The sequence below is a fragment of the Providencia heimbachae ATCC 35613 genome (assembly GCF_001655055.1).
Classification (GTDB): domain Bacteria; phylum Pseudomonadota; class Gammaproteobacteria; order Enterobacterales; family Enterobacteriaceae; genus Providencia; species Providencia heimbachae.
The window spans coordinates 1-54,734 of record NZ_LXEW01000019.1; the positions used below are offsets into that span (position 1 = coordinate 1).

Annotated in this window: 50 protein-coding genes and 1 riboswitch; of the genes, 9 read left to right on the plus strand and 41 right to left on the minus strand. The window is 40.2% G+C overall.

What is annotated here, in order from left to right; genetic code table 11:
- Positions 1-83 precede the first annotated feature (83 nt).
- The gene (ygiD, locus tag M998_RS06520; RefSeq protein ID WP_068441710.1) at positions 84-881 is read right to left on the minus strand and encodes a 4,5-DOPA-extradiol-dioxygenase; all 798 of its coding nucleotides are present in this window, start codon (positions 879-881) and stop codon (positions 84-86) included.
- Between the two features lie 329 nt (positions 882-1,210).
- Positions 1,211-1,864 (minus strand): 3,4-dihydroxy-2-butanone-4-phosphate synthase, encoded by a 654-nt coding sequence (gene ribB, locus M998_RS06525; protein WP_068441093.1) that lies wholly within the window; start codon positions 1,862-1,864, stop codon positions 1,211-1,213.
- Positions 1,865-2,020: 156 nt separating this feature from the next.
- A riboswitch (FMN riboswitch) is annotated at positions 2,021-2,172 on the minus strand.
- A 482-nt stretch (positions 2,173-2,654) separates the two neighbouring features.
- Between ribB and ubiK the strand changes: the two genes are divergently transcribed.
- A complete protein-coding gene (gene ubiK / locus M998_RS06530) occupies positions 2,655-2,933 on the plus strand; it encodes a ubiquinone biosynthesis accessory factor UbiK (protein WP_068441089.1) in 279 nt (92 codons plus the stop codon).
- Positions 2,934-3,021: 88 nt separating this feature from the next.
- Here the strand turns inward: ubiK and hldE are convergent, their stop codons facing one another.
- The 3 genes from hldE to M998_RS06545 all read right to left on the minus strand — a co-directional run bounded on the left by hldE (position 3,022) and on the right by M998_RS06545 (position 8,411).
- Positions 3,022-4,449, minus strand: a complete 1,428-nt coding sequence (gene hldE, locus M998_RS06535; RefSeq protein ID WP_068908121.1) for a bifunctional D-glycero-beta-D-manno-heptose-7-phosphate kinase/D-glycero-beta-D-manno-heptose 1-phosphate adenylyltransferase HldE — start codon at positions 4,447-4,449, stop codon at positions 3,022-3,024.
- Between the two features lie 135 nt (positions 4,450-4,584).
- The gene (gene glnE / locus M998_RS06540) at positions 4,585-7,437 is read right to left on the minus strand and encodes a bifunctional [glutamate--ammonia ligase]-adenylyl-L-tyrosine phosphorylase/[glutamate--ammonia-ligase] adenylyltransferase (protein WP_068908122.1); all 2,853 of its coding nucleotides are present in this window, start codon (positions 7,435-7,437) and stop codon (positions 4,585-4,587) included.
- A gap of 11 nt (positions 7,438-7,448) precedes the next feature.
- Complete coding sequence (locus M998_RS06545; protein ID WP_068441083.1) at positions 7,449-8,411, minus strand: CYTH domain-containing protein; 963 nt, start codon at positions 8,409-8,411, stop codon at positions 7,449-7,451.
- Positions 8,412-8,695: 284 nt separating this feature from the next.
- Between M998_RS06545 and M998_RS06550 the strand changes: the two genes are divergently transcribed.
- Entirely contained in the window at positions 8,696-9,313 is a 618-nt protein-coding gene (locus tag M998_RS06550) for a TIGR04211 family SH3 domain-containing protein (protein ID WP_068441080.1), read from the plus strand.
- 10 nt (positions 9,314-9,323) lie between these two features.
- On the plus strand, positions 9,324-10,568 hold the full coding sequence (locus M998_RS06555) for a multifunctional CCA addition/repair protein (protein ID WP_068908124.1): 1,245 nt from the start codon (positions 9,324-9,326) through the stop codon (positions 10,566-10,568).
- 40 nt (positions 10,569-10,608) lie between these two features.
- Here the strand turns inward: M998_RS06555 and folB are convergent, their stop codons facing one another.
- Entirely contained in the window at positions 10,609-10,968 is a 360-nt protein-coding gene (gene folB / locus M998_RS06560) for a bifunctional dihydroneopterin aldolase/7,8-dihydroneopterin epimerase (protein WP_068441073.1), read from the minus strand.
- A 159-nt stretch (positions 10,969-11,127) separates the two neighbouring features.
- Here folB and plsY point away from each other — a divergent pair, with 159 nt between their 5' ends.
- Both plsY and M998_RS06570 read left to right on the plus strand, forming a co-directional pair.
- Positions 11,128-11,784: a glycerol-3-phosphate 1-O-acyltransferase PlsY gene (gene plsY, locus M998_RS06565; protein WP_068441072.1), complete on the plus strand. Its 657-nt coding sequence runs from the start codon at positions 11,128-11,130 to the stop codon at positions 11,782-11,784.
- Positions 11,785-12,053: 269 nt separating this feature from the next.
- Positions 12,054-13,586, plus strand: a complete 1,533-nt coding sequence (locus M998_RS06570) for a methyl-accepting chemotaxis protein (protein ID WP_068441069.1) — start codon at positions 12,054-12,056, stop codon at positions 13,584-13,586.
- A gap of 55 nt (positions 13,587-13,641) precedes the next feature.
- Here the strand turns inward: M998_RS06570 and tsaD are convergent, their stop codons facing one another.
- The gene (tsaD, locus tag M998_RS06575; RefSeq protein ID WP_068441066.1) at positions 13,642-14,664 is read right to left on the minus strand and encodes a tRNA (adenosine(37)-N6)-threonylcarbamoyltransferase complex transferase subunit TsaD; all 1,023 of its coding nucleotides are present in this window, start codon (positions 14,662-14,664) and stop codon (positions 13,642-13,644) included.
- A gap of 458 nt (positions 14,665-15,122) precedes the next feature.
- Here tsaD and rpsU point away from each other — a divergent pair, with 458 nt between their 5' ends.
- The 3 genes from rpsU to rpoD all read left to right on the plus strand — a co-directional run bounded on the left by rpsU (position 15,123) and on the right by rpoD (position 19,228).
- Positions 15,123-15,338 carry a 30S ribosomal protein S21 gene (rpsU, locus tag M998_RS06580; protein WP_001144069.1) on the plus strand — a complete coding sequence of 72 codons (216 nt, stop codon included), beginning with the start codon at positions 15,123-15,125 and terminating at the stop codon, positions 15,336-15,338.
- A 116-nt stretch (positions 15,339-15,454) separates the two neighbouring features.
- Positions 15,455-17,200 (plus strand): DNA primase, encoded by a 1,746-nt coding sequence (gene dnaG, locus M998_RS06585; RefSeq protein WP_068908125.1) that lies wholly within the window; start codon positions 15,455-15,457, stop codon positions 17,198-17,200.
- Positions 17,201-17,329: 129 nt separating this feature from the next.
- A complete protein-coding gene (gene rpoD / locus M998_RS06590) occupies positions 17,330-19,228 on the plus strand; it encodes an RNA polymerase sigma factor RpoD (RefSeq protein ID WP_073890051.1) in 1,899 nt (632 codons plus the stop codon).
- 334 nt (positions 19,229-19,562) lie between these two features.
- Here the strand turns inward: rpoD and M998_RS06595 are convergent, their stop codons facing one another.
- The 3 genes from M998_RS06595 to M998_RS06605 form a co-directional block, all read right to left on the minus strand.
- Positions 19,563-21,023, minus strand: coding sequence for an MFS transporter (locus tag M998_RS06595; RefSeq protein WP_068908126.1), 1,461 nt, complete (start codon positions 21,021-21,023; stop codon positions 19,563-19,565).
- Between the two features lie 184 nt (positions 21,024-21,207).
- Complete coding sequence (locus tag M998_RS06600) at positions 21,208-21,618, minus strand: hypothetical protein (RefSeq protein WP_068908127.1); 411 nt, start codon at positions 21,616-21,618, stop codon at positions 21,208-21,210.
- Positions 21,618-22,952 (minus strand): MFS transporter, encoded by a 1,335-nt coding sequence (locus M998_RS06605; RefSeq protein WP_068441051.1) that lies wholly within the window; start codon positions 22,950-22,952, stop codon positions 21,618-21,620. The genes M998_RS06600 and M998_RS06605 overlap by 1 nt, the downstream gene beginning before the upstream one ends.
- 98 nt (positions 22,953-23,050) lie before the next feature.
- On the opposite strand from M998_RS06605, the gene M998_RS06610 reads away from it, so the two are divergent.
- The gene (locus tag M998_RS06610; RefSeq protein WP_068908129.1) at positions 23,051-23,944 is read left to right on the plus strand and encodes a LysR family transcriptional regulator; all 894 of its coding nucleotides are present in this window, start codon (positions 23,051-23,053) and stop codon (positions 23,942-23,944) included.
- A 55-nt stretch (positions 23,945-23,999) separates the two neighbouring features.
- Here M998_RS06610 and M998_RS06615 read toward each other — a convergent pair whose 3' ends face one another.
- The 31 genes from M998_RS06615 to M998_RS06770 all read right to left on the minus strand — a co-directional run.
- Positions 24,000-25,295: an MFS transporter gene (locus tag M998_RS06615; protein WP_068908130.1), complete on the minus strand. Its 1,296-nt coding sequence runs from the start codon at positions 25,293-25,295 to the stop codon at positions 24,000-24,002.
- Between the two features lie 105 nt (positions 25,296-25,400).
- Positions 25,401-25,865, minus strand: coding sequence for a RidA family protein (locus tag M998_RS06620; protein WP_068908131.1), 465 nt, complete (start codon positions 25,863-25,865; stop codon positions 25,401-25,403).
- A gap of 9 nt (positions 25,866-25,874) precedes the next feature.
- Positions 25,875-27,035 (minus strand): M20 family metallopeptidase, encoded by a 1,161-nt coding sequence (locus tag M998_RS06625; RefSeq protein WP_068908132.1) that lies wholly within the window; start codon positions 27,033-27,035, stop codon positions 25,875-25,877.
- Positions 27,036-27,050: 15 nt separating this feature from the next.
- Positions 27,051-28,118 carry an alanine racemase gene (locus M998_RS06630; protein WP_068908134.1) on the minus strand — a complete coding sequence of 356 codons (1,068 nt, stop codon included), beginning with the start codon at positions 28,116-28,118 and terminating at the stop codon, positions 27,051-27,053.
- Positions 28,119-28,129: 11 nt separating this feature from the next.
- Complete coding sequence (locus M998_RS06635; RefSeq protein ID WP_068908135.1) at positions 28,130-28,789, minus strand: helix-turn-helix transcriptional regulator; 660 nt, start codon at positions 28,787-28,789, stop codon at positions 28,130-28,132.
- Between the two features lie 390 nt (positions 28,790-29,179).
- Positions 29,180-29,479, minus strand: coding sequence for an HdeA/HdeB family chaperone (locus M998_RS06640; protein WP_068441031.1), 300 nt, complete (start codon positions 29,477-29,479; stop codon positions 29,180-29,182).
- Between the two features lie 223 nt (positions 29,480-29,702).
- Positions 29,703-29,924: a HEAT repeat domain-containing protein gene (locus M998_RS06645; protein WP_068441029.1), complete on the minus strand. Its 222-nt coding sequence runs from the start codon at positions 29,922-29,924 to the stop codon at positions 29,703-29,705.
- A 755-nt stretch (positions 29,925-30,679) separates the two neighbouring features.
- Positions 30,680-31,273 (minus strand): ATP-binding cassette domain-containing protein, encoded by a 594-nt coding sequence (locus tag M998_RS06650; protein ID WP_068908159.1) that lies wholly within the window; start codon positions 31,271-31,273, stop codon positions 30,680-30,682.
- A gap of 29 nt (positions 31,274-31,302) precedes the next feature.
- Positions 31,303-32,079 carry an ATP-binding cassette domain-containing protein gene (locus M998_RS06655; protein ID WP_068908136.1) on the minus strand — a complete coding sequence of 259 codons (777 nt, stop codon included), beginning with the start codon at positions 32,077-32,079 and terminating at the stop codon, positions 31,303-31,305.
- Positions 32,073-32,885, minus strand: coding sequence for an ABC transporter permease (locus tag M998_RS06660; protein WP_068441024.1), 813 nt, complete (start codon positions 32,883-32,885; stop codon positions 32,073-32,075). Before M998_RS06660 ends, M998_RS06655 begins: the two co-directional genes overlap by 7 nt.
- Complete coding sequence (locus M998_RS06665) at positions 32,882-33,850, minus strand: ABC transporter permease (RefSeq protein ID WP_068908138.1); 969 nt, start codon at positions 33,848-33,850, stop codon at positions 32,882-32,884. Before M998_RS06665 ends, M998_RS06660 begins: the two co-directional genes overlap by 4 nt.
- Entirely contained in the window at positions 33,850-35,436 is a 1,587-nt protein-coding gene (locus tag M998_RS06670; protein ID WP_068908139.1) for an ABC transporter substrate-binding protein, read from the minus strand. Before M998_RS06670 ends, M998_RS06665 begins: the two co-directional genes overlap by 1 nt.
- Positions 35,437-35,485: 49 nt before the next feature.
- A complete protein-coding gene (gene hypE, locus M998_RS06675; protein WP_074379430.1) occupies positions 35,486-36,511 on the minus strand; it encodes a hydrogenase expression/formation protein HypE in 1,026 nt (341 codons plus the stop codon).
- Positions 36,512-37,624 (minus strand): hydrogenase formation protein HypD, encoded by a 1,113-nt coding sequence (gene hypD, locus M998_RS06680; RefSeq protein ID WP_068908140.1) that lies wholly within the window; start codon positions 37,622-37,624, stop codon positions 36,512-36,514.
- Positions 37,608-37,904 carry a hydrogenase maturation factor HybG gene (hybG, locus tag M998_RS06685; RefSeq protein WP_068908142.1) on the minus strand — a complete coding sequence of 99 codons (297 nt, stop codon included), beginning with the start codon at positions 37,902-37,904 and terminating at the stop codon, positions 37,608-37,610. Before hybG ends, hypD begins: the two co-directional genes overlap by 17 nt.
- Complete coding sequence (hypB, locus tag M998_RS06690; protein ID WP_068441006.1) at positions 37,895-38,986, minus strand: hydrogenase nickel incorporation protein HypB; 1,092 nt, start codon at positions 38,984-38,986, stop codon at positions 37,895-37,897. The genes hybG and hypB overlap by 10 nt, the downstream gene beginning before the upstream one ends.
- A gap of 91 nt (positions 38,987-39,077) precedes the next feature.
- Positions 39,078-39,419, minus strand: coding sequence for a hydrogenase maturation nickel metallochaperone HypA (gene hypA / locus M998_RS06695; protein WP_068908143.1), 342 nt, complete (start codon positions 39,417-39,419; stop codon positions 39,078-39,080).
- Complete coding sequence (gene hybE, locus M998_RS06700) at positions 39,419-39,904, minus strand: hydrogenase-2 assembly chaperone (protein ID WP_068908144.1); 486 nt, start codon at positions 39,902-39,904, stop codon at positions 39,419-39,421. Before hybE ends, hypA begins: the two co-directional genes overlap by 1 nt.
- Positions 39,897-40,391, minus strand: coding sequence for a HyaD/HybD family hydrogenase maturation endopeptidase (locus M998_RS06705; RefSeq protein WP_068440995.1), 495 nt, complete (start codon positions 40,389-40,391; stop codon positions 39,897-39,899). Before M998_RS06705 ends, hybE begins: the two co-directional genes overlap by 8 nt.
- Positions 40,391-42,094, minus strand: a complete 1,704-nt coding sequence (gene hybC / locus M998_RS06710) for a hydrogenase 2 large subunit (RefSeq protein ID WP_068440992.1) — start codon at positions 42,092-42,094, stop codon at positions 40,391-40,393. Before hybC ends, M998_RS06705 begins: the two co-directional genes overlap by 1 nt.
- Positions 42,091-43,278: a Ni/Fe-hydrogenase cytochrome b subunit gene (hybB, locus tag M998_RS06715; RefSeq protein WP_068908145.1), complete on the minus strand. Its 1,188-nt coding sequence runs from the start codon at positions 43,276-43,278 to the stop codon at positions 42,091-42,093. The genes hybC and hybB overlap by 4 nt, the downstream gene beginning before the upstream one ends.
- Entirely contained in the window at positions 43,262-44,251 is a 990-nt protein-coding gene (gene hybA / locus M998_RS06720; protein ID WP_068908147.1) for a hydrogenase 2 operon protein HybA, read from the minus strand. Before hybA ends, hybB begins: the two co-directional genes overlap by 17 nt.
- Before the next feature lie 2 nt (positions 44,252-44,253).
- Positions 44,254-45,372 carry a hydrogenase 2 small subunit gene (hybO, locus tag M998_RS06725; protein ID WP_068908148.1) on the minus strand — a complete coding sequence of 373 codons (1,119 nt, stop codon included), beginning with the start codon at positions 45,370-45,372 and terminating at the stop codon, positions 44,254-44,256.
- 876 nt (positions 45,373-46,248) lie between these two features.
- Positions 46,249-47,019, minus strand: coding sequence for a DeoR/GlpR family DNA-binding transcription regulator (locus M998_RS06735; protein WP_068908151.1), 771 nt, complete (start codon positions 47,017-47,019; stop codon positions 46,249-46,251).
- 211 nt (positions 47,020-47,230) lie between these two features.
- Complete coding sequence (gene xylB / locus M998_RS06740; RefSeq protein WP_068908152.1) at positions 47,231-48,739, minus strand: xylulokinase; 1,509 nt, start codon at positions 48,737-48,739, stop codon at positions 47,231-47,233.
- A gap of 60 nt (positions 48,740-48,799) precedes the next feature.
- Positions 48,800-49,822, minus strand: coding sequence for an aldo/keto reductase (locus M998_RS06745; RefSeq protein WP_082913003.1), 1,023 nt, complete (start codon positions 49,820-49,822; stop codon positions 48,800-48,802).
- Positions 49,823-49,855: 33 nt separating this feature from the next.
- Positions 49,856-50,812 carry an ABC transporter substrate-binding protein gene (locus tag M998_RS06750; RefSeq protein ID WP_068908153.1) on the minus strand — a complete coding sequence of 319 codons (957 nt, stop codon included), beginning with the start codon at positions 50,810-50,812 and terminating at the stop codon, positions 49,856-49,858.
- A 66-nt stretch (positions 50,813-50,878) separates the two neighbouring features.
- On the minus strand, positions 50,879-51,880 hold the full coding sequence (locus M998_RS06755; RefSeq protein WP_068908155.1) for an ABC transporter permease: 1,002 nt from the start codon (positions 51,878-51,880) through the stop codon (positions 50,879-50,881).
- Entirely contained in the window at positions 51,881-53,407 is a 1,527-nt protein-coding gene (locus M998_RS06760; protein WP_068908156.1) for a sugar ABC transporter ATP-binding protein, read from the minus strand.
- A gap of 28 nt (positions 53,408-53,435) precedes the next feature.
- Entirely contained in the window at positions 53,436-53,861 is a 426-nt protein-coding gene (gene fucU, locus M998_RS06765) for an L-fucose mutarotase (protein ID WP_068908157.1), read from the minus strand.
- A 49-nt stretch (positions 53,862-53,910) separates the two neighbouring features.
- Positions 53,911-54,734, minus strand: an 824-nt coding sequence (locus M998_RS06770; protein WP_156510936.1) for a zinc-binding dehydrogenase, incomplete at its 5' end; no start/stop codon positions are given.

Consider the following 54,734-nt stretch of genomic DNA (forward strand, 5'->3'; position numbering starts at 1 on the left):
TGAGACCCTAGCAACGTAGATAACTACGTGACTAGGGCGAATGAGCGTAGCCAACGCCCCTGTAACTCGAAGAATGACGGGGATTAGCCGATGATAATGGACATCATACTCAGTGATGCCGAAACAATTCCCTCGATCGGCGTCGCTATAGGTTCTTCTCCATCCCACGTACCCAATATAGGCAAAATTGGCAAAAAATGTTCAGGTGATGGATTCGATAACTGACCATCTTCTCGCTCTAAGCCATCCGTCAAAGGATGTGGTATTTCATGGCTGCGCAAATTGTCATAAACAAATTGCTCAAATGAAATTGCCCATGGATATGGTTCAGCGTCTGCGTTTTGCCAGTTCATCGCTCTTAGGTTATGAACCACATTACCACTGCCCATAATCAATACCCCTTCTTCTCGCAAAACTGCCAATTTTTGGCCTAATTCATGGTGCCATACAGCAGGCTTTGTACCATCAATACTGAGTTGAATTACTGGGATATCCGCTTTTGGGTACATACGAACTAATATTTCCCATGTCCCATGATCGAGCCCCCACTCCTGTTCATCAAAATGAATAGGTTCTGGCGCAAGTATTTTAGCGACTTTCTTCGCCAACTCGGGTGAGCCTGGCGCAGGATACTGAATTTGGTAAAGTTCATCAGGAAAACCACCAAAATCATGAATTGTTTTTGGTTTTAGCATCGAAGTGACCGCAGTTCCACGTGTATACCAGTGCGCAGAAATCACTAAGATAGCTTTTGGCCGAGGTAATGTTTTACCTAACGTTTCCCATGCTTTCGTGTAAGGATTATCAGCAATTGCATTCATCGGGCTACCGTGGCCGATAAAAATCGCAGGCATTCTATTTAATTGTTCAAAGGTATTCATTGACATGATAGTTCACACTCCACTCAAAACTGATTCTATTATCAGCATACGCTTTTTAACGTAAAATACAGTGGGGTAAAGATGAGTATGATCATCAAAAAAACTGAAAAGGCCACAAAGGTGTGCAACTCTGTGGCCTCGAATTATTTTGTTTTACCCGTCATTCTTCAAGCCGCAGGGTTGTTGACCACGTTCAGCTACCCGGATCACATAGTTTACCTATGTTCATCGGGCTATCTTCACTTGCCGCCTACCTGCATCTCGAATTATTTTGGGTATATATGCGAAACGTCTTTATGCTATCTATTTGAAATATGACGAGGAAAATTCTAGCTCGCTTTCTTTTCGGTTTGTAGACGATAATTGACTAAATCTTCAATCGTAACAACCGTTAAGCCATGCTCTCTTCCGAATGCAACGACATCCGGAGTGCGAGCCATTGAACCATCTTCGTTAGTCAATTCACACAATACACCTGCGGGTTTGAAACCTGCCATCGACGCTAAATCAATTGAAGCTTCTGTATGGCCACGGCGTGCTAATACACCACCTTCACGGCCACGCAATGGGAACACGTGACCTGGGCGATTGATATCAGCTGGTACGGCATTATCAGCAATTGCGGTATGAATGGTTGTGGTTCGGTCAGCGGCTGAAACCCCAGTTGTCACACCTTTTGCTGCCTCAATAGTGACAGTAAATGCGGTTTGATTTTGGCTAGTGTTATTCTCCACCATCATCGGGATATCAAGTTGCTTACGTCGCTCTTCAGTAATACATAAGCAAACAATGCCACTGCTATAACGAATGGTGAAAGCCATTTGCTCAGTTGTCATTGTTTCTGCTGCAAAAATCAGATCGCCTTCATTCTCACGATCTTCATCATCAAGGACAAGAATACCTTTGCCTTGGCGTAATGCTTCAATTGCATTTTCAACACGTTCGATTGGATTACCGAATTCGGAAAGTAGCGTATGATCCATGGTAAAAACCTCTTAAATAGTAATTAACTAGTTACCAGAATCAAGGCAGTCTTAGGAGTACGAGAAATGATGAATAGATAAATAGCCAATAATGCCATTCATAAATTCAGGTATGCAGAACAATATTGCGCCAACTGGCACAAACATGCAGATACAGTTAATTCTCTCCCATCCGGACTATAACCGTCGGCTCCAGATTCACACTGGATCTGCTGACCTTTACCACCAAAATGATAAAGCGCTCGCGGGCTTCATGCGTGATGCATGTTACCGCCGGTGGGGACTTACACCCCGCCCTGAGATAAACGCGATCAATATAACGCCAATAATTAGCCAGTGCAACGATCAAAACCAATATTGGCGAGCGACTCACACTTTTCGTCAATAAAAACAATATGTAAGAAAAGGGGAATTAAAATTTTGCGACTTGAAGTATGACAAAAAAACTTCATCAACGCATATTTCCTAAATAATTCAAGTTGTCGCAAGGCGGCAAGGGAAGATAACCCTAGGAGCATACACAAGTCTGTGACTAGGGTAGCTGAGCGCAGCTAACGCAGCAACGACTTGAAGTATGACAAAAAAACTTCATCAACGCATATTTCCTAAATAATTCAAGTTGTAGCAAGGCAGCAAGGGAAGATAACCCTAGGAGCATACACAAGTATGTGACTAGGGTAGCTAACGCAGCAACGGCTTGAAGTATGACGGAAATAAAGAGGTTTATTCATTGCCCTGCAAGTATTACACTACAAGCAACTATTTTTCCTAAAATTTAAGGGCCCGCGAAATGCTCGATCCGAAAAAACTTGAACAAGTAGCACGTCAAATCCAAGGTGCTTTACCACAAGGTGTCCGTGATTTAGGTGAAGACTTTGATAAAAAGCTACGCTCGCTTTTACAATCACAACTTGGCAAATTAGATTTAGTCAGCCGTGAAGAATTTGATATTCAGACTCAAGTTTTGCTACGCACTCGCGAAAAACTGATGCAAATGGAACAACGCGTCAGCGCCCTAGAAGCTCGCTTTACTGATGAGAATAGCGCTGAAGAAAAATCCACTGATTGATTTGCAGCCAGACAATCGGGCTCTGATAGAGAATAAAAAGCCTGCTATTCGCAGGCTTTATTAACATTAATAGAATATTGAAAGTCGATTAACTAGTTTTCATAATATTTTTAATGATATTGGTTGTGGAAATACCATCTTCAAAGTTAAGCACTTTCACTTCGCCACCAGCAGCCCATACTTCTGTACTGCCCGCGATATCTTCAGGACGATAATCACCCCCTTTCACTAGGATATCAGGCAAAACTTCAGCGATTAAACGTTGGGGCGTATCTTCTTCAAATGGCACAACCCAATCAACAGCACCTAATGCACCCAGTACGATCATTCGTTGCTCTAATGGGTTAACAGGACGTGTTTCCCCTTTTAAGCGACGAGTGGATGCATCACTATTTACCGCAACAATGAGCCGATCCCCAAGCTTACGTGCATTTGCGAGATACGATACATGGCCTGCATGCAAAATATCAAAACAGCCATTGGTCATAACAACACGCTCACCACGCTGCCTTGCATTCGCGACGGCTTGTTTTAATTGGCTTTCACTCATTACACCAAAGCCAGTGTCTGCTCGCCCACGGATAGCGTTTTCTAATTCAATTGGTGAAACGGTTGAAGTACCAAGCTTACCAACCACGACACCCGCAGCTGCGTTGGCTAATGCACAAGCTTCATGTAATGGACGACCTGATGCGATTGACGCTGCTAATACACCAATAACGGTATCCCCCGCCCCCGTCACATCAAACACTTCTTGCGCTTGGGTCGGTAAATGTAAAGGAGCTTCATCACGACGAATCAAGCTCATGCCTTGTTCCGAGCGAGTGATCAGTAACGCGGTAAGATCCAAGGTTTTAAGCAATTGCATGCCTTTTTCTTCAACATCTTGGTTATCTTTACAGCGACCGACAACAGCTTCGAATTCTGACATGTTAGGTGTCAGCAATGTTGCACCACGATAACGTTCGAAATTATTGCCTTTCGGGTCGATCAAAACCGGTACTCCGGCTTTATTGGCAAGTGCAATCATTTTCTCGACGTGGGTCAGTGCCCCTTTTGCATAATCAGAAAGCACCAGCGCGCCAATATGTGGCAAAGCTTGCTCGATACGTTCTAAGACAGGTTGAACATCAACATTTTCAAAACCTTCTTCAAAATCGAGGCGAATAAGTTGCTGATTACGAGACAAAACACGTAATTTTGTAATCGTTGGATGAGTTGGAATAGCCACAAAATCACAACGGACTTTAACGGTATTTAAGTTCTCTGTCAGAGCTTTAGCTGCATCATCAATACCCGTTAGCCCAACAAGGCGAGAATTTGCACCTAATGATGCAATATTCATTGCCACGTTAGCTGCGCCACCGGGACGCTCTTCAACCATAGTGACTTTCACAACCGGAACCGGAGCTTCAGGTGAAATTCGATTTGTAGGGCCATGCCAGTAGCGGTCTAACATGACATCACCCACCACTAATACACCTGCTTGCTTATAATCAGGAAGTGTTACTTTCATCCCGTGCTCCAGTTTTTAAAAAGAAATCTGATAATCATTGATACCAATACTAGCATATTGCATCGCATCAGCTAAATAATTCAGATCGGGCTATTTTCCCTATAATTCAAATTACTGTGAACAGATATGATACAACTAAAGAGTGTTACCTAGATAATGCTCCCAGCTATCGAGTACCTGTTTTCGCTCACTTGAAAAACGGCTAATATCAACTCGGCTTGGTAACGACTGCAATGCAAGATGATGTAACTCATCACGCATCGTCACATAGGTTTCGGTTAATGCATTTGCTTCGGATTCTGGCATAAAGTCATACTGAGCTATCAGCTCAAAAATACGTACATTATCCGACCAACGAGTAAGTACATCATTTTGTGATGAAAAACGTAACACTAAATACTGTGCAATAAACTCAATATCCGTGATACCACCGGGGTCTGTTTTTAGATCAAACTGGGTAATTTCATGACTACCAAGGTGTTGATGCATTTTTAAGCGCATATCGCGGACTTGCTGGCGTAGTAATTCTGGGTCACGTTCAATGCATAACGTTTCATGACGAATTTGTGCAAATTTTTGCTGTAACTCTGCGTCACCAAATACCATGCGAGCTCGAATAAGGGCTTGATGCTCCCATGTCCATGCATCTTTTTTCTGATATTCATCAAAAGACTGAATCGTGCTGACCAGCATGCCTGATTCACCTGATGGCCTTAAGCGGGCATCCACTTCATACAAAACGCCAGAGGTCGTTCGCGTGCTGAAAAGATGAATAATCCGCTGAGCAACACGCAAATAGAATTGCCATGCATCAATGGAGCGCTCGCCATTGGTCATCACATTCATCGGGCAATCAAACAAAAAAACCAAATCAAGATCGGAACTGTATCCAAGTTCCCAGCCGCCAAGCTTCCCATAACCCAAGACGGCAAAACCGTATTGTTTTTCATCTTGCTGTAATAAATGAGCGGGTTCACCATAACGTTTCACCACCTTTTGCCAAGCTTGGTGTACCACTGCATCAATAATAGCTTCGGCGAGATAAGTTAAGTGATCGCTCACTTTCATCACAGGCAAAATGCCCGAAATATCTTCAGCGGCTATACGTAATAATTGGGCTTGTTTAAATTGACGAAGTGCTTCAAGTTGCTGTTCTTCATCATCTTCAGGCACTCGCATTAAATATTGGCGCAATTCATCACGATAAGCAGTTAAAGGCAGAGGCTGGTAGAGGGATTGCGGATCGAGTAATTCATCTAACAATAAAGGATGACGAGCCAATTGCTCCGCTATCATCGGCGATGCCGCACATAAGCGAATAACGTGTGTTAAGACTTCATCAAATTCGAGCATAAGCTCAAGGTATGTGGTTCTACTCACGATGCTAAGCAATAATGGCGTCATACGCTCAATAACTTGCCCTGCATCTTCCCGCTCACCGACTTTAGCTAATAATTTTGGCATTAAATCATCAAGGACATCGCGCCCTCTAGGACCAATGGTGCGCTTATTTAAGTCATGGCGAAACATCAAAATAGCGTGAATAATTTTTTGCGCAATTGCTTCACTATTTGAAGGCAAGTAATGGGCTAATTCTTCTTTAGATAATTCACTTTGCCATAAGGTAATGTAAATTTCGTCAAGTTCACCGGTTGTATCCTCATCATCATCCTGACCAATTTGTTCCGTAAAAATATGATGAACCGCAGTCATTTTTTGCGCTAATACACAGTGAAAATCTAACCAACTCGCAAACCCCATCCCCCATGCTAAACGGGCTTGATTAAGGGTATCGTCGGGTAGTGTTTGAGTTTGTTGGTCGTCGATACTTTGCAATAAATTTTCTATGCGCCGTAAAAAAAGATAGCTTTCTTCTAGCGTATCGACTTGTTCTATCGGCAATAAAGCCAACTCGCGAATGCCTTGAAAAGTTAAAAATAAAGATTGTGACTGCAGCGCGGGCTCTCGACCACCGCGAATGAGTTGAAATACTTGCGAAATAAACTCAATTTCACGAATACCACCGGCGCCTAGCTTAATATTATTCACTAAACCACGGCGTCTAACTTCCCGTTCAATCATATTTTTCATATTGCGCAGTGATTGGATCACACTGAAATCAATATAGCGACGATAAACAAACGGACGCAGTAATTTACGCAGCGTGTCGGCATAATTTAGGCTGTCGGGACCCATAATGCGGGCTTTCACCATCGCATAGCGTTCCCAATCGCGTCCTTGTTCTTGATAGTAATCTTCAAGCGCTGAAAAACTAAAGACCAACGGACCGCTATCACCAAAAGGACGCAAGCGCATGTCGACCCGATAGACAAAACCATGAACTGTCACTTGGTCAAGAACACGAATTAATTTTTGCCCTAAGCGAGTAAAAAATTGTGCATTGTCTAGCGCTTTACGACCCCCTTTTGTCACCCCATTTTCAGGGTAAGCAAAAATCAAATCGATATCGGATGAAAAATTCAGCTCTCGCCCACCTAATTTTCCCATCCCAAGCACGAGTAAAGGCTGTGGATTCCCCTCGCTATCACAAGGAGTACCCCATGAATGACAACACTCTTTGTACAACCAATTTCTTGCCGCCACAATCAAGCTTTCAGCAAGCTCACTAAGTTGTAAAATAGTCTCTTTTTGTGTGCAAAGTGCTAAAAACTGCATCCATGCCGCGCGTACTAACATTTGATGGCGAAAAGTGCGCAATACCTGCATAAGATGTTCTTCATTGGTTACCGATGAAATATCCTTTGCCAACCAATCTGCATAATGTCGCCACTCATCAGGCTTCGGCACTAAAACGCGAATATTCTCTAAAAATCGAGAGTGTGCTAAAACCTGCTTAAGTGAAAAGTCACTAAATGCCAAAAATTGAATTTCTTGCTCACTCAGTGGCAGTAAATCGCTCCCTTGCTCAGTTAGCTGACTTAAAACTCGCTCACGTTGAATTTGCAGATAATCAGGAAAAGGATGCATATCATCAAACCTTATTGAACATCAGAATACGTTAAAGCGGTTAACCACTGAATAAAGGCTAATTTGCACTTTAACCACTGGCTACTGTAGCAAAATGTATCCGCACTGATAGTTTCATTGGCAATATCCAAGCGCAGTTGTTCAAGGGGAGTATCGTGAACGAAATGAGGGGCTGAATTTTGATAGTGAACTAAAAATGCCTGTACAAATCGTAAAAACTCACTAAAACCTTGGCGTGCACCCTTACCATCAGCTAACCAATATTCTTCATGCTGCTGACACAATAATTGCATGTGAGTTAACGATTTTTCAATCGGTTGTTGCTCATAATCAAATACAGATTCAGGTTGAATTAACGGTAGTTTTTCAGGTTCAAGTAACGAATAACCTCTCGCCGCTTTACTCGTTGATGAAAGATGTAAGCCGTCAATATCTGCAAATTTTTTAGCCAGATTCAGGACATCAGCGACAAACCCTTTTTTCAATTCCAGCTCAAACTCTTGAATAGGAAGATCTTTTGAGCCGGCTGAAATTTCACCTTGATCAAAAACAATTTCAATTTCGCTATCTTCAAATGTGGTTATCCATTTTTCACGGGTAAAATGGGTACTAAAAAGGACTTCTAGCTCAGATTGTAACTGTGCAAGATCAGTCCCTTTCGGCCAAATATCTTCAGGAAAGGCCAATAAATTCAACTCAGGGGAATCTATATCAACATTATATTCAGGTCTTTGGTGTAATCCACCAATTGCTTGTCCAGCTGTTTTGATGGTCATTTCATAACGACCATCAAAACCACGGATCCGAAGCCCCATATCCCATTGTCGCAGTTGTCTTTGTGGCGTATCGAAGTAAATATTTGTCAGTTTACTCGGTTCGACGTGCTGATGAGAAAGTGTTGTTATACACTGGCGGACAGCATCGATAGCGGAACTCTTTACTGCCAGTTTGAGTTCGACTTCTATGTGGCTCATACGTATCCTTATTTGATAATATCACTGTGTTCATATTACCCCAATCCACAGTGGCAGAGAAAAGAAACCGCACAGAAACCAAAAATTCTACACATTGAGTTTCTTTTAGATGGTTATATCAAATAAAACACAAAAAAATACATAATTTAGTGAGTTCAGATAGTTCTCATTCTTGTTTCGCTAGCGGACGCGTCCATGTTTAACGTTTGCACATGGACTGTTTACTCATTAGTATTTAATTAATATCACATTCATTCACCACACACAGAAAGATAATAGACACCATGCGAAAAATTCCATTATTACTAATTTCAATCATGGGGCTAGGCCTATCCGTTAGCGCTCAAGCGGCAGAAAAACGTTATGTATCCGATGACTTATCAACTTATGTACATAGCGGTCCTGGGACTAAATATCGCATAGTCGGGACTCTTAATGCAGGCGAACCCGTTGAATTAATCTCAACGGACAGCCAATTTGCACAAGTCAAAGATGAAAAAGGTAGAACTGTTTGGTTACCTGTTGAGCAATTAAGCAACGTGCCTAGCATGAAAACCAGAATTCCTGAACTTGAAGCAGAAAATCAAAAACTTCGTCAGCAATTAGATAATATCGATAACACATGGAATACCCGTACTGCTGACATGCAACAACGTGTTGCCGATAACGACAGCATCGTGAGTCAGCTAAAAGCTGAGAATGAAAAACTCAAAAATGAATTGATTAAGTCAGGCAAAAAATTAGATATCGCAGAAGTTAACCTCGATGACCGTCGCCGTGAGCTTATTTTACAATGGTTTATGTATGGTGGTGGTGTTGCAGGTGCCGGTCTTATTTTCGGCTTGATTTTACCGCATCTTATTCCGCGCCGTAAAAAACGTAATGATCGTTGGATGAATTGAGACAATTACCATGAAAGTCTATCTCGTTGGTGGTGCTGTGCGTGACCAACTGCTTGGTTTGCCTATCTCAGACAGAGATTATGTGGTTGTTGGTACAACGCCAGAATCAATGCTAGCGCAAGGTTTTCAACAGGTAGGGAAGGATTTCCCCGTTTTTTTACATCCGAAAACCCATGAAGAATATGCCTTAGCAAGAACTGAACGTAAGACAGGTTCAGGCTATACCGGGTTTAGCTGTTACAGTGCGCCAGATGTCACCATTGAAGATGATTTATTACGCCGTGACCTGACTATCAATGCCATTGCTCAAGATGATAGCGGTTTCCTCGTTGACCCCCACCGTGGGGTCGATGACTTAAACAATCGGATACTGCGCCATGTTTCTGCGGCTTTTGCCGAAGATCCGTTGCGCGTCTTACGCGTTGCTCGTTTTGCTGCTCGCTATTATGAACAGGGTTTTCGTATTGCCCCCGAAACTCTAAAATTAATGCAGTCGATGGCAATTTCAGGCGAATTATCTCATTTAACGGCAGAGCGAGTCTGGACTGAAACACAGAAAGCATTAATGTCACACTCGCCACAAGTCTACTTCGATGTTTTACGCCAATGCGGTGCTCTTGTGATCCTCTTTCCTGAAATCGATCATTTATTTGGCGTTCCTGCCCCCGAAAAATGGCACCCTGAAATTGATACAGGCATTCATACCCTGATGGTGATGTCGATGGTTGCGACTTTATCGGACGATGTTGATGTTCGCTTTGCGGCTCTGTGCCACGATGTCGGTAAGGGGCTAACGCCTAAAGAAGTTTGGCCTAGCCATCCCAATCACGGAGAAGCAGGAATACCTTTAATTGAGCAGCTTTGTGAACGCTTAAAAGTACCGACAAGCGCTCGCGATTTGGCGCGTCTTGTGGCTCGCTATCATGATAAAATTCATATTATTGATAAGTTAAGTGCAGCCAGCTTAATTCAAATTTTTGATGGATTAGATAGTTGGCGTAAACCCGAACGTATTTTACAGCTAAGCATTGTCAGTGAAGCGGATGCTCGAGGAAGAAAAGGACTAGAACAACAGCCTTATCCACAAGCCGAGTTTTTAAGACAAGCGTTTGCAATAGCACAAAAAGTGAGTGTAAAACCGATCGTGGAACAAGGCTTCCAAGGCCCGCTAATTCGCGAAGAACTCACTCGTCAACGAATTAATTGTCTGGCTGATTGGCAAAAACAGCAATCTATTTTAGTCATAAAACAATAAAGACGAATGAGACAGGCGGCACAGCACCGCCTGTCATCTTTTAGACGGTTTTATTACCTCTTTCGATAATTACCCCGACTTGAAGCGCCTGTGGTATCGCACCCGGCTTAGCCACTTTAATTCGTACCCAAGGACATTCGAAATCATTGAGTAAAAGCTGCGCGACTTCTTCAGCGACGCGTTCAACTAAAGCAAATTTATTTTGACTGACATGAGCAATAATCGCGTTACTAACCTTTGAATAATCTAAGCAGAATTCAACATTATCGCTCATTGACGCGCCTTTATTATCCCATCCCATTTCGATATCGAACACTAATTTTTGTTCAATACCTTGTTCCCAGTCATATACACCAATCGTGGTGATGATTGATAATTGTTCAATAAATACGATATCCATCACGTCATTTTCTCGTTTATGTGCTGAATTGATACCACTTCTGGAAAAATATGCGTATTATCCAAGATAGAAGTGAATACTAATATATACCCCAAATAGTTCGAGCTATATCCAGTTCGAAATATAATGGGTGTATGCCTTAACCGTTTGGAGTTAGCTATGAGTGCAATCGCGCTTGGCATGATAATCTTCGCCTACCTTTGTGGATCAGTATCCAGTGCAATACTCATCTGCCGTTTGGCGAGACTACCCGATCCTCGTCAGCACGGCTCTGGTAACCCCGGTGCAACCAACGTATTACGCGTTGGCGGTAAAGTTGCCGCTGCCGCAGTACTTATTTGCGACGTTTTAAAAGGGATGATCCCAGTTTGGCTTGCTTATTATTTAAATGTGCAACCATTCTATCTTGGCTTTGTCGCAATTGCAGCCTGCCTGGGACATATTTATCCTGTTTTCTTTCGCTTTAAAGGCGGAAAAGGGGTAGCAACCGCATTTGGTTCAATCGCTGCGATTGGTTGGGATCTCTCTGGGCTTATTGCGGGGACATGGTTATTAACGGTGCTTCTTAGTGGTTATTCATCCCTAGGCGCGATCGTGAGTGCCTTACTTGCCCCATTTTACGTTTGGTGGTTTAAGCCTGAATTTACCTTTCCCGTCGCCATGCTTTCATGCTTAGTACTTGTTCGTCATCACGGCAATATACAGCGCCTATGGCGAGGTCAAGAAAGTCGTATTTGGCAAAAATTAAAAAATAGAAAACAAAAAACACCAAAAGAAATCGCGCAAGAAACTAAAGAGCAAGAACAAGACGATTAACGGATAAGCTAGGCTGAGAAATCAGCCTTTTTTACGCATTTTTTCTTACCCCTTCCATACTCTCATCACCAAAATCTTACCTCTAAATATCAAAAGCGTTATATCTGCACTTAAAAGTGTATTAGTAGCGAATTGTGCTACTGGCATGATTAACCGCTGCTAGCGCACATTTTTAACAAAAAGTTAAATTATTGCAAAATTATTACTAATGAATATTTAAAAACTGTCGACTATATAAAGGAAAACTTAACTATAAAAATGGTAATAACATGCGCGAAATCCCTTATATCACTCAAAATGAACATATCTTAGACGAAAGCATTACACTAATGACGACTAGCGATCTTCAAGGAAACATCACTCAAACTAATGATTTCTTTGTCCAAGTTAGTGGCTATGATTTAGATGAATTGCTACAAAAACCTCACAATATTATTCGCCACCCTGATATGCCCAGAGAAGCATTTGCCGATATGTGGTCCACACTGAAAAAAGGTGAACCTTGGACGGGAATTGTCAAAAATAGGCGTAAAAATGGTGACCACTATTGGGTAAGAGCTAATATTATTCCAATGGAAAGGCAAGGCGTCATTACGGGATACATGTCGATTAGAATCAGGGCAACTCGCCAAGAAATAGCGGCGGTTGAATCCCTATATGCCGCGATGAGTAAGAATAGCTGCAAACAAAAAATTCAAAAAGGAATTTTGTTAGCAAAAAATAGATTATTCCACTATTCAACCCTATCTACCCGCTGGCGGATCCGTTTATTAACTAGCCTATTGTTTGCAGTTTGGATGGCAATGGCATTCTTAGTTGGCTTACGTGAAATGCCACTTTTAATCTCAAGCCTTTGCACATTTTTCACCCTCGTATTCGGTAATTTTTTACTTGAACGAACAATTGCAAAACCTATCGAAAATATAACCGCACAAGCGCTCGATATCGCGAGAGGAGAGCGTAACAGCGTTAAGCACATGAATAGAGTAGACGAAATTGGTTTATTATTACGTGCAATTGGCCAGTTAGGCTTAATTTGCCGCTGGCTTATTAACGATGTTTCGGAACAAATTGATAATGTCCGCAAAGGCAGTGAATCTATCGTCGATGATTGTGGGAAGCTTGATGAGCACACCCTGAAAACAGTCGGCTATATGCAACAAACTGTAGCAACCATGAACCAAATGGCGGTATCCGTAAAAATGAATGCGGACAACACCACGCAAGTCGATAAGCTTTCAAATGAAACCAGTGAAACCGCCGTTAGTGGTGGAGCCATTATGGATGCGGTAGTCAATACGATGGATGAAATCGTGCATAGCACCAGTAAAATTAATTCGATTACTGATGTAATTAAAGATATCGCTTTCCAAACCAATATATTAGCACTCAATGCTGCCGTTGAGGCTGCTAGAGCAGGAGAGCAAGGAAAAGGTTTTGCCGTTGTTGCTAATGAAGTTCGTAGTCTTGCAAGCCGAAGTGCCAGTGCCGTGAATGATATTAGAGAGCTGATAAATGACTGTGAGAAAAAAGTAAATTCAGGCAAGGTTCAGGTGAATACCGCAGGAAGGACGATGAAAGATATTGTTGATCAAGTGCAGAATGTCACTCAATTGATTTCGCATATTAGCCATGCAACATCGGAGCAAGCCATAGGCTTGTCTGACATCACTCAAGCTGTGAGTGAGTTAGAATCAATTACACAACAAAGTACCCTGCTAGTTGAGCAAAGCACCGAAACATCCAATATGGTTAGAAACCGTTCTATTCGATTGGAAGATGCAGTCACTATTTTACACTAAACTGATAGATAGAATAAAGGGCTGAACAATCAGCCCTTTATTGGAATTTTTGTTATTATTTAGGCTCAAGTGGTGGCAATTCCGCTAACGGCCAACGCGGTCGGACTGTCACAGCTAACCCGGTTGTCGAGCCCCCTTTAAGCCGGATCAGTCCAGCTAAAGCGATCATCGCGCCATTGTCTGTACAGAATTCAGGGCGAGCATAAAAGACCTCACCACCACGTTGTTTCAACACAGTTTCCATTTTGGCGCGCAGTGCACGGTTAGCACTCACGCCGCCCGCCATCACTAAACGATTAAAACCTGTTTGCTCTAAGGCTCGTTTGCATTTGATTGCTAAGGTATCAACCACCGCATCTTCAAACGCTCTTGCAATATCAGCGCGAGTTTGTTCATCATCAGCATTATTACGAATAGTATTAGCGGCGAAAGTTTTTAATCCTGAGAAACTAAAATCAAGCCCTGGTCTATCCGTCATCGGTCTTGGGAAAATGAAACGACCTTCAACACCTTGCTGTGCCATACGTGATAATACAGGCCCTCCGGGGTAATCTAACCCAAGAAGTTTTGCCGTTTTGTCAAAGGCTTCACCTGCCGCATCATCTATCGACTCACCAAGTAACACATATTCACCGATCCCCGTCACGCTAATTAACTGGGTATGCCCCCCCGAAACTAACAGTGCGACAAACGGAAATTCGGGGCTTTTCTCTTCAAGCATCGGCGCTAATAAATGGCCTTCCATGTGATGAACAGCAACTGCCGGTACATTCCAAGCAAATGCTAAAGAACGCCCTACTGTTGCCCCAACCATTAATGCACCTACTAGGCCAGGGCCTGCTGTATATGCAACGGCATCAATGTCTTCGCTCGTCAAATTCGCTTCTTTTAGCGCCGCTTGAATCAAAGGCACTGTTTTACGAATATGATCGCGAGAAGCTAGCTCAGGCACGACACCACCGTAGTCAGCATGAACTTTAATTTGGCTGTATAGTTGGTTAGCTAATAGACCCTGTTGATCATCATAGATTGCGATACCAGTTTCATCGCAAGATGTTTCAATACCTAAAACGCGCATTGCCCTACCCTTGTTTATTGCATGGCAGTAAGTTATGACTAAATTTATTCAGTTAGACTCAGGAGATTCAAGGTGCATACTCATACTGTAGTAAAGTAAATTACACAATATTTTCACTCGCGATGTATTCATCAACAGCAGGCAACCCGAAGACTGACGAGTCTATCACTAAATTCGCATTATCGTGTAATTTATGTTGGCAAAAGGCTGACTTTCCTTACTGTATAGTCTATAATCAACCTCCTGTAATAAAAATTTCGTGTGGCTAATTCTCATTATTATCTGGTTTTGCTTGCTTTTTCATCATCGCAATCACAAAACAGCTAATTTTATGTGATTCAATTTTATACGGCACTTTACAAACCCGTACTCATTGAAGTAAAATTCCGCACCATTTTAAATGAAGGCTGGTGAATCCATACCAGCGACAAACCGATTTCTATTGAGGTGAGAGGCACATGCCTGTAATTAAAGTACGTGAAAACGAGCCATTCGACGTTGCACTACGTCGTTTCAAACGTTCCTGTGAAAAAGCAGGAGTTTTAGCTGAAGTTCGTCGTCGTGAATTCTATGAAAAACCAACGACTGAGCGTAAACGCGCTAAAGCATCTGCTGTTAAACGTCATGCTAAGAAACTGGCTCGCGAAAACGCACGCCGTACTCGTCTGTATTAGTAGGCTGCGATACTAATCGCAACCTCCGCAGACAGTAGTAGTAAGCAGTTAAAGGCCGTGCTTTCCTAAAGGAAGCGCGGCTTATTATCGTTCATCAACAGGCGAAAAAGAGGCTTATGGCTGGACGAATTCCTCGTTCATTTATCAATGATTTGTTAGCAAGAACAGACATCATTGATTTAATCGATGCAAAAGTCCCGTTAAAGAAACAGGGTAAAAACCATCACGCTTGCTGCCCGTTCCACAATGAAAAAACCCCTTCCTTCACCGTTAATAGTGAAAGGCAGTTTTATTATTGTTTTGGTTGTGGTGCTCATGGTAATGCAATCGATTTTTTAATGAATTACGACAAACTTGATTTTGTCGAAGCAATAGAAGAATTATCAGCGTCTCATGGCCTTGACGTTCCTTACGAAAAAGGAACAGGTGCAAGCCAAATTGAATTACATCAACGGCAAAATCTTTACCAGTTGATGGAGAAAATCAATCAGTTTTACTGCGCTGCCTTAAATCATCCTACGGCAAATAAAGCCAACGATTATTTAAGCCAACGTGGTTTAAGTGCAGAAATTATTGCGCATTTTTCAATAGGTTTCGCCCCTCCGGGTTGGGACAATTTGCTCAAGAAATTTGCAACTAACCCAGAAAGCCGCAAGCAGCTTGATGATGCAGGCATGCTTGTCACAAATGATAATGGCCGAGTGTATGATCGCTTTAGAGAGCGAGTCATGTTTCCCATTAGGGACAGGCGAGGTCGCGTTATCGCTTTTGGTGGGCGAGTATTAGGTGATTCAGTCCCTAAGTATTTAAACTCACCAGAAACAGATATCTTTCATAAAGGCCGGCAATTATTTGGCTTATATGAAGCAACAAAAAATAGTAACGACCTAACAAAACTACTGGTTGTTGAAGGCTATATGGACGTTGTTGCTCTGGCTCAGTATGACATCCGCTATGCGGTTGCTTCACTGGGAACCTCAACAACATCTGAGCATATCCAATTATTATATCGCTCAACAGACACGGTAATTTGCTGTTATGACGGAGACCGAGCCGGTAGAGAAGCCGCATGGCGCGCACTCGAAACCGCACTCCCTTATCTTAGCGATGGTCGTCAACTGCGTTTTATGTTTTTACCTGATGGCGAAGACCCTGATTCATTAGTGCGTAAAGAAGGTAAAGATGCATTTGAGCAGCGAATGCAAAGTGCACAAACTCTTTCGACGTTTCTATTTGATTCACTGGTGCCTCAGGTTGATTTAAAAATACCTGAAGGGAGAGCAAAATTTAGTAAGCTTGCTATCCCATTGATAAAACAGATACCAGGTGAGACTCTGCGCCTTTATATGGCGCAAGAATTAGGAAATTTTATTGGTATACCGGATATTTCTCAAGTTCTTGCTATGATTGATAGAGAGAACGTTGAACCTTCAAATTATCAGGCGCCAAAACTGAAACCGACGACAATGCGAATACTTATCGCGTTGTTGGTACAAAATCCGAACCTTTCGGATCTCGTTCCCTCATTAGAGGGAATTGCCCATATACAAATGCCGGGGCTTTCTCTATTTCAGGAATTGGTTGATGTATGCCGTTCTACCCCCGGAATGACGACTGGGCAGTTGTTAGAAAGCTATCGCGATAATAAATATGCAAAACAGCTTGAAAAACTGGCAACTTGGAACGATATAGAGATAGAGGAGATAGCGGAAAATACCTTTATAGATGCATTAAACCATCTATTTAACAGCGCCCTTAGCGAACGTTTCGACTATTTAATGGCGAAAGCTCGAACTGAAAGGCTGACCCCTGAAGAGCGCGAAGAGGTTCATTTAATTACGCTTTCTCGAATGAATACATAAACAGATTCTAGAATTAGTATACAAAACGGCTTAAGTGCCGCATAAAACAAGGCAGATGCCTTAAAATGCTACGAAATATAAAGGGCGTAGCAAATAATAAAAATACCCTTTATATGTTCTTGTTGGCCGATAGTTTCGCCGACCGACACCAATCTAAATACTCAGAAGTGTGGATACCGTCTTATGGAGCAAAACCCGCAGTCGCAGCTTAAGCTACTCGTCACCAAGGGTAAAGAGCAAGGTTATTTAACCTATGCTGAGGTCAACGACCATCTGCCGGAAGATATCGTCGATTCAGATCAAATCGAAGATATCATCCAGATGATCAATGACATGGGCATCCAGGTCATGGAAGAAGCACCTGATGCTGATGATTTAATTTTGGCTGAAAATACTTCCGATACAGATGACGATGCAGCAGAAGCTGCCGCTCAAGTATTATCCAGTGTTGAAAGTGAAATTGGCCGTACAACTGACCCAGTGCGTATGTATATGCGTGAAATGGGAACCGTTGAACTTCTCACTCGAGAAGGCGAAATCAATATCGCAAAACGTATCGAGGATGGTATCAATCAGGTTCAGTGTTCTGTTGCAGAATACCCTGAAGCCATTACTTACCTTCTCGAACAATACGACCGTGTTGAAGCTGGGGAAAGTCGTCTATCAGACCTGATTATTGGCTTTGTTGACCCTAACGCCGAAGAAGAGATCGCTCCTACTGCAACACACGTTGGCTCTGAATTACCAAAAGAAGAGCTCGATAAAGATGAAGATGAAGATGAAGACGAGGAAGAGGAAGAAGCTGAAGACGATAACAGCATCGACCCTGAATTAGCGCGTCAAAAATTCTCTGATCTTCGAGTGCAGTATGAAAAAACGCGTCAACATATTAAACAATATGGGCGTAGTGATAAGAAAACAGCGGCCGCTATTGAAGAGCTTTCTGAAGTCTTCAAGGAGTTCCGCCTAGTACCGAAGCAATTTGACTATCTCGTCAACAACATGCGTGAAATGATGGACAGAGTACGTACTCAAGAACGTACCATCATGAGATTCTGTGTTGAACAGTGCAAAATGCCAAAGAAAAACTTCATCACTTTATTTAGTGGTAATGAGACCAGCGAGACTTGGTTGACTGCTGCCAAAGCAATGAACAAGCCATGGTCTGAAAAACTGCTTGAAGTTGAAGAAGAAATTCTGCGCTGCTTGCAAAGATTGCGTCAAATTGAAGAAGAAACTGGCCTGACAATTGAGCAAGTTAAAGATATCAACCGTCGTATGTCTATCGGTGAAGCGAAAGCGCGCCGTGCGAAGAAAGAAATGGTTGAAGCAAACTTACGTTTGGTTATTTCTATCGCGAAGAAATACACCAACCGTGGGCTACAGTTCCTCGACTTGATTCAAGAAGGTAACATCGGCTTGATGAAAGCGGTTGATAAGTTTGAATACCGCCGTGGCTATAAGTTCTCAACTTATGCAACTTGGTGGATCCGTCAGGCTATCACTCGTTCAATCGCGGATCAGGCACGCACCATTCGTATTCCGGTTCATATGATTGAGACTATCAATAAGTTGAACCGTATCTCTCGCCAAATGCTGCAAGAAATGGGCCGTGAGCCATCGCCAGAAGAACTGGCTGAGCGCATGCTAATGCCGGAAGATAAAATTCGTAAAGTGCTAAAAATTGCTAAAGAACCTATCTCAATGGAGACACCAATCGGTGATGATGAAGATTCACATTTAGGTGATTTCATTGAAGATACTACTTTAGAATTGCCTTTAGATTCTGCAACGTCAGAGAGTCTACGCTCCGCAACTCACGAAGTATTAGCTGGTTTAACAGCTCGTGAAGCGAAAGTTCTGCGTATGCGTTTTGGTATCGATATGAATACTGACCACACCCTTGAGGAAGTGGGCAAGCAATTCGACGTTACCCGTGAACGTATTCGTCAGATTGAAGCGAAAGCGCTGCGTAAATTACGTCATCCAAGCCGCTCAGAAGTTCTGCGCAGTTTCCTTGATGAATAATTTTCGATAAAGCCGTTAAAAACACCTGCTCTGGCAGGTGTTTTTTTTTATCTAAACTAGGGGCTGTTGATCTTTGAAGGTCAATTTTTATTCGAATTAAAGACCTTTTAGGCAAGGCGAGAGGTTCGCCGCTTAGTGAACTAAGCAAGAGCCACTCAACGTAGAATAAAATGAGTGAAACGTTCTTTAATCGAACCTGAAGGGCAGCTTTTGATCGCTTTTTTAGTTGAAATAGTGATTATTTTCGATAATCACTACAAATTTCAATTGAAGTGATTGTTTATTACTCTTTTTAGGTTGTAAAAATAAGCAGCAAAGATTAACAGCCCCTAGGCTAATTCGCCAATCTCTTTTTCATCATTAAGCATAGCGTTGCCATAATTGCTATCGCACCGCCTAACATCGCTAAGTTAAAACCAGAAACAAAAGCAGAACGCGTCACTTGTTCAATAAATGTCGATGGCATATGAGCCGAACCATTAACTAGTTGCTCAATTTCCTGTGATGACATGATGGATACTAATCGGTTATCACGTAATAGCACGTCTACGGCGCGATGAGTCATTAAAGTTCCTAACAACGCAATACCTAGCGTCATTCCTGTTTGTCGCAGGGCATTCATCACCGCAGAAGCAATGCCTGAATAGGACCTTTCAACACTCGCCATGACCAACGCGCTAATTGCGGGTGTTGCCATGCCCATACCCGCGCCTAATATAAAAAGTATCACCGCAATGGGTAAATATGCGGTATCTGAGTTAACACGCGTAAACATAATCGATGCCGTTGCAATTAAAATAAAGCCGACAATCATTAAGTTTCGTACACTTAAATAGCGTGATAGTTTGCCAAAAGAAAATGAAAAAATAGCCATTGCAATAAATTCGGGCGATATTCTTAAACCGGCCTCTAACGCCCCCCACCCTTGCCCTTTTTGTAAAAATAATGCGATAAAAAAAACATTACTGTAGGTTGCAAAACCGAGCGCAAATGAAGCCATATTGTATTGAAAGAAAAAGGCATTTTTCTTAAATAGAAAAAGAGGCAGAAGCGGCTTACTCACTTTTAATTCAACCCAAACAAAGCAAAAGGATGCAGCTAGACCGAGCGTTAATCCACTGAGTGTGAAATAATTTCCCCAACCTTTGTCCCCAGCCTCAATTAAGGCAAAAGTGATCCCACCTAATGCAATAATACTGAGTAATTGCCCGAGTGGATCAAATGCCGCTTTATCGGGATCTGCACTTTCATTAATGCCTAACCACCCTAATAGCAATGTTAATAGCCCTATTGGAATATTAATCAAAAAAATGGTCGTCCAATTCAAGGTGTCGACCAAAAACCCGCCAAGTATTGGACCAATAATTAATGAAAGCGCGCTAACAGCCGACCAAATACCAATAATTTTTATTCGCTCAATATCATTGGTAAATGCTTGTGTAATAATAGAAAGTGCCCCTGGAATTAACGCTGCCGCAGCAACCCCTTGGACGATACGCCCTACTATCAGCATATTTGATGTAACTGAAAAAGCACAAATTCCAGAACCTAACGTAAAAATGACAATACCGAGCAGCCAAATTTTTTTCCTGCCATAACGGTCACTAATTGGCCCGATCGATAATATAAGTGCCGATAAGCAAAGTGCATAAGAATCAATGATCCACTGTAGCATTGACATATTTGCATCTAAATCTTGCCCTATTGCAGGTAAAGCCACATTCACAATGCTAATATCCAGCGTTGCCATAAATGTTCCCAGACAAACCGCTAGGATCAAAAAAATACGTCTCATATTTTAAGCCTCATTTTTGGTCATGAGCGCATCATAAACATCGACCGACCGACGGTCAATTATAAATGAGAATAAATATCATTATTAATATCGCCTTAATGGAATAAATATCCAAAATACTTCAAGGTGTAGATCGTTAAGTATAATTAACCGCCCTACAACTTGAAGTATGATAGATATAAATTTAGCTACAGCTCAACGCGTTAATTAGTGCAGGCGTCTCGTGTAAATAAACCCAAATGCATTCTTCATTTTCAACTTTGATACCCGCTACCGATGTTCGTAATGTATCTGCACCTTCTGTTTGTTGCTGCTCTTGATATTGAATCCAACACAAATCTTCTGACTCAAACAACGGAGTAATATTATGCATCGTTATCTTTAATAAAGGCTTTTTACCTACATTTTGGCTAAACAAGGCAGTCACCTCCGCTAATCCAATACGGTTTCCTTGAATTGTTACCATTTTAAAGTCATCACTAAAGCTTGATAACAGTGGCTTAAGGCTTTCTTCCCCATTGCTGCCAGTAAAAACATTTTCAATGAGAATATGTAGGTCTACCACGCTTTGTATTGCTTTATTCATTTTACTCATTAGGCTTTTCCTTTAAATACTGAAATTAATGATAATAGGCCAAGTACTGATGCGACCAAAAAAGTGTATTGATAGCGGGTTAAATCACTTTGAATAGTGAATAGGCTAAAGATGGAAATTAATACGACCGTTCCAACACTGAATGCAACCTGTCGATTGATATTCCAAAGTACGCTACCCTGTAATAAATCTTTATCCGCGAAATCAATTAATGAACTGATCTGTGCGGTGTTCGCACTAAGGCCTCCCCCCATTCCCATTAATAGATAAGCAAAAATAAGTATGCTTAAATCGGTATAACTCGATACTAAAAATAAAAGAAATATACCAACGCTATGCAATATGATACCTACAACAAATAAACGCTTTTTTCCTATACGATGATAAAGGTGCCCGCCACTTAGCATGGAGACTAATGCTCCTGCGGCATATATCAGCATAAATAAGCCCGTTTGCCCTGCATTAAAACCAAGGTTTATTTGTAAATTAAAAATATTGAGTAAGTTAACCCCAGTAAAAATTCCCGGAACAGCGTAATAAACAATAAATGCATTTCTTAAATTATAATTTTTCAATAATTGAAGATTAAGTATTGGCGCTTGGCATTTTTTGGCGTACTGAATATACAAAAACAACATAACAACTGAGAATATAAAGCTGCTAACAGCTAAAGAAATACTGTGATAATCATTATAAAAAGAGAATGATAGTAACAAGCTTAGTAAGCTAACACTGACCATTAATAAACCAAAGATATCGGGTTTCTCCCTTTCTTGACGCTCGCTATTTTTTACCCAAAACCAAGCTAATGCAGCGGCAAGTATTGAGAACGGGAGATTAGAATAAAAGACCCAACGCCATGATAGCGAATCAATAATAATCCCACCAAGTGCAGGTGAGAACGCGGGAGCAATGAGTGCCACTGCCATAATTAAAGTAGAAATACGGTGACGCTCACTCCCTGGAAATAAGGCAAATACCAGAGCTTGCCCCACAGGGATTAATAACCCCCCAGACATACCTTGAACAAAACGCCAAAAAATAAGGCTATAAATGGAATCACTGAAACCACATAACCAAACACTAATGGAAAATAATAACATCGAATAACATAACAACTTTTGATTACCAAGCCTTCCTGCTAACCATAGGCTTATTGGCATAATTAGCACTAAACCTAGAATGTAGCCATTAGCTACCCAAGCGACCATTGATTGGCTGGTAGAAAATGATGCGGCTATGTCAGGCAAAGCAATTGCTGACATAAAAATATTAATACAATCTATAAAGAATCCAATTAAGAATACTGTTGCGATTTTATATCGATAAGACATAACGACCTCCGGCGGCAAAGAATAGGGTTTAGCCCTATCTTTGTCGATGCAAGCGCAGTAAAATCATTGTTTAATAAAAACAAACAATAGACTTAATTATGCAAAGAAATCTTAAGCAAATTATGAGTTTTTTACAGGTGGTTGATTCAGGATCATTTACCAAAGCTGCCGATATTTTGGGAATGAGCCGCTCAATGATTAGTATTGATATTAAGCAGCTAGAAACTCAATTAAATATCAGTTTATTAACCCGTAACACTCGTAATATCGCGTTGACCGAGGTTGGGAAATATTTTTATGATGATTTCAAACGCATTCAACTTCAAATTGAAGAGGCTTTTGAGCGAAGCCAAAACCTCGGAACTAGCGTGACGGGATTATTACGTTTCTCGTCCACCAATGAATTTGGCCAGCGATTTATTTTGCCTCTGTTACCTGAATTTTGTCGCCTTTATCCTAAACTACGCGTGCAATATTCATTTAATTCATCTCTCGATGATTTGGTTACTGAAAAATTAGATATGGCAATTAGGTTAGGTAATTTAAAAAACTCATCACTAAAAACACGAAAAGTTGGTGAGTACCCTATTTATCTCGTTGCGACACCTCAATTTGTCGATACTTATCCAATAGAGAATGTTGCCGATTTGGCCGATGTTCCTTGGATCACTCACAGCTTATTAAACTGGCAAGATACTCAATATTTACTTCAAAATAGTAAAGGTGAAAAAATTCCATTACCTGCGATAAAAAGCCAATACGACTCTAATTCGGCAGCGGTTATTCATCAAATGGTATTGGCTTCTTTGGGAGTTGCTATTTGCCCCGCTTGGCTAGTCAATGATGATATTAAGCAAAAGCGTTTAATTCGCTTATTACCTGAATTTAAATTACCGACTCAAAACATTCAGTTACTCTACCCAAACACCGTTGCATTACCCGCAAAAACGCGGGCATTTATTGATTTTTTGGTTAGCCATCTCATCGTTTAAATACAAAAGGCAGCCACTTAAAAAATGACCGCCTTAATGAAAAGCTATAAAATATTTAAGCCGATTTTAACTCCATCTCCGCAGGGTCTTTAATTGGCTCATTAACAAAGAAGAAGTAAACCAATGATGCTAAAAATGCCACAGCTGCGCACACCACTAAGGCTAAAGTAAACGAATGGGTTTTATCAACAATAATGCCTGTAATAATCGGAGCGAAAGAGCCGCCAATAAACCCACCAAAATTCTGAATACCACTTACTGATGTAATCAAACGGGAAGGAACGGAAACTAAGATTAACCCCCACGCTGACGTTCCGGCAAAGTGAATAGAAAAGAGTGCCAGACTAATGCATGCAACCGCAGAGAATGTGCTATCGGTATAAGCGGCAGGTAAAGTAAACATAGCGGCAAATAATAGACCTAAACAAATCATCCATTTACGGCTTTTCATTTTATCGGCACCGCGCTTAACGACCCAGTCAGCGATAACGCCATTGACTAGCATCCCTAAAGCCCCAAATAAGAATGGAATTGCAGCGACCCAACCTATTTTTTCTAAACTAAGCCCACGTGAGTTTTCAAGATAAGCGGGTAGCCAAGTTAAATACAGCCAAACCATATAACCTACCCCATTGAAACCAATAATCATTCCCCATAAAGAGCGTTGTTTAAATAATGAAGCCCACTCTTTAAAAGTCACTTTATTGGTTGATGAAGGCGGCGCGCCATCATTTAAATAATTTAGTTCTTCGTCTGTTAAGTCTAATTGTTCACGGTTACGGTAAAACATAAACCAAAGAATAGATAAAATAATACCGCTGATACCAATAATAATGAACATGGTACGCCAACCAAATGCAAGCATCAGCGCAATCAGCAAAGGAGGTGCTAATGCTTGAGCCAATGTAGAGGACATATTAACAATCCCCATTGGCAGCCCTCTTTCACGAATATTGTACCAATCATTGACGACTTTCACGCCAGTTGGTAAATGTGGCGCTTCACCAATTCCTAAGAAAACACGGGCAATAACAAGGTGCGTAAAAGAGGATAAGAACCCGGTGACTGTTTGTGCTAATGACCAAAGAAATAGCCCGAAGCCATAAATCTTTTTAACACCAAATCGCTCCATGACCATGCCAATAGGTAATTGACATAAGGCATAACCAAAAGAAAAAACAGAGAGTAGCAGCCCCATTTGGGTTGCGCTAAATCCTAATTCTTTACTGATTGTTGAGTTAGCAATTGACAGTGAGGCTCTATCAAGAAAATTAATAATGCCTGCTATCAACAAGAATGTTAGCGCAATAAATTGCCAACGCTTTAATCTTTTACTCGCGTGTAGTGACATAGTTAAGTACCTTTAAGACGTAACGGGATCTTAAGGAATAAAAATATATTCCTCATTTTTATATTATTAATATGATTTTTTTAATATTACGTTATTGTTAATCTATTATTCAGGTTTAATTTTTAATATTAATTCTATTTCTACTGGCGTATCAAATGGCAATGTATTTGTCCCTATTGCTGAGCGAGCGTGTTTGCCTTTTTCTCCTAATATTTCAATCAAAAAATCCGAAGCGCCATTCATAACTTGTGGCTGATTTTTAAATTCATTAGTACTTTGTACAAAACCAAGTAATTTAATGCATTCATCAATTCTATCTAAATCACCTAAATGAGCCTTTAAGGATGAAAATATATTAATAATACATTGTTTAGCGGCTTCTCTTCCTTGCTCAATGGTTAATTCCTTTCCAAGCGTTCCTTGATAAATTAAGGCACCATTACTCTGGCAGTCGTGTCCGGAAGTATAGAGTAAATCACCATATTGCTTAATTGACACATATGAAAACTTTGGTGCCCCTGGTGTGGCAAGTTTAATTCCTTTTTCTTCTAATTTTTTTTCAATGAGCATTACTTCATCCTATTTATTTAATAAATTTTTTGCCATGTCATAATATATTTCGGCAGCAAAGTTTAATTCTAATATTTCAACAAACTCATCTTTAATATGCGCTTGTGCTAATCCGCCAGGCCCCAGTATCAATGTTGGAATATTACTGGTTACAGAGAAAAAAGGTGCCTCACAGGTTGCTTCGAATATTTGAGGCTGAGCATCTCTTTGAGTAAATTTACTCACCGTATCCAATGCTGTCATCGTGAGCTCATGATCCGCAGGGATATCTGATGCAGGGATAAATAAATAGTTATTAAGATCATACTCTATTTTTTCACCACCATTATATTCAGCAATAGCCTGATGTATTTTTTGTACTATTTCCTGCTGATTTTCTCCGGGGACTAATCTTCTATCTATTTCGATATCACAATGTTGCGGAACAATATTAGGTGCTGTCCCGCCATTTATTGTGGTGATAATCATCGAAGCATTGCCTAATAATGGGTGCTCAATCTCCTCAACAGATAAACGATGCTGTTCGAGTGCAGGTAAAATTTTCGACATTTTAACGATAGCACTATCAGGGTAACGCGTTTTGGCCGCATGACCCGCGGTACCTTTAGTACTCAAGTTATAGCGACTGACACCTTTATGGGCAATACAAACATCTAGTGATGTTGGCTCACCAATAATGGCATAATCCGCTGATATTCCATTTTTAATATAATGCAACATACCCAGATTAATTCGTTCTTCATCAACATTAAAAACTAAGGTTAAATTCCCAGTGAATTTATCTTGGTTGCGCTTTAATAAGGTGGCAGCATACATCATGGCAGCCACACCTGATTTCATATCCGCGGCACCACGGCCAAATACTTTTCCATCTTTAATTAAGGGGTCAAAGGGATCGCTACTCCAACCGCATCCACAAGGTACAACATCAATATGGCCATTGAATAGCACGTGTTTTCCTGTTCCCGTACCTTTTAAATGTGCAATAACATTAGGGCGACCTGGAGCCACTTCTTGTAGCTCAACATCAATATTCTCCTGTTTAAAATAGTGATAAATGAACTCAGCAACTTGCTGTTCTTCACCCGGTGGATTTTCTGACTTATACCGAATTAAGGCACAAAGAAGCTCTAGCAACTCATGTTGTTGCTGATGATTTAATTTATACATTTTATTCTCCGATAATTAATATCGTGCGTCTGGTATTATAATATGGTCAAACTCATTATTATTCAGTGCATAAATTTTATTTGTTAAATTTGGAATAACACAACTGTGATTTGGTATAATATTTAATATATCACCAATATTTAATTTTATTTTTTCTGGGTCATAACGTAAATATCCATGTTCTTCGTTTAGCTTAACGAGTTTAATATCTGGATTTTCGACAATATAACCAAAACCAGACTCTGCTGATTGATCAGAAGTTAATGTTTTTGTTCCTGCATCAATAGTCGCATAACCTGCAACCGGAATACTCACTACAGAAGTTCGAATGGTTAATGCACAATCTTTCTGTGTATAAATGCCCCCATATATGGCATTCATATCACCAAAAATAAAGTTTCCAGCTCGTGACTCCGTAATTCCATTAAGCTCATTAGCATAAAAAGAAGATAGAGTTGAACCGCCCGATGTTCTTTGTGCGTTAATTCCTATCGCTTTCAATTTTTGTGCACATAATAATAATAAATCAGCTTCCGCTTTTGCCGCTCTACGAATTTCGGGTTCAGTTCTATATTGATAGATTGTTCCTGCATAGGTAAACATACCAATTATATTTAGACTCGATAGTTTTTGAATCGATAAAGCAAATTGCTCAAGATCTTCAATTTGAATGCCTTCTCGATGAGCGCCATAATCAACGGCAATATAAATATCGATAATAATATTTACTTGGCTTGCCGCCTTAGCGAGTTGTTCAGCCCCCAGCAAACTATCAACAATAGTTCTAAGGTTAATGTTTTTCGCTAATTGAACAAACTGGTGGCATTTATCTTCCCCCACCATTGGGTAGGCTAAAAGGATATTATTGATTCCACCTTTTGCCATTACGCTTGCTTCATGCAGAGTGGCACAGGTAATACCACTGGCTCCACATTCGATTTCAAATTTAGCCAACTCAACGGATTTATGCGTTTTGATGTGCGGCCAATGTTCAATTCCCTGCTGTATTAGCTTGCCGATCATGCCCCTGACATTTTTTTCAAGTTGCTGTAAATCTAAGGCAACATAAGGCGTTATTGGCATAAATACCTCTCTTACTTTTCATTATTATCATCTCCCTTTAATTCTGCCAAATAGGTATAAAGGGTATATTTGGAAATATTTAAAAATTCACAAAGCTTTTCACCGGATTTTTTAATTAAGAAAGCCCCTCTATCATCAAAGAATTTTATGGCATCCATTTTGTCTTTTTTGGTCATATTGATGACAGGAACTTTAATTACTTGCATACATTCTTGAATCAAGTGATCCAATATCTCATTTACATCAGTCACAAAGACTTCTTTTACCGTATTTTGCTCAATACTGTTTCGCTGTGTAATACTTTGAATCGCTTTTTCTGCCGCAATAAATTCAGAGATATCTTGGTTTATACATAAAGCGCCAGCGACTTTGCCGTCTTCATCTCGTAAGTATATCGATGTTGAACGTAACATTTTCCCATCTTTTGTTTGGGTGAAATAATTATATTTATCACCATCAACATCTGTGCCACGTATAACCTCGAGGCCTAAATTACTACTCGGATCACCCACTTTTCGATTAGTCACATGCCCATTAATAATCGCGACAATGCTACTTTCGAGCCCTTTACTGTGATCATGTAATACCACCTCACAACTCTCACCAAACTGGCCAGCCACACCTTTCATCACGGCCAAAAACATTTCAAAGTTGTTCTGAATAATTTTCATATGTTACCAAACTTTTTTTTAGTCTAACTAAATATTAGTTAGATAATTATAGAGACTCAATCAAGATTTGAGCAATTTGTGATCTCCGTCTTGATTATGGCTAACAAATATTCTGTTCTCGTCAATAAGGATAAATTGTAGCACTTCCATAAATAATATTAAATATCTTATAATACAGCAAGATAAAGTGATTCATTCATTAAAAATGCACTTAATGCGGAACAATAACCAACCAAACTTTTTGTTAGATAAACGATTTTTGATATAAAAATAAGAGGTTAAAGGTGAATTTGTTTAAGTATTCGGAGGCAGGGTGTATTTTTAGTTGGGGCTATAATGCAAGGCGCGAGATGTATAAACACCAAGCACCTTGCAATGAGGCGAGATAAATTATTTTTTAGCCGCTAAGTAATCTTGTAATGTCCCTTCTGGTTTCTTCTTGCAGAACTCTACAATTTGAGGGGCTTCAGCTATGCTTTGCTCAGTTAAAGCAACATAGTCTCCACCTTTAAATTGCGTTTCCTGATTAGTTACCCATAATGCAACAGGTGCCCAACTTTGAGGATTTAAGTTAATAAACTCTTGGCATGTCATTTTTTCAGGTGTAACAACATTAGAGTCAGCAGCCATTGCACTAAAAGAAAATGCAGCCGTGACAGCCAAAATACTCGAGATAAAAATCTTTTTCATTATAAGCCTCTCAATGTGTATTAATAATGCATAACTATATGGCTGTTTATTTTTACCATAGTTATATTAATTTTCATATAATCTATTTTTGATGCTCAAAATATAGTACACAAGATAAATACAATTAAGACTATCGAATAAAAGCAAAGTTTTATTATTCATTAATTTTTAAAATAACAATTAAACCGAGTTTATTGCATTTAAATAACACTCCTATATAAAATTATTTTTTACCAAAATACTCTGATAACTTGCTGAGTGACTTTATCGAAGAGACTGCAACCTCTTTATTTGGATCTTGGCACAACTCAATTAACCTAGTTACCGCATCTTGCTGTTCAGTCGTTGCTTTATAGTCGCCTAACGCAGAAATCGCTTCAATTTTCACATCATCGTTTCCTCTGAATGTCAAATCAAGCAACGTTTTGATAATTTTCTCTTCCATATCACTACTTATTATTAACAATAAACTAAATTATAATTTTATATCATATCAAAAATAACATATGCATATATTATGGCCAATAATCGTGTGTTTATATTGAAACCACACTTAAAATGCATATTCTAAAGATATTCAAACATTTTTAATCTTAATAATACTTTTTACTGTTAGGTATAAATATTTAGTCTATTTTTCTAATGCTAAAGATTAGATAGAATAAGAAAAAATTAATAGATAAATATATATTATATTTCTGGTTGTAATTCACCCAAATTAGACGCTCAATTAAATACACATTTTTTAGGTACTATTAAAAAAATAGTTCATACAATCAAGGTTCCATGCATCATTCTATTTAACTATTTTTTAGAAACATATAGATTATAGCAAGCCTGTAATTTAATTAGATAGCCAAATTCATTTTAATTATTAACGTTATAATCGAGAAATAGTTTACTTTTAAATTAGGAATTTAGTTCAATTATTATCCACAGCTTAGATTATTTAGAGCATTATTTCGATAAAGCTTATTTATAAAATAACATTATGATTAAATAGCTGTTTATTAAATCAAATGATTGATTTTTCATGTGAGTTATTTATGTCAGACAAATAAAAATAAAGTAATTGAACATTTTTTATTTTCCTAAAAAATAGCAGCTTTAGTATTACGTCGCAATAAACAGAAATTCATCATTATTCTATAACATTTGTCAAATAAGGAGAGTCTGTTTTAATCACGGAATAACTTATACTTAAAGGCTCGCTGTCCAAACCGATGTGCAGACTTTCTCAAGTAATACTTTGTTATGACTAAAGATAATCATTGCTAGGGGGCGTTGCTCAGAAAGTTTTTTCAGCAATTGCCAAACTTGTTTTTGCAAATGAGCATCTAATTGCGCAGTAATTTCATCCGCAATCAATACTTTAGTACGCGGGTCAAGAGCTCTAAGTAATGCGATGCGGGCAAGTTCCCCCCCCGACAGTTCGTAAGGACGCCTTTGTAGCCATTCAGGTTTAATCGAAAGTTGTGCTAACCAATCTGCATTGGGCTGCCATGCATCATGTAGGCTGGCCCCAACGCTACGATAAGGGTTAAAACTTTTTTCAGGGTGCTGCGAAATAAGTTGGATTGGACAATAACCTGTTGGGGTCAATGGCCTGCCTTCAAATAGAATAGTGCCTTGTGTCGGTGCTTGCCACTGGGCTAAAACACGCCCTAATGTGGTTTTACCGAAACCGCTGGGAGCCGAAATGCCAAGGCATTCATTACTGGCTAATGAAAAAGAAAGGTTGTCCCAAAGCGTTTGTCCACTCTGTTCAATACGCAGGTTTTTAACCTCGAGTATGCTTTCCGTTCCCATATTTTCAGTTTCCATTAGCGCATTGCCATAAACTGATGCTCAGGTAAAGCATTCCATAATGATTGTAACCACTTACCGCCACCACCTTGCTTTAGTTTCTGGCTGCTCAATACTTCTTCTAACATCCCATTACGCAGTAAAGCGACTCGGTCGGCAAAGCGAACCGCCATTGCTAAATCGTGGGTCACCCATAAAATACCTCGGCCATTACGGCACAAGGATTTCATGTTTTCCAAAAGTTGAACCGCATGCTCATCATCTAACCAAGAGGATATTTCATCCGCTAAGATATATTCTGCGTGAGACAAAGTGGCACTGCTTGCCAACACACGCTTCGCCATACCACCAGATAATTGGCTTGGATAACTCTTCACCAATTCCGCTTGCAAATTATATTGTTGAAGGTGCAGTGCAATATCGTGCATTTTGATATGTTGCCCACTTAAGATTGCCGCGCGTTCAAGTTGAGGGCCTATTTGAATCAATGGATTCAATGCACTCACTGCTTGGGGAATATAACACAAAGCGTTACCACGATGCTGTGGCTTGGTTTTTTCTGTTAATGCTTGACCGTTTAAAACGATATCCCCATGGCAACGCATATTATTCGGTAATAGACCGAGAACGCTTTGTAGCAAAAGGCTTTTTCCTTCACCACTTCCGCCAACTAACGCCACCATTTCACCAGGTTGAATATCCAACGAAATATCTTGCAGTAAAGGAGACCAACTTTTTTTACCTAACCAGCGAAACTGCGCCACATCAATGGTTAAATTATCAAATTTCAGCATGATCCCCCCCTTAACCACAATTGTTGAATCGCCTTAGCAAATTGATCAAATAGCAGCACCAGTCCCATCAATGCCAAACCGGGGAAAACCACCATCCACCATGCCCCGGTACTTAAATAACGTAACGCATCAGATAATAAAATACCCAATGAGGGTTCGTGAGGGGATAAACCAAAACCTAAGAAACTCAAGGCCGCACTATGCAGCACCGCATGGGGAAACATTAATAATGTCCCCACCATCCATTGAGGTAAAATCGTGGGAAGGTAATGGTGCCGTATACGGTAAAAAGCACTGTTTCCAATACGGTGAGATAGCATGATGTAATCTGCTTGCTGCACACTTAATAATTCAGCGCGTAAGATTAAGGTTAGCTTAGGCCAGTGAGTTAGCGCCACTGCCCATATGACACCAAACTTCCCCCCTCCTAGAGTAAAACAAATCAATACCAACAATAATAAGTGCGGTAATGCTAACAAGGCATCGATCACGCCACGAACGAGATAATCCATCGTTTTACTGAACGATGATAAACCCGCCATTACTAACGCAATAAAACCACTGGATATTGCGGCGGTTAAGCCAATTTGTAAGCTTGTCGCGAGGCCTTGAAAGGTGCGTTCAAAAAGGTCACGACCTAAGTTATCAGTGCCAAATAAATGGGTAAAAGTTGGTGCTTGGCGGCGATCGAGTAAATTCATATCAATATCGACGGATGAAAGCCAAAAGGCGTAAACCGCTAATGCAATAAGGCAGAAAAGTGAAATGATTAATTTGAATAAGGCTCGATTTGGGTTATAGGTCATGATGTTCTAATCACTCCCTTATTCACTTTTCTCAGCAAGATATCCGCAATGGTATTACTGAAAAATATCAGTGTGGCGCATAACATAACGATGCCCATTAAGAGTGGAATATCACCCCGCAGGCCTGCATCGATGGTCGCTTGTCCTAGCCCTGGGTAAGCAAATACTTTTTCTGCCAAAAGTGCCCCACTGAGTAATTCCCCCACCGAGGCAAATTGTAAACAAATTGCTGGCGTAATAGCATGTTTTAAAACATGAAAACGCATCATTGGCCAGCCTTCATCCCCCTGCGCTTGTGCGTAGTGGATAAACTCGCTATTCATTACCTCACCCACTTTCGTTCGCGTATGCAACGCAATGTTGCCAACCCCCAACATGCCCAAGGCAATTACAGGTAAAACAAGGTGCTGCAATTTTTGCGAAAGTGTTGCTGTTTGTTCATCTAATCCAATAGGCCACGCACAGCAAATAGGCGCCCACTGTAACGAAACGGCGAACAAGGACAGAAGTAACAAGCCTATCCAAAACACAGGGATAGATGCCAATAAATAGCAGAACGTTGATATGATTTTATCTGGCCAGCGATTCAAATAGCGTCCCGCTATCAATCCCAATGCAAAACCAACCACACCGGAAAATACCCAAGCAGACGCTAATAAAGCCAATGAAGGAATGAGTCTATCAGAAATAACTTGCATCACTGGGGTGTTGTACAACATGGAATAGCCCATGTCCCCCTGCAACATTTGAGAAAACCAGCGCCAAAATTGAACCCAAAGCGGCTGGTCAAGCCCCCAGCGTGCTGCAATTAAAGGATATTGCTCTGGGGGAACATGCATTAAATCATTACCAATATAGGCTTTAATCGGGTCGATAGGCGAGTAGCTCAATAGAATAAAAATACCTGCCGCAGTGACCGTTAATAAGCAAATAAATCGCAATAAAAGCCCGATGGTTGAACGCATTACTGGCAAGTCCACGCCCATTGATCAACATTATTAAGCACTGACCAAGAACCATGAATTTCTGGCGCACTTGTGCCTATCTCAACACACTTGTTCTGCAAATAAATATGTTGGACATTCATCAACCATGCCCACGCAGCATCCCCTTGGATCCCTGTACCCGTTTTGCCATTCCAATCCACTTGTTGCCATAATGGGATTGCCGCCGTTTGGTCTGGTTGACGTAGTGCCTGTTCAATAATTTGATCAACGGCGGTATTTTTATAGTAACCCGCGTTGTAAAAACCGACACCTGCCGCCTTACTGCTGTAGTTATGCACTAGCTCCATTGGGTCAAGGCTTCCCCAACCAAATAAGGTTGGATTGGCATGCATATTGCGCTCTACAGTTTCCCAGCTACCTGATTTTAAATCCATTTCAATACCGAGAGGTTTTAGGCTAGCGCGGATAGCTTGCGCTAAATCACGTCGTGTACTGTCACCACTGGCATACCATAATGTCAGCTTAGCCACTTTCCCATTTTTCTCTCTTAGACCCGCTGAATTAAGTTTCCAACCTGCATCCTCAAGAATAGTTTTGGCTTTTTCAATATCACCATCTTTAAATGCAGATTGTGGGTTGTTCCACGGTAGGCCTTCAACGCCCGTATAAGCCGGAATAGCAAAGCCTTCTAATACTGATTCCGCCAATAATTTACGATCAAGGGCATAGTTAATCGCCTTACGGATAGCCACATCGGAAGTGATATCATTACCGATAGGGTTACCTTGAGCATCTTTTTCACCCGCCGGTGGAATTGGGAAAGAAATTCCCCGATTTTCAACACTATAGCGCTCTGTCAGTTTCATGTTTTTGACATCCCCTGCATGAGTGGCAACGGCAGCAGGTATACGTACAATGTCTAATTGACCACTTTGTGCCGCCGCAAATGCGGCATCTTCATCAAGGAACACAAATACCATTTTATTGAAACTGTTCTTCGGACCCGCATAGTAAGGGTTTTGTTCAACAATCAGCTGTTGACCCGGTTGGAAGGCAACCAAACGGTATGGCCCTGCCCCAATAGGGTTATGTGCATAGGTTTTTGCATCATATTTATCCGCTGAAACTATCCCTAAAGAACCCAGTACATTAATAAACGTACTTTGTGGGGAGGACAGCGTAATTTTGACAGTGAGAGGATCAATAACTTCTGCTTTAGCAAAGTTACCCATATCCACTTTACCGCCACTGGCTGCGGCATTGTTATAGGTAAAGACGACATCTTTAGCGCTTAGCGGGGAGCCATCAGAAAACTTAAGTTCTTTTTTGAGCGTTAATGTCCATTCTTTGCCATCATCATTGTGCTTGTAGCTTTCAAGCATATAGCTATGCCAAGACAGGTCGGTATTTTGTTTTAATAACGGGCTATGAAGCAGTAAATAACTCCCATGACTCCAGCCAAGCATTGGGTCAAAACCTTCGGTAGGTTCTGCCCCAATCGCTAAGCGCAAGGTTTGATTATTTTGTGGTTCTGCTGCTTGTGCGTGTACCGATAACCCCAGCAGGCAAGCTGCCTGCATGGCAATGACGATTTTTTTTAACATGCATCCCTCTTTTATTTATCTTTGTTTTTATTTTCGAAACGAACAAAAATTAACAAATTCGTGGAAGTGGCTCACTGTGTGGTAAATCCAGTAATCGAGAAGCGCCAAAAATCCCCACCAATCTGACTTGTTTATTGGCAGTGACACTGCCGATGGTTTTTGCATTTACCCCTAATGGGTGCTGATGTAATGCCGCTAAAACGGCTTCTTCTGCCTCAGGTTTGACCACAATCACCAATTTACCTTCATTGGCGAAGTTGAGCGGCTCTAAGCCCAATAATTCACAGACACCGCGTACCGCAGAGGCCACGGGCAAGTCAGCTTCATTGATGGCAATGCCACAACCACTCGCGTCAGCGAATTCATGTAAAATCGCCGTTACACCGCCACGCGTTGCATCACGTAATGCACGAACTCCGTCAATTTCACGTAGTGGTGCAATTAATGGCGTTAATACCGCGCAATCACTACTCAGTTCCGCTTCCAGTCCAAGTTGTTCACGAAGATTTAGAATTGTCGCACCGTGATCGCCTAACGTACCGCTGACAATGACTTTATCTTCTGGCTGGATTTGCTGAGTCCCCCATTGGATATCGGTCGGGATCACCCCAATACCCGCGGTATTGATAAATACTTTATCCGCCGCACCACGTTGCACCACTTTGGTATCACCCGTGACAATCTCAACCCCAGCGGCGGCGGCCGTTGCTGCCATTGATTCGACAATTGTGCGTAATTCCGCTAAAGGAAAACCTTCTTCTAATATAAACCCGCAAGAGAGATATTTCGGTACTGCACCACTAACTGCAACATCGTTGACTGTGCCGCAAACTGCCAGCTTGCCAATATTTCCACCGGGGAAAAAAATGGGATCAATCACATAGCTATCCGTACTAAAAGCCAGTCTATCGCCAAGCGCGATCAATTCTGCCAATGGTAAGCGTGCTTGGTCTTCTCGCTCATTCAAAGCGCGGTTAGCAAAAGCCTGTAAAAACAATTGTTCGATTAGCTGCTGCATTGCTAGGCCACCACTACCATGCGCCATGGTGACAACTTCGTTCGCATTTATGCTCATTTATGCCTCACGACGATATTGATAATAGGCTGCACATGCCCCTTCCGATGAAACCATCAAAGCCCCAAATGCGGTTTGTGGCGTGCAGCGCTGGCCAAAGAGAGGACACTCATTCGGTTTGCAACGCCCTGTTAAAACGTCACCACAGCGAGCTTGAGGATCATCTGCCACCTGATGCGGCTGTACATCAAAGCGCAATTCTGCATCAAACGATTTATAGGCATCGGTTAATTGAACTCCTGAGCCCGCAATTTCACCCAACCCTCGCCATTCGCTAGTTTCTTTCAGTTCAAATACATCGGCTAAGGCTTGCAATGCCAATAAATTACCTTCTTCGGTAACAACCCGTTTATATTGGTTTTCTACTTCGCATCGACCATCCGCAATTTGATCCACCAGCCTTGCCAATGATTGCAAAATATCGAGGGGCTCAAACCCGGTCACGACCAATGGTTTGTGAAAATCATCGGTAATAAATTGATAAGGATGGGAACCAATCACCATGCTGACATGACCAGGTGCTAAGAAACCATCAATACGAACATCAGGCTGCTCTAATAAACTACGTAACGTAGGAATAATGGTGATGTGCTGGCAAAAGACGGTGAAATTATCAAGATGGCGGCGACGCGCTTGCTGCAGGGTTAATGCGGTACTCGGCATGGTCGTTTCAAAACCCAAACCAAAAAAAACAACCTGACGCTCTGGGTTTTGTTCAGCAAGGGTCAACGCATCTAATGGGGAATACACAATGCGAATATCCGCACCACGGCGTTTGGCATCTAATAATGAGCCATTTTTGCCGGGCACTCGCATCGCATCACCATAAGTGCAAAAAATCACTTCAGGTCGTTCGGCGATTTCAATGCAGCCATCAATTCGCCCCATCGGAAGAACACAGACCGGGCAACCCGGTCCATGCACAAATTCAATTTCAGGGGGTAAAAGCTGGTCGATACCAAACTTAAATATTGCGTGGGTATGTCCCCCACAAACTTCCATTAGCTGTAGTGGGCGCTGTTTTGCCCTTGGTATTTCGGAGACTCGTTGTCGAATGTGGTTCAGTAATACTTTCGCTAAAGCAGGGTCTCGGAACTCATCGACGTACTGCATCTGCTACTCCTGAATTCAAACCACTAAAATCGCCGACTTCATGATCTAATTGGCTCATCGCCATTAACGCATCAAGTGTCGACTGGGCTTCTTCTTCATTGATAATACTCATGGCAAAACCGACGTGTACCAATACCCATTGGCCTAATAAATCGGCTGTGTCACCTTCACAAATTAACCCAATATTGACGTCACGTTTTACGCCACAGACGTCAACTTGTGCTAATTGATGAATATCTTCGCCCACGGCAACAATTTTACCGGGAATGCCTAAGCACATAACTGAGTCTCCAACCAAGCAAGCCAAGCGTCCATACCTTCCCCATTAGTGGCAGAAACTTGGATCACTTGAATGTTTGGATTGACACGTTTTGCATTGGCAATGCAGGCTTCTACATCAAAATGTAGGTAAGGCAACAAATCAATTTTATTCAACAACATGATGTCTGCTGCGGCAAACATATGTGGGTATTTCAGGGGTTTATCCTCCCCTTCAGTGACTGATAAAACTGCCACTTTATGGCGTTCACCAAGATCAAAACTGGCAGGACACACTAAATTGCCGACATTTTCAATAAACAAGAGGCTATCGTTTTCTAACGCTAAACGCGCCATCGCATCTTGCACCATTTGCGCATCTAGGTGGCAACCTTTGCCGGTGTTAACTTGAATCGCTGGTACACCCGTTTCACGGATACGCTGGGCGTCGTTGGTGGTTTGTTGATCGCCTTCGACAACTGCACATTTAATTTTATCGCGTAAACGCAATAACGTTTCAGTTAATAACGTCGTTTTTCCTGAACCGGGACTCGAGACCAAATTTAACGCAAGAATATTTTTTTCCGCAAATGCTTCACGATTATGTGCTGCCAGATGGTTATTTTTACCTAACACATCCATTTCAATTTGTAGCATACGCTTTTGGCTAAGACCCGGTGCATGAGTTCCCGCTTCCCCATGACCATAATCAAGGTCATGGTGTTCACCTTCAGGTTTAAAGCTATTTTCAGCCACTGCATAAACATGCTTATGTTTATGCTTATGTTTTTGCTTTTTTATTTTTTCATTTTTTGCGGGGGCTTCAGGCTGGTAATAATAGTGATTTACATCACCTTGATGGTAGTAATGATGATGGACAATGACCGTTTGGCCTTTGCTTTCATCAGTATGACCCTGCTCATGGCTGTGGTCATGCCCATGATGGTGATGATCGTGGTCGTGACTTTCATGATCATGATGATGATGGCTTTCATGACTATGGTCATGATCATGCGGGTGATGATGATCGTGATGGTCATGATGACCGTGTTCATCACCTTCAATTCGGCGTTCACCCGCCGCACATCCACAAGTACTACACATATGGTCTCTCCCAACTACGTAGATTCTATAAACTAGATTAGTCCAAAATCAAAAAAATGAATTGATTAGCCTCAAAGTCCACACAAGAAATCTATTCCACTTCCAATTCTTTGATTTTCAAACTGTCGCCACCTTCAACTTTTAGGTTAAATCCTTGGCATTTTGGGCAAACTGCGTCATGAGCGCCCACTTCAACACTTTCACTGCAATCCCAACACCAAGCCCGCGCAGGACAATGCACAATATGCAACTGGCTGCCCTCCGCGACCGTGCCGCGACAAGCGACTTCGAAGCTAAAACGAAAAGCGCTTTCCTCAATACACGAAAGCGCCCCAACTTCTAACCAAATGCCTGTCACTTTATTCACATTGTGTTGCTTAGCCTGCTGCTCGATAATTTCCAGTGTGCTTTGGCACAAAGAAACCTCATGCATTACAACTCTCCTCGATAACGCGTGAATAAGGCTCTGCGTTCGGGTGCCTGAGGCACATTAGGATCCGTAACCGGCAATGACAGCAAAATACGACGGCAGTCATCTGCAAGATGTTGCCCTTGCTCTGCCCTCAATTTTCTATCCAACGGGGACATTAATGAACAAGCAAGATATTGTGTTAATCCTTCTAATTCACCCACCGTATAGGTCATCTCCCCATACGGCAGGATCAAACCTAATTTTTCCCCAACCGTACGACGAGGCCAATATTGCTCAGGTCCCGGTAAAATCATCGCAGTAAGCATCCATGGAGTGATAACAGCACCGACCCATTGATTTTCAAACAAGGCAAATTCACTTGCGTAAACTTGCATTGAAGGATGAAGGAACGAAAGGTCGTGCATCGACTGCTCAGAAACCCGCTCAAACGCAGCTTGAACGAGCGACCACGGGTCTTGAGCATAACCTTTGATTTCATCAGACATGCAAACTCTCTTCTTTCTCAACAATCTCTAAGCCTTCACTGCGCAGTATTTCAATTATTGTTTGCAATGCAGGTTCGAAAGCGGCTTTTCCCACCGCTGTTAAGCCAATTCGAGGTTCTAATGATTCAGGCACAATGCCCACCAGCGTTAAACGTTGGGGAAATTCATCGGTGAGATGTAAAGCAGATAGCACATCAGATAACCCCAATTGATGCGGGGAAATTTTACGCGTAAACAGTGCCGGTACCTCATCATCACGCAGCACTAAAATATTGCCGGGTTTCTGGCTAGAGAGCACCACATCCGCGATGATCAAATGGTCGCGATCTGCCATCGCGCCCATCAATTCCATACCTGCAGTGCCACCATCTAACACCTCAACACATTCAGGTAAATGGTAACGTTCTTCTAGCGCTTCAACGATGCGAACGCCAATCCCTTCATCACTGAGCAAAATATTGCCCACACCTAAAACTAAAATACGCATTAGAGCACCTTAACCTTAGTGACTTCAGAACCCTCGGTATCCACAATATGCACCGCACAAGACATACAAGGGTCAAATGAGTGAATTGTCCGCACCACTTCAAGCGGTTTTGATGGGTCAGCGACTGGCGTGCCAACAAGTGCTTGCTCGTAAGGACCGGGTTCATCATTAAAGTTACGTGGACCGGAGTTCCATGTTGAAGGCACCACCGCTTGGTAATTTTCAATCTTGCCGTCTTTGATAACCACCCAGTGTGACAACAAGCCACGAGGAACTTCCCCAAAGCCAACCCCTTTAATCACGGTGTTTTCAGGGAATACGGGCTTAACGAAAGTGGTGAAATCACCTCGACCAATATTGTCGACTAAGGCCTGCCATTGAATCGATAAGGTTTCATTTAATACACAACAACGTACGCTACGACCAATAATACGACCCAACGTAGAATGAAGCTGATCAACGGTAATGGTATTGCCCGTCAAGGTTTGATACAGATTCACAACATCATTAAAGTGTTTTTCAGTGGGTTCATGTTTCGCGGCTAGTTTGCACAGCAAATCAGCCAAAGGCCCCACTTCAACGGTTTTATCGTAGAAGGTTGGCGCTTTCACCCATGAATATTTACCATCATCATCCCAACCCGTGTAATCAGGGTTAGTGGTGCCTTCCCAAGGCGCTTGCGGCTCGTTCTCTTTATACCAAGCGTGTTTGCTGCTTTCCTTGATACCGTTAATTAAGTATTCATCTGTATGCGTGGTAATTGGGCGATAAGTACTAAAATCGCTATTTTCCAAATAACCACCTGGTAACAAGAAGCTGCCATTTTTACCGTCCATCGGTAATTCAGGCATACACATATAATGTTTTGCACCTTGCCCAACTTCGAGCCATTCTGGATAACCCGCAGCAATAACGGCAGCATCAATTTTATAAACTTGCTCGATAAAATCGCCTAAACGGTCGATAAATGATTTCAAATACATCAAACGTTCAAGATTTAACACACCAAGACCATCAAGATTAATGGCGTTCGCTACGCCACCCACCGCTAAGTTTTGGATATGTGGAGTCTTACCGCCTAACAAGGCAACAATACGGTTAGCATCGCGCTGACATTCCAGTGCTTGCAAATAGTGGGCAACGGCAATTAAGTTAACTTCCGGCGACAGTTTCATCGCTGGGTGTCCCCAATAACCATTGGCAAAAATACCTAACTGGCCACTTGCCACCAGCTTTTTAATCTTGTCTTGGACGCGAGTAAACTCTTCAGGGCTGTTCAATGGCCATGTAGAGACACCTTTTAAGATTTCTGCTGCTTTATTTGGATCCGCATTCAATGCTGAGGTGATATCAACCCAATCTAGCGCCGATAATTGATAAAAATGGACAATGTGGTCTTGAATAGTATGCGCTGCCAAAATCATATTACGGATGTACTGTGCATTTACTGGCACATCAATATTCAGTGCACTTTCAATCGTACGAACCGAAACGATGCCATGTACTGTGGTACAGACACCACAAATACGTTGCATGATCATCCATGCATCACGGGCATCTTTACCTTTTACGATTTCTTCCATACCGCGCCACATGGTTCCTGAAGCCCACGCTTTAGTGACTTTTCCATCTTCAATTTCGCAATCAATGCGCAAATGGCCTTCAATACGAGTGACCGGATCAATTGTTATACGTTGGCTCATGCTTTACCTCGGGCCTGAGAATGATTCAAATTAGATTTTTTCAATGCTGGAATAATCGGTAACAAGCGTATCAACAAGATGTAAGCACATACCTCGATAGCCACGAAACCAATTGAAATTAATAGCTCTTCCGCTGTTGGGAAATAATCGTAACCGCCGCCGGGATTGAACGCCACCAGAGAGTAACTCATCCGCCACGTCGCTGCGCCAATCAACATGCTTAGGCCACTGATGTATAACCATCTCGAATCATTACGTAATGATGGGATACGGAAAATAATCAACGGGAAAACCAACAAGGCGATTTCAATCCAAAACATCATCGAATAAAAATCAAATGCCATGATGTAATGTATCTTGCCGCGGTAGATAAGCTCGCCGAAACGACAGATTAAGAACAGGACTAAAAAGACTTGGAGAATTTTGGTTAACCGAATAAACAATGGTCTCTCATCCGCACTTTGCCCTTTCAACGCCGCCTGCAATAAAGAACCTTCAAAAATAAGAATCGAAAATCCCATAATAAAAGCGGTTAATAATGACAATAACGGTAGCATTTCATAGCTTTGCCAAATTGGATGTACCTTATAACCCGCAGCAATCATCAGTGAACCCATCGATGATTGGTGCATCATTGGCAGCAATGCGCCAAACGCAATGATAATAAACATCACCTTGTTTAAGCGTTTTAATGAGACTTTCCAGCCAAATCGTTCGCATATTGCAGGGGCAAATTCCAATGCCATAATGCCGATATAAATCGTCATACAGACCGCGGTTTCAAACAGCACCGAGTTGGTATTAAAGAAACCAGGAATATAAAAATACGGTAAGTTCCAATAACGACCTACGTCGATTGCAATGGATAACCCACCAAGGGAATAACCAAATAAACTTGCCAGCAATGCAGGACGCACTAACGGGTGGTATTCCCCTCGGTTGCACACATAAACCGCCCAAGCCAATGCCCAACCACCACAGGCAAACCCTGTACCGATCAGCAAGTCAAAAGCAATCCATATTCCCCAAGGATAACCGCCGTTTAAATCAGAAACAGAGCCCAATCCAAAAACAAGACGCTTAATAATGAAAAAAGCGCATAGTAGAATAAATGGACCAAAGACAATCACGGGCCAACTGACCAAACGCCCGCCAAGGGGCTGTTCTTTATGATGCGTCGTCATGATTGTCATCTCCTTTCTTACCGTCTTTCTTGGTATTGCGATATACCAAGAAACTCAAACCCGCGAGGGCTGCCAATGGCAAAACCATCCCTTTGTATAAGGTATGCTGAACATACTCAGAACGCGCGCCTGTCGATAATTGTTCGAGTTCAGGTAAGCCTAGATGTTGATATGGAACACCAGATAGAACCATCACTTGCGTGCCGCCTGCTTCAAGCTCACCATAAACATGCATTTCATATTTAGGGACTTTCATGACGTTAGGGTCATTGCTATGTAAGGTTTGTCTTGGGAAGCCGTACTCATCACCCACTTTGAATGTGAGGCGTTTTTTTGCTTCGGCTAATAATTCTTCGCGAGTACCAAAAATGACAGCCCCTGTCGGACAAACTTCAACACACCCCGGTAGGCCGCCTTTATCTAAACGTTCAACCCCTTTTTGGTTACACAATTCGCATTTATGTATCGCACCAAATTTGTCGTCATAAGCATATTTAGGAATATTGAATGGGCAACCCACCATGCAGTAACGGCAACCCGTACAGATGCTGGCGTCATAGTGAACGATGCCAGTTTTAGGGTCTTTTTTCAGCGCTGAAACAGGGCAAACAGACACACAGTTTGGGTCAACACAATGCATACATTGTTTTTTAATGTAGGCATAACCATCTTTTTCCTGATCTTTATTTACCCCTGTGCCACTGCTCCAAACCTGAATAATGTTATTGGTGTATGGCGTTAATTTGTCATTGTTAGACCACGTCTTTTCCCCTGCGGGATTAAGTTCAGTGCTGTTAATTTCTTGGCACTTAGTCACGCAGGCCTGACAGCCAACACACAAGGTGGAGTCATAAAGCATGCCAAGGGAATTCGGGATCGGCGGTCTATTTTCTGCCGCCGCTAAACTGGGCGAAGTGGTACTCGCCAGCAATGCTCCCCCTGCCGAGAGCTTAAGGAAGTTTCGTCTATTCACGGTTATTCTCCCCGTGAGTCTGAATCATTCTGGCATTTTTGCCGTCCTAATTCACGCACAGCCATCACGCTGACACCCGCAACAAGACCGACAACCCCACCAATCAAGCCAACCGCGGTTGATGAAATATCACCACCTTCACGATTATTTACGTCTGGTTTATCCGCTCGCGGGGTTGGGTTTTCAACATCCGCTAACTGATGAATCGCTTTATGGAAACCGACGTTTTCTTCGTTACAGCCGTAACATGGATGACCAATAGCAACCGGCCAAGCGCCTCCCACATCGCAAAACTGCAATGTTGAGCAGTTACCATAAGTTTCAGGGCCTTTACATCCTAAGTGGTATAAACACCAGCCTTCACGGTGACCATCATCACCAAACTCTTTGGCAAAACGACCCGCGTCAAAGTGTGGACGACGCTCGCAATGCTCATGGATCAAACGGCCATAGGCAAATAGCGGACGATTTTTACTGTCCAATTTTGGTGGGCGATTAAAGGTAATTAAGTGTGCGACAGTGGCTAAGAAATTATGTGGATTTGGCGGGCAGCCCGGAATATTAATGACTGTTTTACCGTTTAAGGCTTCACTTAAACCTACGGCTCCCGTTGGGTTAGCTCCCGCAGCTGCAACACCGCCCCATGCAGCACAAGAACCAATAGCAATAATCGCCGCCGCATTTTCCGCTGCCGCACGAATATGCTCAACAATGGGTTTGCCTGCCACCATGCAATAAATACCATTATCTTTCAGTGGAATAGAACCATCAACAACGAGAACATACTTACCTTTGTATTTCTCCATTGCATTGTGTTTATTCTCTTCTACCTGCTCACCAAATGCAGCAGATAATACTTCGTGGTATTCAAGGGAAATGGTATCAAGAATTAAATTTTCTAACGTTGGGTGAGTTGAACACAGCAAAGATTCTGTACATCCCGTACATTCTTGAGCACCAATCCAAATAACGGGAGGACGTCCTGGGTCACTTACGGCGTCAGCCATCTGGGCTGCGGCGTTGCTACTTAACCCCATTGTTGCTGCTAATGCGGTACATAATTTCATAAAATCACGGCGGTTAACGCCATGAGGAGAAATAATAGAGTTGTCTCCTGCCATTCCTTTTTTTCCTATTATATGTAGCTTATGCCCTTTATACCTCGATATGCACGGGAGCTAGCAACATGCATATCGAGTTACTTTGGGTATAGTGTTTATTTGACATTGCCTGATGTACGAATAATAGGTGTGATCCTATTCCTCCTTAATTTTAATCATTTGATCTTTATCAACAGGAAATAAGATAGCCGTATTTTTTTTATATATTTGATAATAAAATCGATTCAGCATCGATTGAATTAAAAAAACAACCCTATTAATAATCAAGAATTCACACTTCAATACCGGGTTATTCATCACAGAAATAAAAATATAAAATATATTTAAAATCAACAAATTAACTAAAAACAATAATCATCAATAAATTAATTAACCAAATTTAGTGTATTAAAAAAAAGACAATAATAATTTAAATTTAAATAAAAATAGCAAATGCGAATCAATATCAAAAAATAAAAATTCTTATTTGTTAATTAAATAATTTAATATCCATAAGTGATATTTATTTATACTGTTCATATTATCGCCGCTACGATATAAACATTGATATGTTCAACCTAGGTAAAAGATAGAGCTCGAACAAATAACCTTTTATCTTACTTATCTTTATACTTTATTTGATTTAATCACTCAGAAACATTTAATTAACCAAAATCAAAAAATTTTGCAACCAAGGTATATGAGCACCCATTTAAAAGAAAAATAGCAAGGAAGAAACTCACTAATGCCTGATAATAAAATAGGTAAAAAAGCCATCTTAACGTGGCTTATCACACTATATTTAGCTTTTAACGTACTACATTTAAATGATTAAACTCACAATAGGAATTTACATCAAACACTATACTTACTTATGAAGTATTTAACTATTTTTAATCAAACAAGAATTAAATCAATATGACTTTGCATTAACGCAGCCTTATCTATCTCAGCCAAGTGTTTATCCGTAATCATACAATCAATTTTTTTCAGTGGTAAAACTTGATTAAAACCTCGGCGATTAAATTTACTTGAATCTAAAACAGCAATTACTTTATTTGCAGCATCAGCCATAACACCGCTGATTGAATACCCTTCATTAAATGTAGTAATCCCATTAGTCATATCAATACCATCAGCACCAACAAACATGATATCTGCATTGATCCCTCTAAGAGACAATTCTGCAATTGTTCCATGCATTGAGTGAGTTTTATGCCGTACCGTTCCACCCACAACAACGAGTGTTATATCTTTATTTTCTGATATAACATAAGCAGCGGGAAGGTTATTAGTTATAACCGTAATGTTTGACATACTGGCAAACGCTTCAGCAATAAGCATAGTGGTACTCCCACTATCTAAAATAATAGTCATACCCTCTGTTACCATTTTAATAGCAGCATGGGCAATACGCTTTTTAGGATCACTAGCAATCTTATAACGTTCAGCTAACTCAATTTCTTGAACATCTTTATTAATAATATTGGTAACTTTCGCAGCACCACCATGAAAACGCGTGATAAGGCCTTTCTGTTCAAGCAAACGTAAATCGGTACGAATCGTTACTTCTGAAATACCAAAAATATCTGAAAGTTCGGTAACTAGCATACTCGCATTTTTGTTTATTAAATCAACGATTTCATTTCTTCTTTCAAATGTATTCATTTTAACTGACCTATATTTAGTTAAGTACATTTTAATCGAAAGGATATGAAAGACAAACGATTTTCTCATAACAAACAAAAAAGATAGATATTTGTATTAATATCATACAAATACCTATCTAAATTGAGTACAAGTGAAAGTCATACCTACTATATTTAATTAGTTTAACTATAAATAAACTTAAAAGTTAAATTAGTATGAATATATAATATCAGTTATTAATATTTATGAGCCTATTCAATTCAATGTGATAATATTCATATAATGGAATATAAATATCATGTATCTTATTATTAGGTTTAAAATACTCACCTTCAGCTTTACGTAAGAATGGAGGGAGGATATCATTCAGTTTAATATTTTTTTCTGGTTTCCTAATATTTTCATGACACCAATGGCTTTGTAATGAAGCCCCTAAAGCTGCAGCCTCAGTGATTTTTGGTCGGATAACGTCAATACCAGTTATATCCGCAATCATCTGACACCAAATAATACTTTTTGCACCACCCCCAATAACTCTAATTTGATTAAATTCGAGTCCTTGCTGTTTAAATTCATCAATACCTTTACATATTTTATAAGTTACGCCTTCGACTACACACCTTAACATATTTGATTTAGTAAAATTATCTATCGTAATACCCTGTAAGCTCCCTTTCATATTAGGCTCGTTAGGAAAACGAGACCCATTAAACCATGGGAAGCAAATTAAGCCATTAGCCCCAGGAGAACTATTACTGAGAAATCTTTCAAAATCCAAAAGTGGTATATTTAAAATATCTCGAAAAGCATTAACCGCATTCGTCATATTCATAGTGCTTATCAATGGTAGCCAGCTATTTGATGATGAACAAAAACTATTAATGTTTGTATTTTGGTTATTATTTATTTGCTGATTAGAACAGGTAAATAGTGTGCCAGATGTCCCTAGGCTTAAGGTTAAAATACCAGGGCAAACATTCCCTGTCCCAATTGCAGCCATCATATTATCACCACCACCACTAGATACTGGCACCCCTACCGGCAATCCTAATAACTTTGCCACATGAGGTAAAAGAAAACCTGATGGTTCTTCAGCTGTTATTATTGGAGGTAGCTTTGCATATAATCTTGGTGAGATTTCATCTATTATTTTTTTTGACCAACAGCGATTATAAGTATCGAAATAACCAGTACCTGAAGCATCACCACTTTCCGCAGAATACTTTCCCGTTAACCAAAAATTAATATACTCATGAGGCAGAAAAATCTTTTCAATTTTAGAAAAAATCTCTGGCTTGTGGTTTTTCATCCAAATTAATTTAGCAATAGTAAATGCAACAGGGATATGAATACCTATAATTTCATTGATATTTTGTGTGTGTTTTTGGTTAAATGAAAAAATAAATTTTTGTAAATCATGGTTAGCTTCGGTATCACACCATAATTTAGCTGGATACAGAATATCATTATGTTCATCGAGTATAACCAATCCATGCTGCTGCCCTGAAATACCGATACCTGCAACTAGGTCTGGTGAAACTAGATGATTATCTAAAACTTGTTTTACTGTAATTTTAATGGCTTGCAACCAAGAAGCTGGATCTTGCTCTTTACGTCCATTTGGCGAACTAATAAGACCATATGAATGATAAGCCGTAGAAGTAATGCAATTTTTATGTGTATCCCATAGAATAGCTTTAGTTCCTTGAGTCCCACAGTCAATACCTAAATACAACATAATGTACTCCTACCTATAGGTATAATACTGTGAGCATACATCTGCCCACAGCACTTATCATTATTTAGCTATCTGTCCGTCGATATCCCAAAGTTCTTCCCATGAACTCGCGCCTTCCCAAAGAAAAACATGCCCTTTGATTAGCCTATTATTACAATCAATAGTAGCAAGTTTAGACATTTCATCCTCAGTTAATGGATTATTAATGATGCTATTAAGATTGCTATAAATTTGCTCTTTATTAGTAGAAAAAGGTATTGGAATTTGACCTCTTTGTACCGCCCATTTAATGCAAACGATTGCAGGATGAACATTTAAGCGTTGAGCAATTTGAACAATAGTAGGATCTTCTATATCACAAGTATCGCCCTTTGACTTATCTCTATCTGGACGCATTGGAGAGCCTATAGGACAAAAACCAATAGGTTGAATATTTTTTTCAACAAGATAATCATATAACGCCTGTTGCTGAAAATGAGGATGGCATTCCATTTCATTTGCAACAGGTCTAACGCTCGCATCACGCAATAATAGCTCTAATTTTGGGATTGTCATGTTAGAAGTTCCAAGGCTTTTAACTAACCCCTCTTTAACAAGTAGCTCCATTTGCTCCCATGTATGCATAAATTTTTCATGAGAATAAGGTCTCGCATTTGGGCTTCGAGAATCTACATTACAGCCCGGTGCATGATAATTAGAAAAAGGCCAATGAACAAAATAAAGATCGAGGTAATCAAGTTGTAGATCTTTTAACGTTTGTTTACATGATGCAATAACATTATCGTGCTGATCATTCCAAACCTTAGAATCAATAAATAATTCATCTCGATGGATGCCTCCCTTCATAATATCGGTAAAAACATCACCAATAAGATGTTCATTTCCATATACCGATGCACAATCAAAGAAACGAAATCCAGCATCGGCTGCATATTTTACTGCTTGGGAAACTTCATCAGCTGTATATCTATCTGAACCAAAAGTTCCCATACCAATCACTGGAATTTTCTCTCCATTAGCAAGAACTTTATATGGAATAAGATCCTGAGGAACCATCCTGATAATACTATTTTTTATATTCATATCTGATGTCCTAATAAATTAATATACTCTTGATTAATAGAGCACAGCTTGGGATTCAGGTGAATCAATGTTATATTTATCAATATAAACGACACCAGTATCGATATATTTATCTACGTTTACTTTATTAAGTATTTCATCAACGGTTTTAACACCTTGCAAACCCATTTGATATGAAGATTGGACTACAATTCCATTTAAGGTTCCATTACGTACAAACTCTTGTAATGCATCATTGCCATCAAATCCGACAGCAACCACTTTACCATCATAGCCCATCTGTTTAATCGCTCTTGCCATACCTACTGCAGTTGGCTCATTAGCGCCAAATAAAGCAGTAATGTCTTTATTCGACGACAATACATCTATGGTCTGATTTAATGCTGTTGCCATATCAGCCTGAGAATAAAATGGTCCTATAATTTTTAATTGGGATTCTTTTTTTATAGTATCGGTAAATCCACCAACTCTTTCAATTGCAGAACCCGCACCTGGCGTAAATGACATAATACTAACTTTTCCAACTTTTCCATTAGCTTTAATTAATTCTTGTGCAGCAATCACGCCAGCTTTACGATTATCAGTAGATAAAAATGACTGATAATATTTATCAGCTTTAGGATTTAAAGAAGAATCAATTAATACGACTGCTATTCCATTTTCCCACGCTTTTTTTACTACTGGAATTAGAGCGTCAGGGTCTGAAGGGGCAAGAACAATACCAGCTACACCTCGATTAATCGCATTATCAACCATATTAACTTGTTCAGCAACTTGAGTTTCAGCTTCAGGTCCTTGGAATGTTACTTTATATTTTCCATTTAACTCATTACTTGCAGCCATAGAGCCTTTATTAACATTTTGCCAAAAATTAGAATTTGCTGTTTTAGCAATTACAGCTATTTCATTAGACTTTGAATAAGCCACATTTGAATTCACGGTAAATATCATTGAAAGACTTAATGCTGTGCATGCTATTATTTTTTTCATTTTACCTTCCTAGTTTTGTAGGGTTTTAATTGAGATAAAAGTAATACAATTTCTATTTTTAATAATTTATTTCTTTACATTTTTACTTGGTCTTTGTCGAAATTGGTCATACGCAACAGCTAAAAGAATTACTGCACCTATAATAATTTGTTGAACAAAGAAAGAAACTCCATTCATATTAAGACCATTTCGCAATACCCCAATAATAAATGCACCTATTAATGTTCCAGGTATTGTTCCAACGCCTCCCATTAATGAAGTACCACCAACAACTGCACTAGCGATAGCATCAAGCTCATACATCATCCCCCCATTAGGCTGTGCAGTAACGAGACGTGAAGCAATAATCACGCCACATATTCCAGCAAAAGTGCCACTAATAATATAAGCACATAGTTTAACTTTGTTTGTTTTTATACCCGATAAACGAGCCGCTTCTTCATTAGAACCTATCGCATATAAATAACGTCCAATACGCATTTTTGTTAATGCAAAAGTAAAAAGAATTGCAGCGATTATCATTAAAATAACAGGGTATGGTATTCCTGGAAATATAACTTCTGGAAATCCATTTTCACCTTCTCTAATTATTCGAAATAGGGCTCCATTTCCTAGATCACCAAATGAATCAGGCATGCCTGATACTGGAGCTGCATCGGTGATATAAAGAGCAATACCTCGGATAATCATCATAGTACCAAGTGTTGCGATAAAAGGAGGTAACCGTAACCCCGCAATTAAAATGCCATTTGCAAAACCACATAAACCCCCTGTTAAAACGCCAATCACCATTCCAATACTAACAGGAACACCAGCATTAACAGCAATTGCCGCAGCAACACCAGAAAGAGCAACAACTGAACCAATACTTAAATCAATGCCACCAGTTAAGATAACGCAGGTTACTCCCATTCCAATAAAAGCTATCGTTGATGTTTGTAAGCCAACAGTCATAATATTATTTATGGAAAAAAAATTGTCACTTGTAAATGAAAAAATGATTATCAGAATGACTAATCCCCCAAGAGCAGCAAGTTTTTGTAATAATTCTTTTTTGCTATTATTCATTTAATCGACCCCATGCTCTAATTTATACATATCTTTATACCCTGTGGCATATTGCATTATCTCTTCTTGATCCGTTTTTTTTGTCTCTAACACTGCAGTCATTTTACCTTCTTTCATAACAACAACTCGGTTAGTCATACCAAGAATTTCGGGTAATTCTGATGAAATCATGATAATTCCAATACCTTGGCTAGCGAGCTCATCAAGAAGTTCATAAATTGCATATTTTGCTCCAACATCAATTCCACGTGTTGGTTCATCAAAAATCATTATTTTGGCATCACGAAATAACCATTTAGCAATAACCACTTTTTGCTGGTTACCACCACTTAAGTTTTTGACTATTTGATCCATTCCCGGTGTTTTTATTTGTAATTTTTTAATGTATTGCTCGCATGAGTCTTTAACATTAATTGAAGAAATAACCCCCCACTGGTTACAAACTTTATCAATAGCTGCCATAATAATATTATTCTTAACTGACATATCGATAGCTAAACCATTAAGTTTTCTATCTTCTGAAAGATAAGCAATACCTGCATTAATGGCATCATTTGGGCTTGTTATCGTGATTTCTTTATCGAAAGCAATTATTTGCCCCCCATCAAGATTTTCTGCTCCAAAAATTGCACGGGCAAGCTCAGTTCGCTTAGCGCCTACAAGACCAGTAATTCCAAGAATTTCTCCTTTTAAAAGATCAAAATTAATATGTTCAAAGACTCCATGACGGGTCGCATTTTGTATGGATAATAAGATACAGTCTTGGACTGTAGATTTTCGTTCAGGAAAATGATTATCTAGTGATCGCCCAACCATTTTTGTGATAATACTTTCCATTGTAATATCTTTAACTTTATGATCAGAAATATAAGTACCATCGCGAAATATTGTGATGTGATCACAAATTTTTTGCAGCTCCTCCATGCGGTGAGAAATATAAACTATACAAACACCTCTTTCTTTTAGTCTATTTACAAGAATAAAAAGTTTATCTATTTCCTTACGAGTCAATGCAGATGTAGGTTCATCCATAATTAAAACTTTCACATCAAAAGATAATGCTTTCGCAATTTCTACCATTTGTTGTTGAGCTACAGATAATGTATTAACAATACTTTTTGGAGACACTCCAATATCAAACATTTCTAATAACTCTACCGATTTATTTTCCATGCAAGGATAATCGATTAAACCATTCTTTAATGGTTCTCTAGCCAAAAAAATATTTTCAGCAACGGATAAATGAGGAACTAAATTTAATTCCTGAAATATCATACTTACGCCGCTATTTTGTGCTTCTAAAACAGATTTAAAATTTATCTCTTGACCGTTATATGTAATTGTCCCTGCATCTGAGGTATATACACCAGTCAGTATTTTCATCAGTGTTGATTTCCCTGCTCCATTTTCACCCATTAGGGCATGAACTTCTCCTTTTCGTAATTCAAAATTAACATTTTTTAATGCATGAACACCTGTAAAAGATTTTGAAATATTCATCATCTTAACGATTGATGGTTGCTGCATAAAACACCTCATTGAGAATATCGAATATTCAATTACCTAAAGGTGTAACACCTTTTTTAAGAAGAATATTTCCATATTTACGAACTGAAGAAGTGACTACAATGGCACTGGCTTTTTTCGCTCGCTCATAAAAATCAAAGCGTTCTATAAATGTTATTTCCTGACCTATCGGTAAGACTCTACGATAATCATCAACTACATCTTGAGGAAAAGGGTCATTTTTATATGGAGCCATCATAACTACAGAATCATCTACATAACTATCCATCTCAAATAATGGGATAATAGCTTCGAGTAAATCCTCGATTTTATTACCATCAGCTCTTATTACAATTGTATTTATCGTATGAGCAGGAAAGTGGCTATCACTTAAGATAATTTCATCTCCATGTCCCATGCAATATAATTGATATAGTAAATCAGGAGATATTATTGGATTTATTTTTTTTAGCATATTATTACCTATATTTATAAAAATAAAATTAATTTAAAAAGCAATAACCTCAGTCCCATTTCAGAAGGATTTTCCCATTAGCTGGGTAACCATTTAGGCCAATGACCTTTTTTATATATTTATCTGAATTAACAACTTCTTCAATCAGAGGATTAATGACGATTTTTTTATTTCTAAATAAATTTATTGTTACTTCCCATTCATCCCCAGGAAATGGCTTTGAATAGTTCATCCAACTTCCAATAATTGTTAATTCTTTACGTAATATTTGTTCATATTCTTTATAACCTAATAATAAATCCTTATGTAATGTTCCAACTAAGGCAAGTTGTGCTCTAGGACCTGCAAGTTCTAAAGATAATTTAAATGTTTGAGGGACTCCTGCCGTTTCTAAAATTAGCTGATCAAATTTAATAATTTCTAAAAATTCAATTTCTTGGTTCTCTTTCTCTTTAGAACTATTTATAACATAATCAGCGCCAAGCTCTTTAGCTAATGCTAATTTTTCATCACTAATATCAATTGCGGTTACCGTCTTTGCGCCTAAAGCTTTAGCACTCTGCATTGCTAACATACCAATAGTGCCTACTCCTACAATAACGACATTTTTATCCTTACAACCGCCAGCCATTAGTATCGGATGAATCCCAACAGTGACGGGCTCAAAAAATGCACCTTCAATTTCAGTAATATCATCTGGTAATATAAAACAACTACTTTCCGGCATAACAACATACTCTGCATTACCACCTGGCTGGCGCGATCCGATAAAGGAATACCCTTTACCTAAAGAATAATAACCACGCTTGCTTTCTTCTGTTTCAAAATTAGGAATTAAAGGCACACAACATATCTTATCTCCTATATTAACCG

Coding starts and splice junctions, on each gene's coding strand:
- ygiD (WP_068441710.1), bottom strand. CDS start 881: ATGAATACCTTTGAACAATTAAATAGAATGCCTGCGATTTTTATCGGC.
- ribB (WP_068441093.1), bottom strand. CDS start 1,864: ATGGATCATACGCTACTTTCCGAATTCGGTAATCCAATCGAACGTGTT.
- ubiK (WP_068441089.1), top strand. CDS start 2,655: ATGCTCGATCCGAAAAAACTTGAACAAGTAGCACGTCAAATCCAAGGT.
- hldE (WP_068908121.1), bottom strand. CDS start 4,449: ATGAAAGTAACACTTCCTGATTATAAGCAAGCAGGTGTATTAGTGGTG.
- glnE (WP_068908122.1), bottom strand. CDS start 7,437: ATGCATCCTTTTCCTGATTATCTGCAAATTCAACGTGAGCGAGTTTTA.
- M998_RS06545 (WP_068441083.1), bottom strand. CDS start 8,411: ATGAGCCACATAGAAGTCGAACTCAAACTGGCAGTAAAGAGTTCCGCT.
- M998_RS06550 (WP_068441080.1), top strand. CDS start 8,696: ATGCGAAAAATTCCATTATTACTAATTTCAATCATGGGGCTAGGCCTA.
- M998_RS06555 (WP_068908124.1), top strand. CDS start 9,324: ATGAAAGTCTATCTCGTTGGTGGTGCTGTGCGTGACCAACTGCTTGGT.
- folB (WP_068441073.1), bottom strand. CDS start 10,968: ATGGATATCGTATTTATTGAACAATTATCAATCATCACCACGATTGGT.
- plsY (WP_068441072.1), top strand. CDS start 11,128: ATGAGTGCAATCGCGCTTGGCATGATAATCTTCGCCTACCTTTGTGGA.
- M998_RS06570 (WP_068441069.1), top strand. CDS start 12,054: ATGCGCGAAATCCCTTATATCACTCAAAATGAACATATCTTAGACGAA.
- tsaD (WP_068441066.1), bottom strand. CDS start 14,664: ATGCGCGTTTTAGGTATTGAAACATCTTGCGATGAAACTGGTATCGCA.
- rpsU (WP_001144069.1), top strand. CDS start 15,123: ATGCCTGTAATTAAAGTACGTGAAAACGAGCCATTCGACGTTGCACTA.
- dnaG (WP_068908125.1), top strand. CDS start 15,455: ATGGCTGGACGAATTCCTCGTTCATTTATCAATGATTTGTTAGCAAGA.
- M998_RS06595 (WP_068908126.1), bottom strand. CDS start 21,023: ATGAGACGTATTTTTTTGATCCTAGCGGTTTGTCTGGGAACATTTATG.
- M998_RS06600 (WP_068908127.1), bottom strand. CDS start 21,618: ATGAGTAAAATGAATAAAGCAATACAAAGCGTGGTAGACCTACATATT.
- M998_RS06605 (WP_068441051.1), bottom strand. CDS start 22,952: ATGTCTTATCGATATAAAATCGCAACAGTATTCTTAATTGGATTCTTT.
- M998_RS06610 (WP_068908129.1), top strand. CDS start 23,051: ATGCAAAGAAATCTTAAGCAAATTATGAGTTTTTTACAGGTGGTTGAT.
- M998_RS06615 (WP_068908130.1), bottom strand. CDS start 25,295: ATGTCACTACACGCGAGTAAAAGATTAAAGCGTTGGCAATTTATTGCG.
- M998_RS06620 (WP_068908131.1), bottom strand. CDS start 25,865: ATGCTCATTGAAAAAAAATTAGAAGAAAAAGGAATTAAACTTGCCACA.
- M998_RS06625 (WP_068908132.1), bottom strand. CDS start 27,035: ATGTATAAATTAAATCATCAGCAACAACATGAGTTGCTAGAGCTTCTT.
- M998_RS06630 (WP_068908134.1), bottom strand. CDS start 28,118: ATGCCAATAACGCCTTATGTTGCCTTAGATTTACAGCAACTTGAAAAA.
- M998_RS06635 (WP_068908135.1), bottom strand. CDS start 28,789: ATGAAAATTATTCAGAACAACTTTGAAATGTTTTTGGCCGTGATGAAA.
- M998_RS06640 (WP_068441031.1), bottom strand. CDS start 29,479: ATGAAAAAGATTTTTATCTCGAGTATTTTGGCTGTCACGGCTGCATTT.
- M998_RS06645 (WP_068441029.1), bottom strand. CDS start 29,924: ATGGAAGAGAAAATTATCAAAACGTTGCTTGATTTGACATTCAGAGGA.
- M998_RS06655 (WP_068908136.1), bottom strand. CDS start 32,079: ATGCTGAAATTTGATAATTTAACCATTGATGTGGCGCAGTTTCGCTGG.
- M998_RS06660 (WP_068441024.1), bottom strand. CDS start 32,885: ATGACCTATAACCCAAATCGAGCCTTATTCAAATTAATCATTTCACTT.
- M998_RS06665 (WP_068908138.1), bottom strand. CDS start 33,850: ATGCGTTCAACCATCGGGCTTTTATTGCGATTTATTTGCTTATTAACG.
- M998_RS06670 (WP_068908139.1), bottom strand. CDS start 35,436: ATGTTAAAAAAAATCGTCATTGCCATGCAGGCAGCTTGCCTGCTGGGG.
- hypE (WP_074379430.1), bottom strand. CDS start 36,511: ATGAGCATAAATGCGAACGAAGTTGTCACCATGGCGCATGGTAGTGGT.
- hypD (WP_068908140.1), bottom strand. CDS start 37,624: ATGCAGTACGTCGATGAGTTCCGAGACCCTGCTTTAGCGAAAGTATTA.
- hybG (WP_068908142.1), bottom strand. CDS start 37,904: ATGTGCTTAGGCATTCCCGGTAAAATTGTTGCCGTGGGCGAAGATATT.
- hypB (WP_068441006.1), bottom strand. CDS start 38,986: ATGTGTAGTACTTGTGGATGTGCGGCGGGTGAACGCCGAATTGAAGGT.
- hypA (WP_068908143.1), bottom strand. CDS start 39,419: ATGCATGAGGTTTCTTTGTGCCAAAGCACACTGGAAATTATCGAGCAG.
- hybE (WP_068908144.1), bottom strand. CDS start 39,904: ATGTCTGATGAAATCAAAGGTTATGCTCAAGACCCGTGGTCGCTCGTT.
- M998_RS06705 (WP_068440995.1), bottom strand. CDS start 40,391: ATGCGTATTTTAGTTTTAGGTGTGGGCAATATTTTGCTCAGTGATGAA.
- hybC (WP_068440992.1), bottom strand. CDS start 42,094: ATGAGCCAACGTATAACAATTGATCCGGTCACTCGTATTGAAGGCCAT.
- hybB (WP_068908145.1), bottom strand. CDS start 43,278: ATGACGACGCATCATAAAGAACAGCCCCTTGGCGGGCGTTTGGTCAGT.
- hybO (WP_068908148.1), bottom strand. CDS start 45,372: ATGGCAGGAGACAACTCTATTATTTCTCCTCATGGCGTTAACCGCCGT.
- M998_RS06735 (WP_068908151.1), bottom strand. CDS start 47,019: ATGAATACATTTGAAAGAAGAAATGAAATCGTTGATTTAATAAACAAA.
- xylB (WP_068908152.1), bottom strand. CDS start 48,739: ATGTTGTATTTAGGTATTGACTGTGGGACTCAAGGAACTAAAGCTATT.
- M998_RS06745 (WP_082913003.1), bottom strand. CDS start 49,822: ATGAATATAAAAAATAGTATTATCAGGATGGTTCCTCAGGATCTTATT.
- M998_RS06750 (WP_068908153.1), bottom strand. CDS start 50,812: ATGAAAAAAATAATAGCATGCACAGCATTAAGTCTTTCAATGATATTT.
- M998_RS06755 (WP_068908155.1), bottom strand. CDS start 51,880: ATGAATAATAGCAAAAAAGAATTATTACAAAAACTTGCTGCTCTTGGG.
- M998_RS06760 (WP_068908156.1), bottom strand. CDS start 53,407: ATGCAGCAACCATCAATCGTTAAGATGATGAATATTTCAAAATCTTTT.
- fucU (WP_068908157.1), bottom strand. CDS start 53,861: ATGCTAAAAAAAATAAATCCAATAATATCTCCTGATTTACTATATCAA.